Below are 57,671 nucleotides of genomic sequence, written 5' to 3'. Positions count from 1 at the left end.
GGATTCACGCATGTATCGTTCCAACGAAGAAAGTGAAATAAAAAGTGAATATTATCAGGGTTCCCCATATAAAGATGCTTAATGATACGATAAAATAATTCATCAATAGGGAGATCATTGCAAAACAAAACGATAACAGATAAATTATGATATAATTTGAGCTATAAATCTTTTTTGAGGTGTTTATATGGAGCCTTTCCCAATTTCACATCATGATAATGGACTACAGTTATTGTTTTTACAAAAATGGATGTCACAATTTTCATGGTTAACTGTAGGTTTTACAACACGTCACGGAGGTAGTAGTACAGGAAATTATGAAAGTTTGAATTGTGGACTACACGTTGGTGATATGCAGGAAGATGTAGTGATGAATAGGGTCAAGGTTGCAGAACAACTTCGTTTTCCTTTCTCGTATTTCACCTGTGCAGAGCAAGTACATGGCAATCAAGTCGCTGTTGTAAATGAGCACAATAGAGGAAGTGGAAAAGATAGCTTACATGATGTAATAGCTGGGGTAGATGCTATTGTCACCAATGTACCTAATGTGTTGTTGGCTTCATTTTATGCGGACTGTGTTCCTTTATTTATTATTGATCCTGTACATAAAGTTGTCGGACTTGCTCATGCTGGATGGAAAGGAACATGTCTAAACATAGCACAAAACACAGTTAACACCATGAATGAACATTTTGGAACAGATGCTAGTGAATGTGTCGCTGCAATTGGACCTTCCATTGGTGGATGTTGTTATGAAGTAGGAAAAGAAGTCTGTGAGCAAATAAAGCTAACGTGTACTGATGAAAAATTAATCCAAAATGAAATCATAAAAGAACAATTATCAGGAAAATATCATATAAACTTGAAAGAAATGAACCGACAGATTATGATGAAAGTAGGTATTTTACCGAATAACATCGAAACGTCATCTTGGTGTACATTATGTCGATCTGATTTATTTTTCTCTTATCGACAAAACAATGTAACAGGTAGAATGATGAGTTGGATTGGTTTGCAAGGAGAGAGGATGTTTACAGGTTGAGTATAGCAGACAAAAAAAGTGAAGTAGAACAAATGATGATAGAAGCTTGTAAACGCAGTAATCGTCAAATAGATGACGTCAACATGATTGCAGTAACAAAGTATGCATCACTTGAAACAACAAAATCTGTATTAGATCATCATATGTTACATATTGGAGAAAGTCGCTGGCAGGACGCGAAATCCAAATGGGAACAGTTAGCAGATAGAGGAACTTGGCATTTTATTGGTCATCTTCAATCTAATAAAGCAAAAGATGTAGTAGGTAAATTTGATTATATTCACTCATTAGATCGCATCTCTCTTGCTGATGCTATTGAAAAAAGAGCAGCTCAGTTAGACATCACAGTCAATTGTTTTGTTCAAGTAAATGTATCTGGAGAAGCTGCAAAGCAAGGCATAGCGCCTGAGCAATGTGCTGAATTTTGTCAGTCATTACTTGCATATCGTCACTTGAATATATGTGGCCTGATGACGATGGCACCATTAGATGAAAATACAGAGAATAGTAGGGACGTATTTCGAGGATTAAGACAACTTCGTGATGAATTGAATCAAAAAGCTATTTTTAATCAACCAATACACCACTTATCCATGGGGATGTCTAATGATTTCCAAGTTGCTATTGAAGAAGGTGCTACATGGGTAAGAATAGGTACTAGATTGGTAGGTAAGGAGGAGTAGGTAATGGGAGTTATGAATAAGGTGATGAATTTTCTAGGTTTGCAAGAAGAAGAGGAAGTAGTAAAACAAGAAAAAATCGTGGATATGGAAGATGAGCATGCTAGTGAACTTCCTCCACAATTCAATAAAAACGTTAAAAACAATGTGGTTAGTATTCATGCTAAAAATAACGTAAAAGTGCAATTGTGTGAGCCGAGATCTTATGATGAAACGCAGCATATCGCCGATCATTTGCGCAATCGGAACCCAGTAGTTGTAAATTTACAAAGGGTGAGACGTGAACAAGCTATTCGTATTGTTGATTTTTTGAGTGGAACCGTTTATGCTTTAAATGGCACAATTTCAAAAATTGGCAACGATATTTTCATGTGTACACCTGATAATGTTCCAATTGAAGGAGCTATTTCAGAGTTATTAGGAGACAATCAAGAATAAATGGACAAGATGGGGTGAAGAATTGAGCGAAGTTCAATATTATATTAGTACATTAGTGAATATTTATTTTTGGATGATTTTTATTTATGTATTTATGTCATGGGTACCTAATGCAAGACAAAGTTTTATAGGGGAATTGTTGGCAAAGTTTGTTGAGCCATATTTAAGTGTATTTAGAAGATTTATTCCACCATTAGGCGGTATGTTAGACTTATCCCCAATTATTGCGTTGTTCTCGCTAAGATTGATTGCTTTAGGCTTAATGGGTATCGTTGAATTTTTATTTAACTCATTTGCAGGTTAGGTGCAGTAAAATATGAATAACATATACGTACATTATCATCAAGACGAACACCATTTTGTTGATCGTTGCATGGAATGGGCGCAACAAGCTGAGGAAAATCACAAAGTAAAACATACAGATTTTCTTGATCCACGTGAACAGCAAATTTTGCAATCTATAGTCAGCAAATACCAAGATATTCATATGATGGATTGGGGTGGCCATGATGATGCGGAGAGAAAAAAAGCGATCATTGCCCCTCATTACGTTCACATGGATGAATCTTCGTTTTCTGAACTCATACAAGTAGTGCAAATTCATAGTGAAGATTCAAAATATGATCAACTTCATCACGGAGACTTTTTAGGGTCTTTTTTAGGCTTAGGGCTAAAACGTAATAAACTAGGTGATATTCAATTGTTACCACACGCATGTCAAGTTGTTGTGGACAAGGATATCGCACATTATATTTCTTCGCAATTGTTAAAGGTAGGATCAGTTAAAGTAGCGACAGAGGTCCTGCCTATAGACCAGTTACAACCGATGCAAGTTCGTTTTTCTTCCAAGGCATTTACGGTGTCTTCACTACGACTAGATAACGTCGTAAGTAGTGCCATCAATCAAAGTCGTGCTAAAGCAATGCAACTAATTAAGCAAAATAAATGTAAAGTCAATTGGAAATGGACAACCCAACCTTCTCTTTCTTTAGAAAGTGGTGATGTTATTTCTTGCAAAGGATTTGGAAGATTTAAAATACAATCACTTGAAGGACCCACGAAAAAAGGGAAGTTTCGTCTTATGATAGGTTTTTATGACTAAGGCTATGAAAAAATAATGAGATGAAGGTAAACACATATTTTTGTCGAATAGTAAAGAGATATACATTGAATTGTTTATCTCATACTTAGGAGGTGTTTTTATGGCATTAACCCCGTTAGACATTGAAAATAAGGATTTTCCTCGTAGCTTTAGAGGTTACGATATCGATGCCGTAAATGATTTTTTGGACCAAGTCATTAAAGATTATGAATTGTCCATTAGAGAAAACAAGGCATTTAAAAATAAAATTGAAGAATTAGAAGAGCAATTGAATCACTTTAATAATATAGAAGACACATTAGGAAAAACCATCATCGTTGCACAGGAAACAGCAGATGATGTGAAAAATAATGCAAAAAAAGAAGCACAACTTATTATTAAAGAAGCAGAGAAAAATGCAGATAGAATTATTAATGAGTCTTTAAGCAAATCACGAAAAATTGCATTGGAAATAGAGGAATTGAAAAAGCAAGCAACTATTTATAGAACGCGTTTCCGGACACTTCTAGAAGCGCAACTGGAAATGCTCGATAATCAATCTTGGGATACACTAGAAGATGGTGAAAAAGTCGTAACGACACCCGAATAAAGTATTGATACGCTTCTCGTCCATATGCGATGAGAAGCGTTCCATTTGGATGAGCATAATGAACATATAACAAGCAGTAGTAACCACGTTGATGATATGGGTCATACCAGCAACTTTTGGTCATAATAACATTATCTTTACTTGACCAGAGGAGATATCAGAAATGAGCCATTCTACGAAACAAGATAATGTGAACAAAAAACTTGAGCAGCTAAATGAAAAATTAGATGACTTTGCTATCAAGATGGAAGCATCTCAAATTTCTGAGTACATCTATTTGCTTAAACATCCAAAGAAATTAGTGATTAAAAATTTGGTTGCAGGTGTTGCTAAAGGTGTCGGCTACGCTATAGGTTTTACTGTTTTTTTAACATTTTTACTATATGCCTTGCAATACATTGGTGCATTGAATTTACCGATATTGGGAGACTTTATTGCCGATCTCATCAAAATTGTTCAATTACAATTAGAGATGGATGGATATTGATGCAGTGATGACGGATTACAACTTCATTGTACGTTCGTTTTCTTTGTCTAAATTCTCCATCCATTCATAGTACTGTTTATTTCGTACTACCGATACATGATTTCCGTATAAGTCCGTGGCTACAAAGCTTTCTATCGGTTCAACAAAACCAATGGCATCATCTGGTTCATTGTCTATTTGGTACCATTCTGTTGCATCATAAGCACTTGAAGTGGCTGTACCCGTACTTTCTACAATTTCCCATGCATTGTCTCCATTGTTTGAGTCATTGTCTGGACGAAAATCATAGTTGCTGAATGGTGGGGATAAAATTTCTTCCTCAATGGGTCTTCGATGTGACTCATACTTCTCAGTGTGCTGTATACAATGTTCTGCTGCTGGATTAGCATGCAGTCTTTCTAATGGAATGGGCTGTGTACAAATGGAACAATAGCCATAAGTGCCTTCTTTCATTCGATTTAGCGCTTTGTCTATTTCTTCTATTCGGTGCTCCACATGTTCATTTAATGCGATATCTTTACCTTTTTCGAACGTTTCACTGCCCATATCGGCAGGGTGATTATCTACGACAGATAATTCTCCCGTGGCTTCTTTTTCTGATGAACGCAGTCCGAAGTGGTCATTGTTTTGTAACTGTTCTTCAAGCGATTTTTTTTCTTGCAACAACCGTTGTTTGAGTAACGTTATTTCTGAATCTGATAAATTTTTCATAATTTGCCTCCTCATAGGATTGGCCGATCGTATATATATTTTTGGCGTTTTTATCGTTTTTGAGTAAGGTATTTTTTTGTTAAACAGAGAAAGATTATTAAAAGTTATGATGGAGGAGAATGTATGCGACTTCGGAATTTTTATTTCATTGCAGTTGTAGTCATTGTTATAGACCAGATAACAAAGTATTTAGTGAAAAATTACATGGAATTGCGTGAATCCATTTCCATCATAGGTGAGTTTTTTCGTCTAACTTCGCATCGTAATAAAGGAGCTGCATTCGGCATTTTGCAAGATCAGCGTTGGTTTTTTATTGTTACTACTGTAATTATTGTAGGTGTTATTATCATCTACATGAACATGATGGCTAAACAAAATAAAAAGTTACTTCTCACTGCACTTTCATTAGTTTTGGGAGGTGCAATCGGTAATTTTATTGACAGGTTATTAACTGGAGAAGTCGTTGATTTCTTCCATTTTTATTTTAGAAGTTTTGACTATTCCTTTGCCATTTTCAATGTAGCAGATATGGGAATTGTTATCGGTGTAGGCCTAATTATTTTGGATATGATCTTGGAATGGAAAAATGAAAGAAGAGGTGCTAAAGTACAACATGAATCACAATGATGCATTACCACATATGCAATTTAACGTAACAGAAGAAGAAGCAGGAGAACGAATTGATCGTTGGATAGCCAATAAAATACAAGATGACGTATCACGAACTCAAATACAGCAATGGATAAAGAACGGTAATATTGTTGTTAACGGAGATAATGTAAAACCAAATTATAAAGTAGCGGCAGAAGATGCCGTGGATTGTACGATACCAGAAGTACAAGAAATGGAAATTGTACCAGAAGATATTCCTTTGGATGTGTATTATGAAGATGAAGACTTAATTATAGTCAATAAACCCCGAGGTATGGTCGTTCATCCAGCACTAGGACATTATTCCGGCACTTTAGTCAATGCACTGCTCCACCATTGTAAAGACTTATCTGGTATCAACGGCGTCATTAGACCTGGTATTGTTCATCGTATTGATAAAGATACGTCGGGACTCATCGTAGCTGCAAAAAATGATAAAGCGCATCAGTCATTATCTGCACAATGGAAAGATAGAGACGTGGATCGAAAGTATATTGCTATCGTGCACGGTGTGTTATCGCACAATGAGGGTACCATTAATGCACCGCTAGGAAGAGATGATCGAGATCGAAAAATGTTTGCAGTGACAGAGAAAAATAGCAAGCATGCCATTACCCACTTTGCTTTGCTAGAGCAATACGATAAATTTGCTATGGTGGAATGTAAATTAGAGACAGGAAGAACGCATCAAATACGTGTGCATATGAAGTTTATCGGTCATCATCTTGTTGGTGATCCGATGTACGGCAGGACAAAGGATATTTCATTCCCAGGGCAGGCTTTACATGCCGCTAAAATTGGTTTTAGACATCCGAGAACGAACGAATGGCTTGCTTATGAAGCACCACTACCAGAGGATATGAAGGAATTAATTGCTAGAGTTAAAAGTTGATGCAAAATACAAATATTTATACAGTAACTCCATTTCGTCCATCTAGGTCATACCGTTAAAATGATGATGAATCGTAATGGGTAAATATAAGGAGATGAAATTGATATGACAAACGAAAGTTACATACAGCAATTGTTTGCTGAGCGTATCGGTGGTATAAATTACGGGAAAGATACAGCTATATATAAATTTGAAAAAATAAAAAGAGCAAAGTTGGCAGCAAAAAAAGAACATCCAGAAATAGCGTTGATCGATATGGGTGTAGGTGAACCCGATGAAATGGCGGATGCTGGAATTATAAAGACACTTGCGGAAGAAGCGACAAAACCAGAAAACCGTGGCTATGCAGATAACGGTATACCTGAGTTTAAAGCAGCAGCTGCACAATATTTACGTGATGTTTTTCATGTGGAGAATATAAATGCAGAGTCAGAAGTAAACCACTGCATTGGAATCAAACCTGCACTTGCTGTGTTGCCTAGTTGTTTTATTAATCCTGGTGATGTGACGATTATGACTGTACCTGGATACCCAATTTTAGGAACACATACAAAATATTTAGGTGGAGAAGTATACAATACGCCTTTGCTAGCTGAGAATAACTTTTTACCTGACTTAAAATCGATTCCGAAAGATATTGCTAAAAGAGCTAAACTATTTTACGTCAATTATCCAAACAATCCTACTGGTGCAAGTGCAACAAAAGCGTTTTTTGCGGAGCTTGTTCAGTTTGCAAAAGAAAATGATATTATTATCGTTCACGATGCTCCTTATGCAGCATTAACGTACGATGGGGAGCAGCCGTTAAGTTTTCTTTCTATACCTGGAGCAAAAGAAGTAGGGGTAGAATTACATTCATTATCTAAATCATACAATATGACAGGTTGGAGAATCGGTTTTGTTGCTGGTAATCCATTAGTCGTTAAAGCTTACAGTGACATGAAAGACAACAATGACTCCGGACAGTTTATTGCGATTCAAAAAGCTGCGGTCTATGGTTTGCAGCATCCTGAAATTACGCAAAGCATTGCGGATAAATATTCACGAAGACATGATATGCTCGTACAAGCATTAAATGAAGTAGGTTTCAGAGCTGAAAAACCAAAAGGATCTTTCTTCCTGTATGTAGAAGCGCCTAAAGGAATTAAAGGCGGGCAACAATTCGAGACAGGAGAAGACTTCTCCCAGTATTTAATTCGTGAGAAATTAATCTCCACTGTTCCTTGGGACGATGCGGGACGTTTTATTCGCTTCTCCGTTACATTCGAAGCAGATGGAATAGAGCAGGAAACAGAAGTGATTGCAGAAATTAAACGTCGTTTATCAGACGAGCAGTATGAATTTTAATATGATGATGGAACCATATTTAAAATGATGGAAACTAGAGGCTGTCCTTATGTGTAAATGAAAAAGGACAGTCTTTTTACTTTAATAAAATAAAACATACGCTTTATTTACTTTTAAATTTCATATATAATGATGAGTATAGAAATTAAAAAAAATAGAAAGTGGGAATATTCATGGGTATGTCAGGATATTTTTATATCGTAGATGCAGAGGATAAACAAACATTTGTCGAGGATCACTTGGATACAATAGATGATGCTCTAGATATCGATAAAAGCTGGGATGCACTGTATAGAATGGCAGGGGATATTGATTTTATTCCATCAGCTGAACAGTATGTCATAGATGAGCAGGATACAGATTACCCAATATTTTTCGTTGAACCACAAAAAGTAAAAGAGATAAGCGCTCAAATAAACAGTATAGATGAAAAAAAATTGCGTGAACTTTACGATTTTGATACCTTGTTAGAAAACGGTGTTTATCCGATACAAGAAGATGAAGATCCAGAAGAATTTTTTGAGTATATTAAGGAACATTTTGAAGCATTAAAACCGTTCTATGAGAAAGCTTCGTCAGAAAACAAAGCGATAGGCTTTATTTTATTTTAATACATGGTCGACAGCCCCTCCACTAAGCAAAAGTATAGTCATACATTTTTTTGCTTACATACCTTGACTTTATATGTCGAAAATGCGATAATCGCATTAAGTTCATAAAGACCTTTAAATCAGCCCCGTGAGGCTGGCAAGGTAATCGCTTAGTGGAGATAAAGTGGCTGTTCATGCCATCTTCCACCAACACTGTTCTGTTTTCTTCTGCGCGAAGAATAAGAACGGTTAATAAGTATACTCCTTGCCACCGTGGCTAAGGAGTTTTTTTATACCCAAAATAAGGAGGTAGAAGCATGGCGGAAAACAGACAAATCATGGATGAACTAGCTATCAGACGTGCACTAACCAGGGTGGCCCATGAAATCATAGAAAACAATAAAGGCGTGGAAGACTGCGTATTTATTGGAATTCGCACACGAGGCATATTTTTAGCAAACAGGGTTGCTCAAAAAGTAAATGAAATTGAGCAAGTGAACGTACCTGTACAAGAAATCGATGTGACCTCCTACCGGGATGACTTGAAGAAGGGAAATAAACTCCATGCTGCAAGTATGGATGCAAATTATATAGAAAATAAAAAAGTCATTTTGTTCGATGATGTACTTTATACAGGAAGAACGGTCAGAGCAGCGATGGATTTAATTATGGATCAAGGCAGGCCAAACATGATTCAATTAGCCGTCTTAGTAGATCGTGGTCACCGAGAGTTGCCAATTAGACCTGATTATATTGGAAAAAACGTACCAACTGCACGCAAAGAAGAAATTATAGTGTTGTTACATGAAACAGATGCTGAGGATCAAGTCATCATAAATTAACGAGTGTGAGGTGTCATCATGTCTTTAGTGAAAAGTAAGTCTACCAGTTTGTTGGGCTTAAAAGGATTAAGTAGCGAAGAGCTAACATCTATTTTGGACCGTGCTGCTCATTGGGAAAATAAACAAGATGAGATCTTGCCGACATATCAACATAAATTTATCTCCAATATGTTTTTCGAAAATAGTACACGCACTCGATTTTCGTTTGAAGTGGCAGAAAAACGTTTAGGAGCACAAGTATTGAACTTTGATGCGGCAACTTCTAGTGTGCAAAAAGGTGAATCTATTATCGATACAGTGAAAACGCTGGAAGCGATGGGAGTAGACGTTGGCATTATACGCATTAAACCAACAGGGGTGCTGCAAGAAGTTGCGAGTAAAGTGAACATCCCGCTAATTAATGCAGGGGACGGTAACCATGAACACCCAACACAAGCGTTGTTAGATTTGTATACGATGAGAAAAAGGTTCGGCAGTATCAAAGGACTAACCGTATCCATTATTGGAGACATCTTGCACAGCCGTGTGGCTCGCTCTAATCTGTGGGCCTTGAGAGAAATGGGAGCAAAAGTACAATTCTGCGCCCCTATCAACATGCAAGCACCAGCGTTAAGTGAGTATGCAGCGTATGTATCAATGGAACAAGCGTTGCAGGCAGATGTGGTAATGATGTTACGCGTGCAATTAGAAAGGCACAACACAGGGATGTTTACATCTTCAGAACAATATAGAGAACATTACGGGTTGACGGTGGAAAGAGCGGAGCAAATGCAAAAACATGCTATTATTATGCATCCTGCTCCTGTCAACCGAGATGTAGAAATAGATGATCCATTAGTAGAAAGCAAAAATTCTACTATTTTCGAACAAATTTCGAACGGGGTACCAGTACGTATGGCCGTTATCGAACGTGCATTGAAGATATAGGAGGCGAAAGAGTATGGGTATTTGGATTATAGATGGTTTGGTGATGCAACACAGCAACAATGAAATGAGAAAACAGCATCTTTTTATTGAAGATGGAAAAATAACAAAAATATTAGATGGAAATGAAAACATAGATACGGGAGACCATCAAGTCATCCATGCAGAAGGGAAATTAGTGAGTGCAGGCTTCATCGATATGCACGTTCACTTGCGAGACCCAGGATTTTTGCACAAAGAGACCATACAATCAGGGACGCTTTCCGCTGCAAAAGGTGGATTTACAACGGTCGCTTGTATGCCAAACACGAGGCCAGTCATCGGGGATGTGGAAACTGTAAACTACGTACTTAATAAGGCAAAAGAGGAGGGCGCAGTAAGAGTCCTGCCTTATGGAAGTATTACGGTGAATGAACTAGGAAGAGAGCTAACGGATTTCGAAGCACTTGCCGAAGCAGGCGTGATTGGTTTTACGGATGACGGTGTTGGTGTGCAAAATGCTCAAATGATGAAACATGCAATGGCAAGAGCGAAGAAAATCAACAAACCGATTATCGCACACTGTGAGGATGACTCCCTCGTTAAAGGAGCTCCTGTAACAGAAGGACAATTCGCTACTAAACACAATTTAAAAGGAATACCAAATGAATCGGAAGCGATTCATGTAGGAAGAGATATTTTACTAGCGGAAGCAACGGGTGCACATTATCATGTGTGTCACGTGAGCACGAAACAATCCGTCCGATTGATACGACAAGCAAAACAGCTTGGCATTAACGTGACCGCAGAAGTGTGCCCGCATCATTTACTGCTTTCTGAACAAGATATACCTGGACTAGATGCAAATTGGAAAATGAATCCTCCACTTAGATCACAAGAAGATGTGAAGGCGATGATCGAAGCGATTGAAGATGGCACGATTGACATGATTGTTACCGATCACGCTCCTCATAGTAAAGAAGAGAAAGAACAAGGGATGGAGTTAGCACCTTTTGGCATCGTTGGTTTAGAAACCGCGTTTCCTCTACTGTATACTGCATTCGTAAAAAGTGGTAGATGGAGCTTGTCGTTCTTACTAGAAAAAATGACGATAGCACCAGCAAAAGTGTTTGAATTACCTTATGGTCATATACAGGTCGGGTCTGAAGCAGACATTACGATCATTGACTTAGAAGAGCAAAAGCAAATACATCCAGCACAATTTGTATCCAAAGGCAGCAATACACCATTTACAGGTTGGAACTGTAACGGTTGGCCAATAGTAACGATCGTTGCTGGTAATATAGTATGGTCATCATCCACGACAAACAAGGAGTGAGAGAATATGCAAGCAAAATTATTGCTAGAGGACGGCACATTATTTACGGGTCAATCATTTGGAAGCAACATCGAAATGACTGGAGAAGTTGTTTTTAATACAGGAATGACAGGATATCAGGAGATCTTATCGGATCCATCCTATTGTGGGCAAATGGTAACGATGACGTATCCACTGATCGGTAATTACGGGATGAGTTTGGAAGACTTTGAAGCTCTAAAACCTCATATTCATGGATTTATCGTTCGAGAGCATGAACAACTACCGAGTAATTGGAGAGTAGATTATTCACTAGATTATTGTTTAAAACAATTTGATATCCCTGGTATATCTGGGATTGATACGAGAATGTTAACGAGGAAAATACGACAAGTTGGCACGATGAAAGCCATCATCACAACAGAAGATTATACTCAAGCAGAACTGATGAAAAAGCTAAACGGTGCAACGTTCAACACGGATCAAGTGCTTAAAGTTGCTACCAAGCAAACATACATCGTCCCAGGGATGAAAGAGCGCATTGTCGTCATGGACTTCGGTGTGAAGAGCGGCATTGTTAGAGAATTAGTCAAGCGTGGTTGTGAATGTATTGTCGTTCCTCCACAAACTTCTGCAGAAGAAATTGCAACATATAAACCAGATGGCATTTTATTATCGAATGGACCTGGTAACCCCAAAGATGTGATGTATGGTGTAGAAACAATTAAAAGACTATTAGGAAAATATCCGCTTTTCGGAATATGTATGGGACATCAGCTGTTTGCACTAGCTTGTGGAGCCAATACGGAACGACTTAAATTCGGACATCGCGGTGGGAACCATCCTGTAAAAGATATAGACAAAAATAGTTGCTACATTACGTCTCAGAATCACGGTTACACGGTTACACCAGATATTCCAACAGAGGAATTAGAAATAACGCATATTAACAACAATGATAAAACAGTGGAAGGTTTAAGGCACAAAGTACACCCTGCCTTTTCCGTACAGTATCATCCAGAAGCTGCGCCTGGACCGTATGATTCAAGTTATTTATTCGATGAATTTCTTACGATGGTCAAGCAGTTTCAGCAAGCGCACAACCTAACCCCTAGACAAAAAGAAATTTACACAGCAGCATCGAAAGGAGTCTGAAGCAGCATGCCAAAAAATAATAACATTAAGAAAATACTTGTTATCGGATCAGGACCGATTGTCATTGGGCAAGCCGCGGAATTTGACTATGCTGGAACGCAAGCATGTCAGGCGCTAAAAGAAGAGGGAATGGAAGTTATCCTGATTAACAGTAATCCTGCTACGATCATGACAGATACAAACATGGCGGATAAAGTATACATTGAACCGATTACGCTTGAATTTGTAACGAAAATTATTCGTCAAGAGCGCCCAGACGGATTACTCCCTACACTGGGTGGACAAACGGGCTTAAACATGGCGGTAGAACTGGCGAAAGCGGGAGTTTTAGAAGAGGAAAACGTAACGCTACTAGGAACGCAACTATCTTCCATAGAAAAAGCAGAAGACAGAGATTTGTTCCGTGAGTTAATGAGAGAGCTAGAACAGCCTGTACCGGAAAGTGATATCGTATCTTCTGTGGAAGAAGCATTGACTTTCGTTGAAGAAGTTGGCTACCCTGTCATCATTCGACCTGCTTACACGCTAGGTGGAACGGGTGGAGGTATTGCACAATCGGAAGAAGCATTGATAGAAACGGTGTCCTCTGGTCTTCGTTATAGTCCTATCAATCAGTGCTTAATAGAGAAAAGTATTGCAGGGATGAAAGAAGTAGAGTATGAAGTTATGCGTGATGCTAACGATAACTGTATCGTCGTATGTAATATGGAGAACTTTGATCCAGTAGGCGTACACACTGGAGACAGTATCGTCGTTGCTCCTAGCCAAACGCTGTCAGATAAAGAGTATCAAATGTTGCGAAGTGCTAGTTTGAAAATCATTCGTGCCTTGGAGATCGAAGGTGGATGTAACGTACAATATGCGCTTGATCCACAAAGCTTTCAATACTATGTGATTGAGGTAAATCCAAGGGTAAGTCGCTCCTCTGCGCTAGCTTCCAAAGCAACAGGGTATCCAATTGCAAAGATGGCAGCGAAAATAGCGATAGGTTACGGACTAGATGAACTGATTAACCCGGTGACAGGTCAGACGTATGCATGTTTTGAACCTGCTTTAGATTACATCGTTTCAAAAATTCCACGTTGGCCATTTGACAAATTTACAAGCGCTAACCGCAAACTGGGCACGCAAATGAAGGCAACTGGAGAAGTGATGGCGATTGGCCGTACGTTTGAAGAATCCATGCATAAAGCCATTCGCTCTTTAGAAGTAGGAGTACATCGCCTACATTTTAAAGGAATAGAAAAGATAGATAACAGCACGTTGGAGCAAAGATTAGTAGAAGCAGATGATGAAAGAATATTCTTAATTGCCGAAGCATTCCGACGTGAATATGACTTGCAGCACATTCAAGATTTAACACAGATAGATTGGTGGTTCCTTCATAAACTATACAAATTAGTAGAGATGGAGAAAGAAATTCAACAAGAAGAATTAACACCAGCAATACTTTACAAAGCAAAACGTAATGGATTCAGTGATGAATCGATAGCGGAACTGCGCCGAAACGCTAATCCATCTTATGCCTACACTAACGGCAACGATGTGAGAGCTTTGAGAAAAGAGCAGCAACTCATTCCTGTATATAAAATGGTCGACACTTGCGCTGCGGAGTTTGAAGCGACAACACCGTATTATTACTCCACTTATGAACAGGAAAATGAAGTCACTCCTTCTACAAAAGAAAAAATACTGGTGATTGGATCAGGTCCAATTCGAATAGGCCAAGGGATTGAATTCGATTATTCCACAGTCCATGCCGTATGGGCCATACAAGATGCAGGGTATGAAGCGGTGATTATCAACAACAATCCAGAGACGGTTTCTACTGATTTTAGTACTTCCGATGTATTGTACTTTGAACCGCTAGTATTTGAAGATGTCATGAATGTCATTGAACAGGAAAAGCCAGCCGGAGTTATTGTACAGTTTGGTGGGCAAACAGCAATCAACTTAGCAGAGCCGCTCATGAAAGCTGGAGTTCGGATTGTGGGTACAAGCTTAGATTCTATCGATGCAGCAGAAGATCGCAAAAAATTCGAAGCACTGCTGCGTAAGTTGAACATTGCACAACCATTAGGGAAAACTGTCACTTCAGTAGATGAAGCGGTAGGGACAGCCCAGCACTTAGGATATCCCGTTCTGGTGAGACCGTCTTACGTCCTTGGCGGTAGAGCAATGGAAATTGTGTATTCCGATCAAGAGTTGCTGAACTATATGGAACAGGCAGTAGAAATCAATCCAGAACATCCTGTCTTAATCGATCGTTACATGCTTGGAAAAGAAGTGGAAGTAGATGCGATCTGTGATGGGGATACGGTATTCATACCAGGCATTATGGAACACGTCGAACGAGCAGGAGTGCATTCAGGAGATTCTATCGCTGTGTATCCTCCGCAATCATTATCTGAAACAATAAAACAACAAATTGTGAAGATTACAACGGATATTGCTAAAAACTTAAAAATTATGGGATTGCTTAATATACAATTCGTCATTCATCAAGATAAAGTGTATGTCATAGAAGTGAACCCTCGTTCCTCTAGAACGGTTCCGTTTTTAAGTAAAATTACAGATATACCGATGGCCAACATTGCTACAAAAGTCATCTTAGGACAGAAATTGGAGCAGCTAGGATATAAAGAAGGCTTATGGCCAGAGGCAGACTATGTTTCCGTTAAAGTACCTGTGTTCTCCTTCGCAAAATTAAGAAGTGTAGACACGACGCTTGGTCCGGAAATGAAGTCTACTGGTGAAGTCATGGGTCGAGATGATAACTTTGCCAAAGCATTGTACAAAGGGCTTATTGCTTCCAATATGAAAATACCACTTGCTGGAACGATTATCGCTACCGTGTCCGATAAAGATAAAACGGAAGCCATCCAAGTGTTAAAAGGATTTTATGACATGGGATTCAAGCTGGTAGCAACAGGTGGAACAGCATCCTTGCTAGAAGCAGAAGGCATGAAAGTGAACGAAGTCAAGAAGCTGAGCGAAGGTTCTCCGAACATCATTGATCTCATTCGTAAAGGAGAAGTACAGTTCATCATTAACACACTAACAAGAGGGAAAACGCCTGCTCGAGATGGGTTCCGTATACGAAGAGAAGCAGTGGAAAATGGCATCGTATGCTTTACCTCGCTGGATACTGCTAACGCCTTGTTAAAAATGCTAGAGAAATTGCAATTCTCTTCAAAAGCAATGCCAGTAGGTTCCCGTTCATTAGATTCACTTTAATTTGTTTCATGGAAAACACGATAGGAGGTAAACCAATGGGAGAAAGTGCAATGAGCGAAAAAATAATTGTAGCCTTAGACTATCCGCATGTGGATAAGGCAAAGGTGCTGCTTGAACAATTAAAAGGTATCCCTTGTTACATGAAAGTGGGGATGGAGTTGTTCTATGCAGCAGGCCCCTCCTTTGTGGAGCAATTAAAAAAAGACGGATATCGCGTTTTTCTTGACTTGAAACTGCATGACATTCCCAACACTGTGAAAGGTGCTGCCCGCAGTATTGCTTCCTTAGGTGTGGATATATTGAATGTTCATGCTGCTGGCGGTGTAAAGATGATGGAAGCAGCAATGGAGGGAGTACAAGAGGGTGCTAACGCTGCATTTCCCTTGCCAAAGGTCATTGCTGTGACGCAACTAACGAGTACAACTCAACAAATGATGAATGATGAAATCGGCATTCAGGGCGCTGTGGAAGAGAACGTGCTGCACTATGCTAAACTTGCACAAGAAGCGGGACTACATGGCGTAGTCGCTTCTCCTCTTGAGGTGAAAAAAATCAAAGAGCGGTGTGGAGAGCATTTTGTAACCGTAACACCTGGTATTCGTGCACATGACGCTCCGTTGCAAGATCAAAGCCGAACGATGACACCTGCTGAGGCTTTTCAGCAAGGAACAGACTTTATCGTAATGGGAAGATACATCACACAAGCGAAAGATCCAAGAAAAACATTAGAGGACATCATAGAAGGGTTGGGATAAAGTGAGTCATGATCCATTAGCAACATCCATAGCACAACATTTATTAAATATTGGTGCTGTAGCTTTGAGTCCGAAAGCGCCGTTTACATGGGCATCTGGTATGAAATCTCCAATTTATTGCGACAACAGACTCACATTATCTCATCCAACGGTGAGAGATGAAATAGCTTCTGGCTTTGTAAAACTGATCCAAACTACATTTCCTGACGTGGAAGTGATAGCGGGAACAGCGACAGGTGCTATTGCGCATGCTGCTTTCATTGCACAAAAAATGGAACTCCCAATGGTGTATATAAGAGATAAGGCAAAAGGACACGGCAAACAGAATCAAATCGAAGGAAGATTGACGGAAGGTCAAAAAGTCGTCGTTATCGAAGATTTAATTTCAACTGGTGGAAGTTCATTAAAGGCAGCGCTTGCTGTGAAGGAAGCACAAGCAGAAGTGCTAGGAACAGTATCCATATTTACGTATGAATTTGCGCAATCTAAAGCTGATTTTGCGGAACACAATATCCCGCTATATTCTTTATCCAATTTCTCTACTTTAGTTGAAGTGGCGAAGGAAAAAGGAGATATTAGCGAACAAGAATTACAATTGCTCCATGCATGGCGACAAGACCCGCAATCTTATCGCTAAGGGGGAGTAAAGGAAAAAGAGATTACACCTTGTTGCTTCGGTATGAACTCCGAAAAGCTAGAGTAAACATCTAGCTTTTCGGGTGCAATACCTGCTTCAAGGAGGTAATCTCTTTTATTTTCCTGATCCTATTTTCCTCATATTTAACGCTTACTTACCTATTTTCTGGTGTATTCCAACGGAAAAATTTCAATGCAATCACAAACGTAACGACCATCCATGCTAGTAATACTCCTGTGTTTAGCCAAAAGTCTGCATTGAATATTCCCATGCCATACAACATACTGTCTCGTATGCCATTGACAAAATACGTAAGCGGCAGCACATCAGATATCGGTCTCAGATAGCTAGGCATCATGGAATAGGAGAAGAATACGCCACTTAAAAACATCATAACAAAACTTAATATATTCGCAATTCCCATATAAGCATCAATGGAACTGGTGATAGCCGCAACGAGAAAACCGATAGCAACAAACGAAACCGTTCCAACGATAAATATTGGGATAAGACTTAGGAGATGAATATCAAATTGCACCCCGTAAAAAAAGATGCCAATGAGTGCTAATAATACAATTTGAATAGTAGATAAAATAAATCGAACGAGTAAATTACTTAAACTGTACATCGTTAAACTCATAGGGGTCATTTTCAATCTTTTAAGCAACCCTGTGCGTCTCATCTCCACAATGGAAACCATACCAAATAATCCACCTTGTGCGATACTCAAAGCAATAAACCCAGTAATCAATACGTCAGTGTATGAAAGGTCGCTTTCGCCAGAGGATACATATGTTTCTTCAATGGTCGTATCTGTCGGCTGCGTAGGGTTATTGATCTCACCTACAACCTGATTCAATATACCATAAATGATTTGAGCAGTCATAGAATCTTCATCTTCTAAGTTCATTATAATTCTCACATTACTATTCTCTTCTGTAGGAAGAATAATTGCTGCTTCAATTTTTTGATCTACGATCCACTGTTCTGCTTCTTCTTCTGTTAAATCAGATGTTGATTCCACCTTTTTGAAAGCTGAAATGGAATTTATAGCTTCATTTAAAGGCGGCAACACGGTGTTTTCTGCATGGATTACCGCTATGTCTGCTTCAAAACTACTGGAGTCATTTTGCCCACTGAAAATAGAAAGAAAAATAACAGTTAAAATAACAGGAAAAAGAATAGACCAAAATATCACTGACTTTTCACGGAATGTCGTTTTGAAGTTCGTTTCAAACAATTTTATAAACGATTTCATGTTAATCTCTCCACTCCTTTCCTGTATACGTAATAAACACATCTTCTAAATCAAGTTCATCGATAGATACTTGTTCAATGGAAAGATTGTTCGCTCGGGTGTAATGTAAAATATGATAAAGACTTTCATCAGGGTGTGTCGATGTGATTGTAAAGAGGTGTTCTTGATGCTGCACTTCGGTGATGGATTCGTGCTCTTTTAAGTGGTTTATCATCGGAGTAATATAGTCTGTGATCTCTTCATTCATTAGCAACTGTATTTTTCGCTCATGAGTAAGTTGATTAATTAAATTTTTTGGCGTGTCTATAGCGATAATTTTTCCTTGATCCACGATACATACGCGATCACTCAGCTTAGACGCCTCTTCCATGTAGTGGGTTGTGAGAATGATGGTCTTGCCCATCTTTTTAAAAGATAAAATAATATCCCACACGTTCATTCTTGCTTGTGGATCTAAACCTGTAGTCGGCTCATCAAGAAAAATGAGATCAGGATCGTTTACCATCGCAAGCCCGATAGTCAACCTCTGTTTTTGTCCACCAGATAAAGCTTTTACTTTTTGCTTTCGATGATCTTGTAAATTGATCAAATGTAATATTTCTTCAATAGGTCTTTTCTTTTCATAGAAACTGGAAAATACATCTAAATTCTCATACACCGTTAATAAATCAAATAAAGCACTCGATTGTGGTTGGATGCCTATCATTTGTTTTATTTTTTTTTCGTGCTTTTTCCACTCTAAATCTTTTATTTCTACCGTTCCAAAATCAGGCTTTTGTAGCCCTTCGATCATTTCTAATGTCGTCGTTTTTCCTGCTCCATTTGGACCAATGATCGTGAAAATTTCACCAACTTCGACGGAGAAAGAAATATCTTTCACTGCATGAATGGCACCAAAAGATTTTTTTAAATTGTTTACTTCTAAAATACCCATATGGTTCCTCCTCATTTCATAGACATCTTATCGCAAACCAAAAAAAAATAACTATTACCACTATTTCAAAAAAATTTTATGTATGCGGATTGCATTTGTTTATTATACAATACTTTTTGCAAATGAATCATTTAAATATATATGTGAAGATGACGTTTTATATATATAGGATGGTATGCTTTTGTTGATTTGTCATTTATATGAAAGGAATGAGTTTGGATGCTTGTAGCTAATTTGTGAAATTTTTTTATTATTTTCATGTAACTTTTATGAAATAATTACGTCTAATAGTATTGAGGTAAATAGTAGAAAAATTAAGGGGGGTGATTGTGATGCCTTGGTTACTAAAAAAGAAAAAAGAACCTTCTGATGCTGTAGATAAGATAAAAGAAAAGACGGAATCAAAGGGAGAAACAAATTCTTCGATACATACTCAAGTTAAAAAACTACACGACCCAGTGTTATCTGTGCAAGGCGTAGAGCGAGAATTCGTAGTTAGTGGACAAACTATACCGGTACTGAAAGGTATTGATATGGAAATTAAACCGAATCAGCTCGTGATGTTGAGAGGTAGATCTGGCTCAGGTAAAACAACGCTAATGAATATATTAGGCGGATTAGACCAGCCAACAAAAGGGAAAGTATTTTTTCAAGGTCGTCCAATCCACGAATGGGATGATCATGAAAGGACGATCATTAGACGAAAAGAAATTGGTTTTATATTTCAAACTTTCGCCCTCATGCCACTTCTTTCGGCATGGGAAAACGTAGAATTATCGATGAGAATGGCGTCTTTGCCTAGATCCCAATGGAAAGATAGAGTAGCACATTGCTTGGATTTAGTAGGACTTTCGAAGCGAACAAAGCATCGACCTTACGAAATGTCGGGAGGAGAACAGCAGAGGGTAGCAATCGCGAAAGCCATTGCCCATCGTCCAAATTTATTACTGGCGGATGAGCCAACAGCAGAATTAGATTCTCAAATGGGCGCGCAAGTCATGACAGTGTTTCAAGAAATCATTAAATCGGAACAAATGTCCATCTGTATGACGACGCATGACCCTACAATGATGGAGGTAGCAGATCATGTCTATGAAATGGCAGATGGAAAATTTATCAAATCATAAAAAGAAAAAGCACAAAATACATAAAGTAATGTTAACAGGTTTCATGTTGTCTGTTATATTATCTGGTTGCGCATTGTTTCCAGAAGAAGAGGATATTGAGAAACTTCCAGATATCACGGCTTCCAACGTTTCACAAAAACCGACGTATACAGTAGAAGAAAAGACGCTGGAAGTACCACTTAGTGGTGCAGGAGAAATCATGTCCAAAGTGTCTGAAAATGTAGTATTCGAGGAAGGTGGAACGATAAAAGAAGTATACGTGAAGAAAGATGATATCGTAGAGGCAGGACAGCTCATTGCTGAACTTGACGTAGAAACGACAGAAGATGATTTGAGAAGTAAACAAATTGCCTTCAGGGAAACCGAATTAGATATTAAAAAAATGAATCGTGACGGAGATACGATAACCGAAGAAGCGAAAGAAAGAGCTAGAATTAATTTTGAAAAAGAAAAACTTGCTATTTTAAAATTACAAGAAAAAATAGAAGCAGCAAAACTCTACGCTCCTTTCTCTGGCACGGTCATCAATGTAAGAGTGGAAAAAGGGGACAATATAGGAGAGTATGATAAAGTTGCTCAACTATCCGATACCAGTCAATTAATTGTTGCAGTCGATTTCAGTAGTGATGAAATTGATAAAATAGCTATAGGAATGGATGCGGTCGTAGATATAACAGGGTACAACGAAGATTTAACAGGTAAGGTAGTACAAATGCCTGTAGAGGAAGAAGAGGAAGACGATTATTATAACAGGAGAAATAGAGAGGAAACGACCGAAGATTTCACACTCATTCAATTGGATCAACTTCCTGAACAACCGTTAAGTATTAACACCAAATTAAATGCAAAAGTGATTTCCAAGAAAATTGAAAATGCAGTTGTCGTTCCACCTTCCGTGTTAAAAACATACGGGGGAAGAGAGTATGTAGTCGTGGTAGAAGAAGACGGTACAACGCGTGAAGTAGATGTTGAAGTTGGTGTAAGGTTATCTACAGAAGTAGAAATTATTAAAGGACTTGAGGCAGGACAGAAAGTGGAGGGTAGATAATGCAAAAGTCATTATTACGATTTTTGTTCCGCAAAATGTGGAACACGCGTTGGATGACATTCAGTACATTACTCGGTTTAATTATCGCCGTTGCTTTTTCTACCAGTATTCCGCTGTATTCTAATGGCTCGTTAAAAAATGTAGTGGAAAATTCACTGCAAGAAGAAAATGAAGGGTACCCAGCAGGTTCCATGATCATTAGTTATCAGACCGTGGGTATTAACAACGCACCTGATTTAGCAGACGTACAAGCAGTAGATCAGTATATTGCTAATGAAGTGCCAAATAGTATTGATTTCCCTACTTATAACTACGTTCGTACTTACTCACTGAATTCTTCAACTATTAAACCGGTAGACCCTGATGCCGATTCTAGTAGAAAGCGTGAGATGAAAATTGTAAGTTTTACTGATCTAGAAGAAAACGTAGAAATCAATGAAGGCACCATGTTTTCAAAAGAAGTCAACAACGATGTGGTAGAGGCTGTTGTGCTCAGAAATGCCCTTTACCGCAACTATATTGCTGTTGGCGATGAATTTTTGTATACCGTGAAAGGCGCAGGCAACAAACAAGTAAAAATTAAAATCGTAGGTTCTATTGAACAGAAAGAGCCAGCGTCAAGTGACGATCGATATTGGTTTAACAGTGAAGAATCATTAACAAATGCGCTTTTCATAGATGAGGAAGTTTTCCAGCAGCATTTGCTAGAGGAAAAAAACATTTCTCTTGCGGATGCGAAATGGTATTTTAATTTTAATCTAACAGATATACAAACAAGTCAATTGGCTGGTATGGTCAATGCAATAGAGCGAATTGAACTTGAGGTCTACCAACAATTGAAAAACACGAAACTCATTCATTCATTTAAAGACATGTTAATTGAATTCCGAGCAACGAGCTTGCAGCTTCAATCTTTGTTATTTATGCTAGCTGCACCGATGATTGCTATGGTCATTTATTACATATCTATGAATGCGAAACAGGCGTTGGATAGACAGCGGAGCGATATTACCGTATTCCGCAGCCGCGGTGGATCCACTAGACAAATCTTTTTCCTATACTTGCTGGAAGGCATGATATTAGGTGTCATTGCACTTGTCATTGGACCTATCTTTGGTTGGTTTTTAGCAAAAGGTATTGGTTCTGCGAATGGGTTTTTAACTTTTGTTAATCGACAATCAATACCAGTAGATATTAATATGGATGCGATCATCTACGCGCTTGTGACGGTTGTGATTGCCATAGCGGCTTCCGTCTTACCTGCTATATCTTATTCAAAACAGTCCATCGTAGGACTGAGAAAAAGTATGGCAAGAGGAGATAAAAAGCCTTTTTGGATGCGTTGGTACTTGGATGTTGTATTAGTGCTTGTATCTGCATACGGATGGTATTTGTTTGATACGAGTAGTTACTTACAAATGCAGTTATCTTCGGAGCAAATGCAAATTCAGCCGACATTATTCTTTTTCCCAGCACTCACCATTTTTTCTGTTGGCCTTGTATTTTTACGTATTTTCCCGTGGATACTTGCGCTAGTGAGAAAAATGACAGGTCGCGTGTTGCCTGTGCATTTCTATTTAACGTTAGCTCAATTATCTCGTTCTGCAAAATCATATTATCCGTTGATGATTTTGCTTATTTTAACGATCGGACTAGGTGTGTATAATTCATCTGCTGCAAGAACCATTGATGTCAATTCTACTGAACGCTTGATGTATCAATATGGAACAGATTTAGTAGTGGAACATGTCTGGGAAGGGTTTGCAGATCCTGAAGCCTTGCGACAACAACAGCAGCAAAATAATTCAGGTGGTGGTGAAGGCGGAAATCAAAATCAACAAAGAGATATTCCGATGTTGTTAAGAGAACCTCCTTTTGAAATATTTAAGACACTACCAAACGTGCAGGCGGCCTCACGTGTACTCGTTACAGATGGTAACCCATCTATTGCTGGAAAATCAGCTGGTAAAGGTACCGTAATGGGGATAGACAATGTGGATTTTGCCAGTGTTGCTTGGTTTAGAGAGGATACATTATTCCCTCATTCCTATGCTACGGTATTGTCCCAACTTGGTAAACATGAAAATGGGGTTATCGTGCCTCAGTCATTAGCAGACAAGTTTCAGTTAGAAAGAGGCGACACTATCAATTTGACGGTGGAGCAAAAAACGATGGAGCTGGTCGTTGTCTACATTACACCATATTGGCCATCTCTATATCCAGAGGACAGACCGTTCTTCGTTATGAATCTGGACTATTTATATAGTGAAGTAGAGAAGAAAATTCGTTACAAAGTTTGGTTGAAGATGGAGGAAGGTGCGAGCGCAGTACCTGTGATAAATCAGTTGGACGAAGCAGGAATTGAATTAGTAGACGCAACTGATATGCGCTATGAATTGCAACAACAACAGCGACAGCCTTCTCGTGGTGGTGTATTTGGTATCTTGAGTTTAGGTTTTCTCATTTCTGTTGTTATATCGCTTATTGGATATATCATATACTGGTTCTTCAATTTGTCCAATCGTATTTTACAGCTAGGTATTTTAAGGGCAATGGGGCTATCGCGTAAGCAACTAACCGGTATGCTCTTGTTGGAGCAAGTATTCACAGCTGGTATTGCTATTGCGTTAGGATTTATTATAGGTCGTATTGCTAGTATTATTTACTTGCCTTTCCTTGAGACAATGGAATCTACTAAAAACTTAACGCCTGATTATCGAGTGATTACGAGTTCGCAAGATTTAATACAGCTGTTTATCGTTGTAGGCGTGATGATGTTGATAGGAGCAGGATTGTTATTCATGCATATTCGCAGGTTGAAAGTGCATCAAGCGATTAAAATGGGAGAGGAAAGATAAGCCATGATTGAGTGCGAAGGATTAGTTAAAATTTTTAAAACAAATGATCTGGAAGTTGTCGCGCTTCAAGGGTTGAATATTAGCATTAAAACAGGTGAAATGATGGCGATCATAGGGAATAGTGGTAGCGGTAAATCTACGTTACTTAACATTCTTGGCGGACTTGATCGCCCTTCCGCTGGGCAAGTAAAAGTGGGAGATTGGGATCTGTTGAAGATCACGGATAAACAGCTCGTGGAATATAAACGCCACACTGTCGGTTTTATATGGCAAAATAATGCACGGAATTTACTCCCTTATTTAACAGCGCTTGAAAATGTAGAAACGCCGATGATGTTGAGTGGGAAAATGGATAGAGCTTATGCGATGCAATTGCTTGAATGGGTAGGACTAAAGCATCGAATGCACAACAAACTACAGCAACTATCAGGAGGAGAGCAGCAGCGGGTAGCGATTGCGATTTCTTTAGCTAATCGCCCCAAACTGCTTTTAGCCGATGAGCCAACAGGTTCCGTAGACACGAAAACATCGGATATGATCATGCAGATTTTTAGAAAAATGAATGAGGAATTAGGCGTAACGATCGTCATTGTTACGCATGATCTATCGTTAGCTGGCAAAGTAGACCGTGTCGTTGCCATACGCGATGGATTGACAAGTACGGAGTTTGTAAAAAGAAATCCAAATTTAGATTTGCTAGCGAGCAACAGCAAAATAGAAGATGCACACGAAGAGTACGTTGTCGTGGATCGCGTAGGACGATTGCAAGTTCCAAAAGAATACTTGCAACATCTTAACATTGATCAAAAAGCGTCGATGGAATTTGATGGGGATAAAATAATAATTAAATCCCCGAACGAATTGGAAGATAAGGTATAATAAGGTATAAATCTATTTTATGTTAATTATGTTTTGGAGGAGAGATAGTATGAAAAAGAAAATTGTATTGATGTTTTTAGCGATAATGCTGGTGTCATCACTATTTTTATCGGCATGTAATCAAGAAGAAATTCAAGATACAGAAGAAGGCGTTGTGACCGTGGGGTTAATAGATTCCTATCGTGATTTGGATTACTATAATAGTCAATTTGAATTATTTGCACTGCAATACCCTAACGTAGAGTTAGAATTCGTATCTGCTATTCAGGATAATCGTCGATATCGTTATATTGACGATGAGGAAGAAGTAGATAAAACGGAAGCTGTGCGACAAATGCTAAATGGAGATAACCCTCCCGACGTATTGTATATAAACAGGGGCAATGGCGAGGATATTGAGATTTTGCAGGAACTGATCAATGAAGGGTATTTTCTTTCCTTACAATCCTTCATTGAAGAGGATGAAATGGATATGAGTGCCTTCGTACCAAGTGTCATTACAAGTTTGAAGGAACTTGGAAATGGTGAATTATATACGCTGGCTCCTTCTTTTGAGAGCGAAGCATTAATATACAATAGCGATATTTTTGATGAAGCAGGTGTAAGTTATCCTGAAGATGGCATGACATGGGATGAAATCTTTAATTTGGCTTCACAAGTGAGTGCGTATTTTCAGAACGATGAAAGGCTAATATATGGATTTTCATTTGATGAGTACTTTTGGAATAGTGATTTATTTGAAAGTGCGATGACGTATTCAGCTCAACTAGAACTTCCTTTGATGGATGAAAATGAAGAACAGTTATTGATTAATAATGAACAGTGGATTGATACGTTCCGTACGATGATGAAATTGCAAGAAGAAGGTGTATTACCAAATAGGGATGATAGTGAGTTGTTCGAGTCACAAGATTACAATGACTTTTATGATGATGAACTATTTATGTCAGGTAGAACTGCAATGATGCTTGCCCCATCTTACTATTTGAATGAATTGATTTTTAGTCTCGAAAATGCAAATGAGGGAGAATTAGAAAACTTTAATTGGAATGTTGTAACTTACCCTGTTCATGCTGAAGCACCAGAGGTGGGAAGTGATATGGACTTTAATCAATTAATGGCCATCTCTACTACTGCGCAAAATGTTGATGGGGCATGGGATTTAGTTTCTTTCATTAATGGTGATAAATATGCAAAAATCAAATCAAGAAGCAATAGTGACTTAATGTCTAGAATAGCTTACATCAGTCAGCAAGATGGCTACGATGTTAATATGGAGGCATTTACCAACGCTGCTGCCAGCGTTGTGATAGGATCTTCGAGAAATATGGATTGGGAGATCGAAAATATAGGATCAGATTTGATCAGGTTTGTTGAACAAGAAAAATTAACTTTAGAAGAAGCGTTCGCCAAGTGGGAAGAATTAGGGAATGAAATGCTAAAGCTGCAAAAAGAAAATCCAGACGAAGATACATGGGAATTATATGATGAAATTTATCAAAGTCTTTGGGAGCAATATGGTCAATAATATCGTTTAATTAGGGGGAAGTAAGATGAAGAGAAAAATGATGCTACTTAGTTTAGCTACGCTATTAATAACTTCTTTATTTTTAAGTGCATGTAATAATGATGGAGAAGACGCAAGTGATGAGGAGAGAGTGTTACGTGTTGCTTACGTAGAAGGCTATGGCGATATGGACTGGTATCATAATCAAACAGAATTGTTTGAATTTCAGAATGAAAATATTGAAATAGAATTTGTATCTGCAGTAAATTATTCTGGTCGTTATTTTGGCGACAGTATGGAAGAAGTAGATGAAGTAGAAGCAATGAGAGAATTAATGGACTCACCTAATCCACCAGACGTTGTCATTTTCGAAAGTGGAAACGTTAATGTGTTTAAAGAATTAATCACAGAAGGGCATTTTCAATCACTAGAAACGTTTATTAGTGATAGTGACATGAATTTAGATGATTTTGTGCCGAGTGTAATCGAAGGGTTGAGAACATATGGCAATGGGGAATTATATGCGTTATCCCCTCATTACACATCGACAGCAATGATTTATAATAAAACATTATTTGATGATGCCGGAGTTCCATATCCAACAGACGGCATTACATGGGATCAAACGTTAGATTTGGCCAAGCAGATTACCTCTTTTTATGAAGAGGATGAAGTCACGAAATATGGGTTTGCGTTCGAAGGATACGGCTATTCTGATTTAATGGATCGAGCTGAAATCTACTCAGCTCAATTAGAGCTAGAAATGATCGATGAAAATAAAGAGTATGTATTAGTAAATAATGATCAATGGAAGAAAGTCTTTACAGATCTTATTGAACTACAAGAAAATAATGTAGTTGCGGGTGATGATTTTTTTGAAATCATGTATTCCTCTTATGAGAATGATGAACCCGCTGCTTTTTATGAAGAAGATATCTTCTTGTCTGGAAGAACGGCGATGACATTAATGGAAGGCTCTTATCAATTAAATGATTTTGTTTCCATGTTGGAGCAGGCGAAATTGGAAGAAAATTTTAATGAGTTTGATTGGGACTTTGTTACGTATCCTGTGCATGCAGAAAATCCAGAGGTTGGGGGACCAATGTCCATGTACCCTATATTGACGGTAGCAAGTAATGCGCAAAATGCAGACGATGCTTGGAAACTAATTGAATTTATGAACAGTGAAACCTATGCAAAAATCAAATCAAAAAGCAACAATGATTTGTTGACGCGAAAAGAATATAATAATAAGCTTGATCAATATGATGTCAACATGGCGGCATTTACAGACGCTCCCGTTTCAAGTATTACTGGGGATTATTATAGTTACGGGGATCAAAATTGGCTTATTCAAAGACTGGGTAACAGGCTTTTAAGATTTGTAGATGATGATGAGCTGTCATTGGAAGAAGCTTTAACTTATTGGGAAGATTATGGTAATCAGATGTTGCAAAAAATAAAAGAAAATCCTGAAATAGATATTGACGAACTTCAAGAAGAAATATATGAATATACAAGATCTTTACAAGAGGAATTTTGGAATCAGTAAAATGAAGCATAAATGGCTTTGTAATGCTCATGATAGGTCATCACCTCTTTTTACATAGTTGGGTAAGTTGAATCATTTAAACAAATTCAAATTATGTTACACTTTAGCTATGATAGGAAGAGGCAGTAACACAGTAGCATATCACACGGTATAGAGGTAAGCTGCTGTATTACTAATGGGATATTTGGTTGTGATGAAATGAATAAGTAAATAATGAAAAAAATACCCCCATTCTGGTTACAATAGGACAGACGAATCCTAGACCAAAGGTGGGGGTGATTTTTTGTGAATTGGATATATTGGGCAAGATTGTATCGAAATAAAGTTCAAGCTTCATGTTTAGCTAAACGTCTGGAGGAAGATTGGTGGGTGTATGGCTACGATTGCCCACAAGAAGTAGAAGTATTTCGTTCCAAAAAAGGTCGCTTCGGAGTAAAGTATAGCTTTACAGTCAAAAAAATGTAATGGATGAGGTCAATATAAAATGAATTTCACTAATCTGATCTTGTTTTAAAGATACAGAGCTATGGCATCATGGGAACATAAAGATCTTTAGTTTTATTAAAAATTATAGATGTTAAAAACAATAAATTAAAATAAAAACAAATATTTTTTATTGATATGATTAGAAAAAGGTGAGTCTCAAGTAGGCTGGCAACATAAACAAAATGACTATAATTGGTATTATTCATACAGAAAATAAAATGAAATGGATACGATTAGGCGGGGATAAAGCTTTTTTAATGTTTTTTAATTTTTTTTTCGAAATTCCTTGACTCTATGTATCGATATGGTGTATAGTTGTTCTTGTCGCTGCGAAACACAGCATTTCACACAGACCACAAAGCAGTGCAAACAGTAAGTTTTTTAATGACGCGGGGTGGAGCAGTCTGGTAGCTCGTCGGGCTCATAACCCGAAGGTCGTAGGTTCAAATCCTGCCCCCGCAACCAAAGATGACCAAAAGAATGTAAGGGCCTTTAGCTCAGTTGGTTAGAGCAATCGGCTCATAACCGATTGGTCGGGGGTTCGAGTCCCTCAAGGCCCACCATATGAAAGTAAGCCGGGGTGGCGGAATTGGCAGACGCACAGGACTTAAAATCCTGCGGTAGGTGACTACCGTACCGGTTCAAGTCCGGTCCTCGGCACCATGTATATCATAATAAGATTTAGCAATGATAAAAGTACATACATAATTCTTTGGTTAAAACAAAAGCTTGGCTACAGTGCCAAGCTTTTTTTAGTGTTATTTTTTGATGTTATATGTTTGTTTTGTTTATAAGGATTCAACATACTATTGTAATCACGTTTGTTGTTGGCTTTATTATTCCTTCGCTTCTCCTTCATGAGGTAATGTCCTTTTTATTGGCACGCTGATAGTAGGCGTGGTAGTAGGCATCTGTTTAAGGATTGGCTTATAGTCGCTTGCAATATAAGTTGAGATTTTTGGATAAGTAATGACTGTTAAATAGTTCATGCCTTCTTGTGGGTAATGCAATGTATAGTAGATATGTGCTTCTTTGTTTTGTTTAAACTCAATTTTTTCAATAGAAATACGATAGCCTGAATTTGGTTTTTCTCCCCATGAGAGGGTGACTTCGTTAATTTCATCACTCACTGCATTTGTCATCATGGCTACGGCACTGTTATCTGGTAACGTAGTAACATCGTCTGTGTTCGAATTACCAGCTTCTAGAAATTGCATCATACGATGAACGATAACAGCGGCATCTTCTCGTGTAATCACCGTGTCAGGATTTAGATAACCTTGATCATCTAGTTCTATAATATTACCGTTGAGAAGAGCATTAATACTTTGAAGATACTCTGCATTTATTTTTTCTCTATCTTTAATGTCGAAGGCTCTTTCTGTAAAAGCATAATTACCTTTGCTCATAATGCCTTTGTAAATGTAATGAGAAAACATTTCGTAAGTTAACTTTACATCTGGATCAAAATCGTTTACGGATGTAATGTTGTGTAAGGATGCAAGAATTAGTGCATCTTTGTACCATGAAGTTGGAATGTTATCGTATGCATTCACATCATACGTAGTGTATGCAGCAATTCCCAAGGCTTTTACGATTAAACTAATGCCTTCTGCTGCATTAATATTTTCGTAGGGAAGAAACATATCATCACTTATTCCATTCACAATGCCTTGCTTTTTTAAGTCCATGATTTCCTCCTTTCCATTACTATCTTCAATATCTTCAAATGCCAATGCACTTCCTCCCGTTATTGTTAAGCATATTGCTGTTGTGAGCGAAATCATCGCATTACGGGTCTTTTTCATTTATCTCACCTCTTCATATCATTTTAACATGTGTTCATTGTATTACTCTAATTATGTAACGAGATAATGGTGATGAAGGTTGCATGTTTGCTTGATCTTTTCATTCATTATCTGCTACAGTAGGAAAAGAATGCTAGTAAAAGTAGAGTCTACATGATAAAAATAGATGGGAGAGATGTTACATTGGCTCATTCATTTGAAATGAAGATGGATACAAATCGTTTTATCAGAGGTAATTATTCTTGTGAAACAAAGCAAGCTAAAGCAAATCTTATTATCGCTCACGGTTATAAAGGTTTTAAAGATTGGGGTATGTTTCCATATGTAGCTGAAAAATTTGCCTCCTATTACAATGTATTTACTTTTAATTTTTCTCATAACGGAATAGGCGAAAATTTTTTTGAATTTACACAGTTAGAGCATTTTGCAAGTAATACATATGAAAAAGAATTGGAAGATCTAGCTTTCTTAGTGCAAAACATTAAAAAAAATAATGTTGAACAGGTAGACATTGATCCTGCATTACCGTTGTTTTTGCTTGGCCATAGCAAAGGCGCAGGCACGAGCCTGATCTATACGTTTGAACATCCTACAGAAGTAGACGGCGTGATAAGTTGGAATGGAATAACGAATGTGGATTTATTTACAACGGAGCAGAAGCAGCAAATGCGTGAAAACGGTATTTCATTTGTTTTAAATGGGAGAACGGGAGAGCAAATGCCGTTAAATAAAGTTATTTTAGAAGATATGGACAAAAATAAAGCGAAGTATGATATATTAGATCGGGTGCAACATAATCATGTTCCAATTATCGTCATTGAAGGTACAATGGACGGTGAACATTTAATAAAAGGCAATGACAAATTATGTACGCAATCACCATCTGTTCAGAAAGTGATGGTACAAGGTGGTAACCATACCTTTGGTGCTGTTCACCCTTTTCAAGGAACAACGGAGTATTTAGAGAGTGCTTTAGGGCATAGTGTTGCATTTATGGAGCAACAGATAACGGATATCGTTTCTCGATGATTTCTTGAACAGTTCGTTGTCTTATTTGCTGTTCGTTTTCACATGTCATCATGCTAATACAGATGTCATCTGTTATAAATCTAATTCTTTAACTACATCAACTTTAATTTCATCATCATAGAGAGGGAAGAAATATGTTATCAGGAAAGCATCTGTTGTGGATTGTTTTAATGACAATAGGAGGATTGTTTGCTGCTTATGTTACGGGATTACCACTAGCTGTTGGTTTTTCTTTAGGTCTACTATTGCTTAGTTTTTATGCCTTAAGAGGTGGAATGCAGGGAAGAGAGCTTTTTCCTACGATGGTCAAAGGCGCTTTGCAAACAAAAGAAGTAGTATATATTTTATTACTTGTAGGATTGCTTATTCCTGCATGGACAGCAAGTGGCACCATTCCTTATATGATTCATACGCTGTTATCTTTTATCGATCCATCATATTTTTTAGTTTGCAGTTTTATTTTATCAGCAGTCATTGCGATGACACTTGGTACATCAACAGGAGCTTTAAGTAGTTGTATCCCGCTAATTGGCTTGGGTGTGTTGTTAGAAGTTCCGATTGCCTATACAGCAGGTGCACTGGTTTCAGGGGCGTTTGTTGGTGATCGTACGTCTCCTTTGTCAAGCGCTTTTAAACTTGTTGCTGCTTCAACGGGAACTAATGCGCAAAGTCAATATAAAGCGATGTGGCCAACGACCATTGCCGCGCTTGTCATAAGTGTTTTGTTTTATTTTATTTTAGATGTTTCTCATGATTGGGGTAGCGGCATTACACCAAGTGTTACAGATGAGTACGCCTCATACTTTACTTGGTCTCCGCTGTTACTGATACCACCAATCCTTTTAATAGGGTCTATTGTACTTCGCCTAGGTGTACTTTATGCTTTTATTTTTTCTATTCTTTCTAGTGTGATATTAGGAGCATACCTACAAGATATAAGTATAATACAATGGCTCTCTTATTTAGTCAGTGGTTATCAGGAAGGGGTTTTTCCCGAGTTAGAGAGCAAGGGATTAAAAGATATGTTATGGTTAGTGGTTCTTATTTCGTTAGCAGGTGCATTTATTAGTATTCTGGAATATACGAAAGCCATTGAAAAATATATACGTAAATTTATCGGATCTTCTCGCAGCATGCTTTCTTCTACTTGGAGAATTATGTTGTTTGGAACGGGTTTGAATGTGGTGTCTTGTACGCAAACGTTACCGATTATGATGAGTGGAAGAATGGTGCTTCCCATTTGGAAAGAAAAGTTTGAGGCTCCACAATTAGCTCGTGTAGTAGCGGACACCAGTCAGGTTATTGCAGGATTAGTACCCTGGAATATGTTAGCTATATTATGTGGCATGATTTTGGGTGTTCCTGTCGTGCAATTTATTCCTTTTGCTATATTTTTATGGATTTTACCTATCCTTACTTTGATCGTATCTTGGTATTATGATAAGCGCAAACTAGGAGTAAGCAACAGTATAAAAGGGGTAACGATGAAATCGAATTAACAATAATATTGAATAATGGAAGCTAATTGTCTCTTTGGTCTTTCTCCAACCCACTTTCTAATTGGTTCACCTCTGTCATATAAGATGATGGTTGGGAAGTTGATTGCATTCATTTTTCTTGTGTACGGCGTTTTCTTTTTGATTTCCAAATAAGCAAATACGATGTTGGGCTTTAGTTCTTCATTTAATTCTTTTATTGCTTTTTTCATTTGAACGCAATGATCACAAGTCGGTTTTAAAATGGCTAGTAACACATGATCGTATTTGTTGACTAAACTTTCAATGTGCTCTTCTTTTACTTTCATGATTTTCATTGTGCATTCTCCTCTATTAGTGGATTGCAATGTTACACGTGTCATGCTTATTGTGTTCATATTCCCGTAAGGAAGCACCACCTCAATGGATGAGGTGGTGTATTTTTTAATGACTAACAACAGATAGAATGTTCAAAATTAGGGGGATGAAATATGATATTCGGGTCATTGTCATTTGGTGAGGGATTATTGAGTTAAGGAGTGATGACAAGCAAAGCAGCAAAGTAATGTATGCATGATGTTAAATATCTATAATAGCCATCGTACAGCGGGATACACAAACTAACTTCTCTTCTTCATCTACAATTTTTATATCCCAAACCATCGTTTTTCTTCCTCTATGAAGTGTTTTTGCAATCGCTTTCACTTTTGAGCCTACTTTTTTAGCGCGAAGATGGTTGGCGTTGATTTCTAATCCAACACAATTTTGTTTCTCTTGATCGATTAAATGATACGTACCAATACTTGCAACAGATTCTGCTAAAGCTACAGAAGCCCCACCATGGAGAATACCGAATGGTTGTATGGTTCTTTTATCCACCGGCATCGTTGCTACAACCCCTTCTTCATTGAGTTGAATAATTTCAATGCCAAGATGATGAACGAGTGTATCATCAAAATTTAAAATTTCTGACATATTATAAAGTCCTCCTTATGTAAGTGTACATTTGCAATTTAAATTAACGATTAGTTTTATTTTAGCATAATTCGCATGCCTAAGTGGATTGGCAGACTAAAAAAATAATACTATCTTCATTTAAATAGCAACTAATTCCAGTGTATATTTTTTTAGTTATGACATATAATAAGAACATAAGTTCTTAAAACATTTGTTCTTATATACTGAATGAGGTGATAAGGTGTATTTACAAAAATATGTAGGTGATACCGTTGCTCTTATTTATATAAATCGTGATAAGGAAATTTCTCATCGTTATATCCGCATTAAGGCCATTAAAGAGAATGGCACATGGATTCAAGCTTATTGTTATAGAGCCAAGGGACCTAGAACATTTCAAATTCGTAATATATTAGCATGGCAACCTGCGAAATATCAATGCATAAAGTAAAGGAGAATCGTATGAATGAACAATAAACTGACTGTAGGTGAAAATCTTCGCTGGGAAGCTTCGCGAATGATGCTACCAGAGCATAGAGAAGCGCTGTTACAGCAGCAGCGAAAAGGTAAAGTGAAAAAAAGACCAGAAGTTTGTGAAGAAGAGCAGGAACAGATCGGTATTGCACTGTATGAATCGATGTGGACGGGTAAAGAAGTGACGTTGACGCTATTTCAGGAGCTAGGGGATGATACCGTGTTGGAAGGGGTAGTGATGAAGATTAATGCTACCACTCGTCTTATTCACATGAAATGCATCGAAGAAATAGAGTGCATTCATTTTCAAGAAATTATACAGATTCATTGACTTATTACTGAATAGTGATTATAATTTATATTGCTATAAAATTGATCTGATAGCTCAGCAGGGAGAGCGCCATCTTGACAGGGTGGAGGTCGCAGGTTCGAACCCTGCTCAGATCATACTTCTATTATAAGTTGGAAGCCTTGGTGTACAAGGCTTTTTTTGTGTTTTATTTTATTGAATTAGTCGCTAATATTAAATTTATTAAATTGGTGCTATTTTGGTGCCCAATCGAGAATTTGTATTCTGATCACTAGATATACGTACAATCATTTCTATTACATTCAACATATAGTAAGCAAGCTGTTGTTAAACATAGAGAAGGTGAAGAAGTGATTAGAAAAAGAAAATTCAAAAAAGTATGTAGCAAAATAGCAACTATACTAGGGTGGACTAACTTGGGAGTGACAGCAGGTTTTTGTGATGTTGCTACTTCTAATCCTTTTCCATTAACCATATCTGGTCGAAGAGCAACAGGGGCTCCAGTTACCGATACTTCTTTTTTAAACATTGGTAAACCAGATAGAACAGGAAGATCACTCATTATTGGAAGGATAGCTTCATCCGATAGAGATTTAAATAGAATAATTAGTAGGCTTCAAAAACAGAACATTCCTATTTCCACTGTTAGTGCGCCTTTCATATTTGTGAGACCTGGACTCAATTATGTTCGCATAGAAGCACTAGACAGACCATTAGATTTTGCCAAAAGACTCCGTAGGGCGTTAAACAGGAATGGAGAGCAAGTAATTTCTAAACCGTCACGTCGATGCCATCGTCTTGCAAACATAATAGGTGGAGATAGTTTAGGTTTAATTAATGGTTTTTGTAACGTCATTAAAACTCAAAATAAACCACTAACGATTTTAGGACGAGATGCAACAAATGCTTTCAATGCTACTACTATCGTTTTAAATGCAGGAAGGCCAGATAAAAACAATAAGTCATTGAATTTAGGGCGAATTCCTGTGCTTGCAAGGAATACATCCAAACTCGTAAGAGCTTTACGGAAGAGAAATATTACGATTGGATCCATCATAACTCCATATAAAACTGCTAGACCTAACTTGCAACATGTAAATATACAATCTGTTGAAAACGCCTTCGTATTCGCGAGAAAAATTGCAGAAGTGATACGCATACAAAAGTTGCATTAAGACTTTCATTCACCGTAAAAATCTTGCTAATTTAATGAAATGAAATAAAGTAGGATCTAGAAGCTAAGTAGCTTCTTTTTTTATAACTGAATTTTTATGTTAACCATATAAAAAAGGTGAGTTGTATTTATTGTACTTTGGATCAATATATTGCAGAAAGAAGTATACATAAGCTAACCCAAGTGAGCTACAAATGTTAATAATTTAACAAATAAAATTATAACTAGGAATAAAGTGACAATATAGTGATATGACAATAATGACTTGAATTATATAATAAGGGTATTTATACTAAAAATATGGTATAAATTTTAAATTATCATAAATTTTTATAGAAAAAGGAGAAGGATGAAGATGAAAAAAATAGTAGTAGGGTTAGTATGTTTATGTATGATGCTGGGCTTTACATTACCAGCGGAGGCTAAGACTGGTTATTATACAATAAATAAAGCTGAAGTAACATATAATAACCAAAAGGTACAACTTGAAGCTCGATTTATTTATTTTACAGATGGTAGTTCTCAGGTAAGAAGTGGCATGAACCCTGATGATTACGCCGCAGATCCTGGTTATGATTTTAGTGTATCTGTACAAGGCTATAATGCATCAAATAATTTGGTTTACAGTAGGTTTGACGATGAGAATTACAATAGACGTTATTATTGGTTTGATAGTGATAATCATACCAGAAGCATTGAATATTTTAAATTTACTTTTACTATTTTCCCTAATGATGGAAGTGGATACCCAACTACAACAAAAGTATTATATTTATATAATATAGATGAAGTCGTTGAATATGTAGATTCATGGCCTGCCAATTAGAAGAGCTACCCTGATATGAGAACTGTAATCGTTAAATAAAGATACTTATCGGCTCAAACGTGTGACAGGTGACAAAGTCAATATGAATGTATAGACTATATAAAATTTACAATTTGAAAATAACAAGAAAAAGACTAAGGTTTAAAAGCCGGTATCGCCTCCTAGATGCTTTCACTTTTAGGGCAACCACCACCTTGGTCTTTTTTGTATCTACAAGACTTAATTTACGAAATGTAAACATAAAGTCCTGGAAAATTTTCAGTTGATAATCAATCATTAAAATGTTGTCTGACCTTAAGAATCGATGCTCCAAGCCAGTACTAAGCTATCTTTTCCACCGTGTACACCGATGGTAGGACTTAATGGGCCAACAAGAATATGAAGATCTTTGTACATATTTAATATATGCTGCTTTAGTTTATTGGCTTCCTCTAACGCATCTGCATGCAATATTTGAATGTTACTGATTTGGAAACGATCCCTGGCCGAAGAAAACTGTTCTAAGATAGCTGCTACAGCTCTTTTTTTCGTCCTCAACTTCCCGAATATGTGTACTTTTCCTTCTAACACTTGCAATACCGGATATATTTTTAATAAACTTCCTATCATCCGTTGAAAACTATTGATTCGCCCACCTTTTTGTAACTGTTTTAAATTTCCTACAATAATGTAGTTATTCATATTTTGATGCTCAGAACGAAGCACTTCAGCAATTTCTTTAATCGATAATCCTTGTTTGTGTAATTTCATCCCTTTCATAATCATCAGGGTAATCGGATAAGAAAGAATTTTTGAATCCACTACTTCAATCGGGAAATCTGTCATTTTTGCGGCAATACAACTAGACTGATAAGTTCCACTAAATTCACTAGATAAATGAATAGAAATAATAGCGTCATAATCTTGCTGTAACTTCTCATACATTTGTATAAAAGCAGCAAGGGGAGGTTGAGATGTTTTTGGAATTTCACTTGATTTTTCGATCATATCGTAGATTTGCTCATTGGAAATATCTACTCCGTCTTGATATGATGTTTGATCAAAAATAATGGTTAAAGGAATTACGTATATATCTTTATGATCTAATAAGTCCTCAGGAATATAGGCGGAGCTATCCGTAACCCAGGCAATCTTTGTCATTTGTACTTTCTCCTCTCTACTAGATGCAGCGTCATCAAGTAACATAAACTAATTTTACTTTATCATGAACATAAAAATTATACAATACCTGAAAAAAACTGTACAACAGTTATACAAATATGTATAATAAAATCTAACAAATATAATGAAGGAGTGAATGGTATTGCTTTCTTTTCTTTTAATCGCTTTTTTATGTGTTCTTCTATATATGACTGTATTTTGGTTGATTGCACAATGGAAGAATGACCTTTCTGTTGTAGATATCGCATGGGGTGGTGGATTTGTAGTCATTGCAACCGCTTTACTTTTTACAGCAGCAGATTATCATATTAGGCAAATCGTTGTGACTGTTTTGGTAGCGATTTGGGGGTTGCGTCTATTAGGTTACTTGTATTTACGCAACAGAGGTACGGGTGAAGACTATCGTTATACAGCGATGAGGAAGCGTTGGTTAGCTAAAGGTAAGAGTGTAAAGTTAACAAGTTACGTAAGAGTGTATTTAGGACAGGGTATTATTATGACTATTTTAGCATATCCCATCATTGCCGTACACGCTTGGGATGAAGGAACTGCTTTAGGAGTGTTGGATTATGTAGGTATTGCACTTTGGATAACCGGATTTTTGTTTGAAATGATAGGGGATGCACAGCTTGCTGCATTCAAGAAAAATCCAGCGAATAAAGGTAAAATCATGACAACAGGTCTTTGGAAATATACGCGTCATCCTAACTATTTTGGCGAAGCATTATTATGGTGGGGGGTATTCGTCATCGTCATTAGTGTTCCTTCAGGATGGAGTGCCATTTTTGCACCAGCTGCACTGACATTTTTATTAATTAAAGTATCTGGAGTAAGACTGCTTGAGAAAAAAGCAATGCAAAAACCTGAATTCAGAGCTTATGCAAAAAGAACAAGTGTGTTTATTCCTTGGTTCCCTAAGAAAGAGAAAGGTACACCCACACCATTAGATGTATAATGGAACAATGTATGTGAAACGTTACGAGTAAATGAAGTAGTATGATCTCACTAGATTTAACAACATAATGAGAAAGAGAGATGGACCACATGTATAGCATGAAGGTCGTTTCTGAAAAAGTGGGCATACCTGCCATGACATTACGTGCTTGGGAAAGGCGCTACGGACTTGCGCCTTCTAGCCGAACAAGTGGCGGGCACCGCTTATATTCAGATGAAGATATAGAAAAGTTAGTTTGGCTTAAAACACAAATGGATAAAAAGGGAATAACGATATCGCAAGCGATTCATTTACTGCAGCAATCGGGAGGGTTGCATGAATCATTATCTGAGGAATCAAGCACAACCTCTCATCAGTATGAAGAACTTGGCAATCGACTGTACGAGGCTTTAATTCATTTTAATATTGCTGAAGCAAACGATGTAGTAGAGTTTGCATACTCTTTGTATCATTTTGAACGTGTGTTTCATCAATTATTTTTGCCAGTTGCCTATCGGATTGGGGATGAATGGGAAAAAGGTAAAGTCAACATAATGCAGGAACACTTTGCCACCCAGTTTCTGTTGCAACGTGTATACAAGTTGATTGATTTATTTACTCCAAAACCGAATGGTGCGCGTATGATTGCTTTGTGCCCAGAAGGAGAAACACACCAATTAGGACTGTTGTTCTTTGTATTATTTCTAAGGAAAAAAGGAGCTCATGTCTTATATCTTGGGCCAGATACTCCAATGAAAGAACTTCATTCTCTATTAAAGGTGGAGGAAATTCATTGTATATGTGTATCCCTTTCTAAATCAGAATCATTGAACAAGGTTGCTCATGCAATTAAAGATATTTATCAACAGTTTCCTCATTTGCAATTTGCTCTTGGGGGAAAAGGGTTTAGAAATGCTAAAGATTCGCAATTGGAACATTGGATTCTGAGAGACGATTTACCGTATTGGGAGCAGTGGTTTAATGAACGCTTTGAGAACATGGATGCATCGCTTGATATTAAATTTAACGATAAGAGGTAAGGTAGGGTGATGTAAGCCTTATCATGCCTTTCTGAGAAAGATATGATCCAAAATCAATATTAGTTTTTACACTTTCACCATGCTATCATGAAGATGATAGGAGGTGTAAGAAACTAATGGAAAGACAACTTTTACATGTCGATCAAGATTTTGATAAAGCAATGAATGATCAAAACAGGGTGGAAATTTGCAGATATGGAATGACCGTTGATTACGGAGGGAAAATAGAAAAACACGATGAAGAGTTTGTAAAAATTAATAATCAGTACTACCCAAAAACTTCTTACGAATTTATTGTTCGCTAAGAAGTTTTTTGTTTTATATATATTAAATAAAGAAATAATGAGATATAAGTTTGCGCCTCAGTAGCCAGGCGTAAAGGTCTTGATATAGAAATTTCAATGATTTTACATGACAAGCTACTACCTACAGAGAGGAAGCGCCTTTATGTATAAGCCTCATGTTGTGTTGTATCTCACCCTTGTTGTTTTTTTCTTTTTTGTATCTCACAACGTTCATGCTGTGCCCATGTATTTAAATGAATCCAGTACCAATCATACTCATAAAGCCAACAAAGCTTACCCATCGCCTCAGGTTTTTATTGATGTTGGACATGGTGGAGTTGATGGCGGTGCTGTTTATCGTCATTTTCAGGAAAAACATATTAACCTTCAAGTAAGTAAAAAACTATATGATCAACTAAGTAGCAACGGGTATGATGTTATATTGAATAGAGATGGTGATTATGCACTAAGCGAAGACAATCAGTGGCTTCGCATACCTTCCAGACATCGAAAAGATTTAGCGCAGCGTAAGGAGTTAGCTAATCACATCAACCCGCAAATGGTTTTAAGTATTCACGTCAATATTTCACAATCTAAGGCTTCTGGACCGATCGTTTTATATCAAAAAAAAGGGAAAACACTGCAAAGCTACCGTTTAGCAGTGCTTATTCAGCATCAATTAAACGATGTGTATGATAAACAAAGACGCACGGTTGTCGGTAAACCGTATTATATTTTAAATTACGTTCAAGCTCCTGCCGTCATTATAGAACTCGGCTTTATTAGTAGTGAACACGATCGACGATGGTTAACGACTGATAAAGGGCAAAGCCAATTAAGTGATGCGATAGTAATGGCAGTAGAACAGTATTTCATATTATATGAGTAATAATATGAGTAGCGAGAATCGTAATCTGGTTTATCACATAGGGTGCCTCATGATATAATATAGAAAAGAGATAAAAACATGGGAGTGGACTAGTGTAGATGGTAAAACAGCATATATTTTTTGATTTAGATGACACCTTGGTACATTGCAACAAATATTATAGGGAAATTCTTCACACATTTACAGAAGAACTAGATAAGCTCATTCCTGAGTCTTCATTTAAAAAGCAAGATGTTTTAGACAAACAGTTACAAATCGACATGGAAGGTATTCATCAAGTAGGTTTAACAAAGGAAGGTTTCCCTGAATCGCTTGTGAACACCTATGTTTATTTCGCAGAGCAACATGGTGAGGACGTTTGTCATCGTAGAAAAAAGATGTTCCATGAACTAGGATATTCTATTTATGACCGTCAAATAGAGCCTTATCCGCAAATGGCACAGTCATTAGAACAACTGCAAAACGAAGGTCACCATTTGTATTTGTATACGGGTGGAGACGAAGAAGTTCAAAAAAATAAAATCAATCAACTACAATTGGGCTCTTATTTTCAGGACCGGGTTTACGTTACAAAACATAAAACGTATGAAGTTTTTGATGCTATTTTAAATCGGAACCAAGTCAGTAGAAATCACACATGGATGATCGGTAACTCTGAACGTACCGATATTATGCCTGCACTAAAAGCAAACGTACATGCTATTCATATTCCAGCAGAAAAAGAGTGGGAATATAACAAGTTTAACATTGACCACTTAAAACAGAATAGGTTTTATCAATCTCAAAACTTGCGTCAGGCAGTGTCCATTATTACAGAACATACAACAGGAGCTCATCGACCAGCATCAATCTCTTCGTAAACGGGAGGTGTGATTATGTATATCGATGCAAAGTATGTTGTCCATACTCATCCCATCATTTATCATCCTATTACTCCTCAGAGGCGTATATCAAAAGTTACTCCGATATTTCCATATAATCGTAAACAGCGAAATGTAGATGAAGAGCAGCAAAAGCAACAGGATGCTCTATTCAAAAAAACGCTAGGCAATTATGTGGACTACAGCGTATAGTCTTATACAGTTAATGCAAATTCACAAATTTCTTTTCACTAAAATAGTCAATAATCCAAGCCGAACTCCACGTTGCACATATGATATAAAAGAACACGGTAATATACTAGATAGGAGGAGGCTTGGATAAGTGAATCAAATTTACCCGATTTCATACAGTGGTTGTCAACCTCATATAGGAAGACCTGTATGTGCTGTGCTGCAAGATGGGCGCTATGTATACGGTACATTAAATGAAATAAATCAAACTGGACTATACATCTCTCAAGGATTTGGTGGGCCAGGGAGAATATCTACTAATGCAAAAAGGGCAAAAAAACAACTTTCTCAGATGAATAGAAAAGCAAAAGGGAAGGCGACGATATCCACATACGGAGGATATGGCGGATACGGCGGTTATGGTGGTTACGGAGGATATGGTGGATACGGGGGATATGGTTATCCTGGTAGAGCGTTTTTTTCATTCGCAGCTTTAGCACTGCTTTTCGCAGTACCTTTCTTATTCTTCATTTAAAATAGGATGGTATACTCCAAAAAAATGAAGCCTTCTAGTGGATAATGTGAACCATCACTAAAAGGCTTTTTTTATAGTATTTTATATCATTTTACTTTTCCACTAAAGCGGATTGTATGTTAGAAACGGTAATTTGTCGATGAGAATCGTTCCAAGCTGCTTCTTGATTTTCTAATAATATGACTTGTGGAGATTCATGCTTCACATCCAAATCAGCAGCAATTTGATTGGATACTTCTCTGGTTTCGATGACTTTTACTAATGTATACTGTACATGAGTTGGAGGGTTCTCTGATAGAAATTGCTCATACTCCTTTAGTGCTTGGGCACTAATAGGACACGCCGTACTATGTTTAAATACAATGGTAGAGTGTTCTTTGGAATCTTGTAAAACTTGTTCCCATTGTTCTTTACTTGTGATTTCTTTCCACATGGCTAATGGTTCCTCCTTATTGAATGTTGCGTATATAATCACAAATTGTATCATATTTCCTTTTATAATTCTACTTTGAAGTAGCGGACAGTTGCATGAAGCAGAGCAAGCGTAATACAATGAAAAGGTAATAGAGAAATGTTCTCAATCGTTCATGTCTTTTTACATACATATTTTTATACATAAAGGAGGGAACCGATTTGGAAAAGATGGATGTATCTCCAGATTCCATTGTTCAAGTGAATTATAAGAGTGGGGTATATGTTGCGAAGTTAGTGGAAAAAAGAGAAAGTACTGCTATTGTAGAAATATTGGCCGTATTAGAGCATCCTAAGCAAGGAGACTTACATCATCAGTACGAAACAGACGTAGCGATGTTTCACCAGAGAAAAGCACTTGCCTATTTAGAGAAAGCACGAGTGGCTAATGCACAAATAAAAAAATACATGGGACAAATACCTTCATATGATGTTTCTCTTCAGGCAGCTTTGCAAAAAGAGATCGCCAGTATGGAACACCTAGTGAAATGGGCACAAATGTCATTACATCATTTAAGTGATTTGCAAAAACAATATTGAGGTGAAACCAGTGAATATACTTTCTATCGAGCCTACACCGAGTCCGAATACGATGAAATTAAATATGGATGAATCGGTTTCAAAAGCTAGAACGTATACAACAGAACATATAGATAAAGCTCCTTCATACATTACGAAGTTACTTCATATTGAGGGAGTGAAGAGTGTTTTTCAAACAGCAGATTTTATTGCAGTGGATCGTGTGGCCAATGCAGATTGGTTGTCCATCCTTAATCAAATAAAACAAATTTTTGGAGAGCAAGATGGTGGAGAGCAAAGCGACGCACAAATGACAGATGATTTCGGTGAAGTCCATGTATATGTGCAAACGTTCCGCAAAATACCGATGCAAATTCGTGTCAAAACGGAAATGGAAGAAGTAAGAGAGTCTCTTGCACCAAGATTTGTAGATGCAGCGATGAATGCAGGTATGGCTTCCCCTAATTTAATCAAGGAAAGAACACTGGAAGACTATGGCGTTCGCTATGGTGAATTGAAAGAAATTGCATCAGAAGTGTTGGAAGAACTAGAAGCTGCTTATGATGATGAGCGTTTAACTGCATTGCAAACACAAGCTCAAAAAATAAAGCCAGGGGAAGAAATCAACATCATAACAAAACATATGAGTGTCGATGAGGTATTGCACATTTTCCAAGACACAGATTGGAGAAAACGATACGCAGCACTGGAGCAAATGGAACCTACATTAGAAAACAGAACCGTGATAGAGAAAGCACTTGCGGATGAAAAAATGACCGTCAGAAGATTAGCGGTTGTTTATCTTGGAGAAATTGGTGGTAAAGTGGTACTGCCTTTATTATATAAAGCGCTACAAGATCGCTCTGCTGTAGTAAGGAGAACAGCTGGAGACACACTTTCTGATATTGCAGATCCAGACGCTATAAAACCGATGGCAGCTTGTTTGTCGGATGATAATAAATTAGTGCGTTGGCGTGCTGCTAGGTATTTATATGAAGTAGGAGATGAGACCGCATTAGATGCGCTGAAAAAAGCACAGCATGATTCGGAATTCGAAGTGAAATTACAAATACAGATGGCCATCCAAAGAATTGAAAGTGGAGAAAAAGCTGCAGGTACAGTGTGGCAGCAAATGACGAGAGTAAGACAAGGTCATGATGAAAACGAATAGATAAAAAGTGGTGGGATAATGACAGAAATCATACAAGTAAAAACAGAAGAAGCATTGAATGAGTGCTTACATATTCGAAAAGAAGTGTTCGTAAAAGAACAACATGTAGCATTAGATTTAGAAATCGACGAATATGATCAGCTTGGACAAGCTCATCATATTTTACTTCAACAGGGTGGTGAATCTGTTGGTACCGGTCGTTTGATCTCCTATAAAGATGCTTCTACCGCAAAGCTACAACGCATTGCGATATTACAATCGTGGAGAGGAAGCGGGAAAGGCAAAGTTCTATTAGTTGGCTTAGAGGAACTTGCAAAAGATTTAGGTTACACTGCAGCAATATTAGATGCACAGTGTCAGGCAAGGACATTTTATGAAAAACTAGGGTACGTAGCAGTTAGTGAAGAAGTGTTTCTCGATGCGAATATCGAACATATACGTATGCAAAAATCTTTAGTCTAATAACATTAGTGTGATACCGAATCTTTTTCATGTTTTTGGGTAACATTAATACTCTTAATCATGTAAAAGGAGATGGATTTATCTTGCAAAATAGAGAAACATTTTCCGCAGTTAGAAAAAATGCAGATGGGGACATTGTTGCATTCCAAACGTCTGGCGGAAGACACTTAGATTATGAGCAGGCACTGCAGGAAGTAAACAACGGCAATGTGCTTGGGGCGAATGTATTTAAAGGGAAAAACGGTCTGATGTATATTCGAGGTAATGCGGACGGAGACCCGACAAATAATTTGGATAACCTCCCATTGTTTTAAACGAAAGTTTGCATTTGTATTGCAATGTATATAAAGATGAGTAATATTCCTATATGTTAGAAATATAGGTGTGTTATTCATCTTTTTTTGTTTCTTTACTGTATTTACAATATAAATTTTATTTGGAGACGCAACAAATGCGTCATACTGGAGTATAAACTTATAAATAATGCGCGATAGTGGAGGAAGATATAATGAAAAAAGTATTTGGTGTGATGTTGATACTTGGATTGGTTGGTGCAGCTTCTGTTTATGCGGTGGATACCTTGCAATCTATCAATGTAAAACCAATTGAAGTAAATTTAAATGGCGATGATTATGACGGATGGATTTATGAGAATAATACGTACGTAAAATTACGCGACATTCAAAATAGCACGAACGGTGTAACAGATTGGAATCAGCAAGAAGAGAAGTCTTATCTATACAACCCGAATGTGCATATCACATTACAAAATGCATCAGATAAGCTTCCATTTGGTGATGTTTACAAAGGAAATTACGAATTTATTATCAATACGCATATAGATAGTGTACAATTATCTCTAGATAGTGTAAAAGCCACCATTGAAAATCCAAGTGGCACTGTCGTCTTTGAGAAGGAAGAGCAGGTATCTAATCTCGGTGCAGGAGTGAAAGGGAGCATGTGGTTCAACATCTCCAACATTTCTTTGTCTTTTGAAGAAACAGGGAAATATGCTGTTAATATCTATATGAAAAAGGCAGGTGATGATGAATATTACTTAGTTTCTCAACGTATTGTTCATTCTGTAGAAAAGTAACAAACTGTTTGGGGGGATTTAATGTATAATGTACAAACGAATGAAAATGAATGTATAATGGTCTCTATTCCAGATCAAAAAGGGAATGTAGTGCAATTTTTTATTGCAGAAGTATTCAAATTTAACGGAAACTATTATGCTGTCTTACTAGAAGAAGAAAATATTGAAGCTGGAGCTATGTTACTTCGTATTGAGAAAAAGCCTGAGGGAGAATTATTAGTGGAAGTGACTGATGAGACGGAGTGGAGTGGAGTATCAGAAAAATATTTTCAACTCGCATCTGAATCTTCTCGTCATTAACACATGAATATAACTTACTCGCATCTTCATATTTACAAAGAAAGCAAATGCAAAAATCGCCTCTGCATACGTCAGAGGCGATTTTATTTTAAACCATTCTATTTTCTAGGATTATAGTATAAAATTCTTCCATTGAATAAATGTAGTTCTGCTTTTAGTTTTTTGCCGAGATGTTTGCAAATTTCATTTGCTTTTGCTTTATCCCCGTGCGTACTTCCTTTTGGCAATACGACATGAATGTAATGTTGTAAAGAAGTCTCTTCTTCATTATGACTTTCGCTTTCGGTTTCAGTATCTTTCTTTAATTGTTCTGAACCAATACCTAATAATATGCTGTAGTATTGATCGTTTTTACCGCGCAAATAAAACCAATCTTCCCCGCCTTCAGGGCTAGTTTCAAATGTATAAGGAAATGAAGCGTTTTCATAACTCCAACCCAATTGTTTTCCAGTGGTCACTAATTGATTTTGATAATGTTCTAGTAAGTCTCGCAATTCATTTATACTTACAGATGAAACAGAAGATCCTTTAACCAATTTAATATAAGCGCTTTGACTCATGATCCCACCTACCTTTTTACTTCTTCCTACCATATAATAGCATGATCATACATCGGTGACAATTCAAATCTTATTTTTGCACCTTTTGTCTTCTTTATGACAATCACAACGTAACAGTAGTAGGACATATTCATTCATGATATAATATCTTTATACAAAGACACGCATTGCATTATTCTCTTTATAACTTTGTAAGCTAAAGGAGGAGTGTTATGTTTGATCGGTTATATACTTTAAATGAAAATTGTCAGGTGCACTTTGTAGGATTTGCTTCAGAAGTTGCTAGATACGATATTGCTATCGTCTTTACAGAACAATTTTTTGGAAAGCCGCTAGTGGTATGTATGCAAACAGGCAAGTCTGCGCTCCTTAGTGCCGAGGATTTATCCAATGTAGATTATTTACAAAAAACGTTTAATACGCAAACGAAACAAGAAGCAAAGGAATTATCTATTTTGTTGCAAAAACGTCTACCAATGATAGAATTTCAAGATCAATATTAATGGTACAGTCATATGATAAAGCAGCAATACATGTTATCTACAGAAACATGTATTGCTGCTTTATTTTTTATTTTAGTTAGATTTGGTTAAATTATATTTAAGATTTGAACCGAATTATCGTTTAGATTGGGTTTAATTTAAGGCTCATATGATGGATCAAGTTATGACTTAAGTTAAGTTATAGCAGACTTTTCAACGATTACTTTTACGTTCTCAATCGTCTTATCTTCAGGTCCTTGTACAGGATATCCTGCCTCGATATGTTCTATGACGTAATCAATATTCGTCTGTGATATGACTTCCCCCGGAATAACAATAGGGATACCGGGTGGATAAATCATTATAAACTCAGCCATGATTCTTCCAGCAGCTTCTTTTAGTGGAATAAGTTCCGTCTCTGCATAAAATGCATCGCGTGGCGTGAGAGAAAGCTGTGGAGTATCTGGTGTTTTTAATGAGATTTGAGTCATTGCATCATCGTTACCGACCTTACTTACACAAGTTTGTATTGCTTGTACTAATGCATCAATAGTTTCGAACGTGTCCCCAGCGGTTATAATACATAATATATTGTACATATCGCTTAATTCAACTTCGATGTTGTGCTCATCTCGTAAGAAAACCTCAACTTCGTGTCCCGTTATTCCAAGCTTACTGACATGAATGGTGATCTTAGTTGGATCATAAGCATACGCTGCATTGTCATCTAAAATCTCACTGCCAAAGCAATATAAACCATCAATATTATTTATTTTTTGTCTAGCGTATTCGGCTAATTCAATCGATTTTTCAGCCATGTCATAACCGTGTATCGCTAATTGTTTTCTAGCGCAGTCGAGTGAACTTAATAAAATATAGGAAGTGGAAGTTGTCGTCAGCATACTAAGTATCGACTGGACTTTGCCTGCATCTACTCTGTTCCCTTTTACGTTTAAAATGGAACTTTGCGTTAGTGATCCACCGAGCTTATGAACACTAGTCGCAGATAAATCTGCTCCGGCTTGCATAGCAGACATAGGGAGATCATCGTGAAAATGAATGTGAGCTCCGTGTGCTTCATCTACTAACACAGGTATATCGTAGCTATGAGCAATATCCACGACTTCTTTTAAGTTCGTACTAACACCATAGTAAGTTGGATTAATGACTAATAACGCTTTTGCATCTGGATGTAGCGTCAGCGCTTTAGTAACAGAGTCCGTACTAATCCCGTGGGATATACCTAAAGTTTCATCCATTACAGGTGAAATGAAGACGGGCTTGGCACCTGCAAAAATAATAGCGGTCATTATAGATTTATGTACATTTCTTGGTACAATAATTTTATCTCCTGGTTTGCATGTAGACAAAACCATGGTCATAATAGCTCCACTTGTTCCTTGTACAGAAAAAAAGGTGTGGTCTGACCCGAAAGCATCGGCAGCTAATAATTGTGCTTCTTTGATCACATTTGTTGGCTGGTGTAAATCATCAAGAGGTGCTATATTTATAAGATCTATGCTAAGTGTGTTATCGCCAATAAAGTGCTTGAATTCATTCGACATAGCTGTCCCTGATTTATGTCCAGGAATATGGAATTGCAAAGGTTTCTTCTCAGCGTGATCGATAAGTGCAGTGAATAAAGGTGTCCGTTGATGATTCATTTTCTTTAGTGCTCCTTTTGGTATCAGATAGGTTATAGTATTATGTTTTAATCATGGTTTAACATATTGTTTAATATTTATTAAAAATGTCTAATCATGTTGCATAATCATGCTTGAGTATACCAAAAAAATGTTTTATTTTCATTACTAAAATGAAATCATAAGTTAAAAAAAAGTAAAGTTTACACCATATTTATTTTTCAGGAGGAAATGTTAATCAATGAACATGAAACAAATGGGTACGATCATGGTTTTACTTATCACTATGTTTTTAGGATTTGGGATCATCATTCCTCTCGTACCAGAAATTTTAGAAGGTAATAATTCTATACATTTGGGATTGATGTTAGCCCTATACTCTGCTGCATCGTTTATAATGTCCCCTATCTGGGGTGGTTTATCAGATAAATACGGACGAAAACCTATTTTACTGATTGGTACTATAGGATTTAGTATTAGTTTTTATGTTTTTGCAATCGGACTTGATAGTTTGACATTGATGTACCTTTCACGCATTTTAGGTGGTTTATTTTCGGGAGCGGTCATTGCTTGTGCTGTCGCCTATGTGGCAGATATCACAACAGATGAGACGCGAACAAGAGGAATGGGACTTGTAGGGATGTCCATCGGTTTAGGTTTTGTATTTGGACCTCCTATTGGTGGATTACTTAGTACTATTAGTTATGCTTTTCCTTTCTATGCTTCATCTATTTTAACCGTTCTTTTATTTTTCTTTGTACTGGCCTATATTAAGGAACCAGTGAAACAAAAGAAAGAGAAAGAAGAAAAAGGGAAGCAGTCGAAAAGACAGCGTTACGGTGCTGCAGTAGCTGGACCGATGAAGTATTTGTACATTTTAGGGTTTGTCGTTTCTTTCACTTTAGCTGGCGTTGAGGCCACTTTTCAGTTTTATCAAATCGTTAAAATCGGAGCGACTCCTGCACAAGTTGGTATCATGTTAGGAGCTAGTGGATTACTAGGTGCATTGATTCAAGGGGGTATTGTAAGAAGAATTAAACCTGGCAAGGAAAGTCAGTTTATTATGCTCGGTTTAATATTGACTGCATCAGGCTTTTTCTTGATTCTATTGTCCAATAATGTGTTTACTGCTGGGTTGTATTTATGTGTGTTTGGTGCAGGGAATGCGTTGTTGAGACCATGTATTACTTCGCTTATTACGAAGAAAACAAAAGTAGAATATGGTGTGGCAACGGGATTGAGTTCCTCTATGGATAGTTTGGGCAGAATCGTAGGCCCTGTTCTAGGAACGCTACTATTTGATTGGAAGGCTAATCTTCCATTTATTGTATTTGGTGTTATTACCATAACAGCAGTATTGATTGTATTGCAATATCGTAAATATGAGAAATTAGATACGCTTCAAGCTGCAGCTTGAAGGTACTATCCTATTTACCGGTCATGCAGCAATGATATCGTGATACTAGCTGCAAAACAAAATAAAGGACAATCAAGGTATCTTACCTTTGGTTGTCCTTTTTGTTTGTATTTTTATGGTTGAAAGTGGATTAATTCTTTCCTATCTCTTCATTATTTTATACTTGAATCCGATAAAATATAAATAAGATGATATTTTTTTATGAATCATCCATTATACAATATTTATTCTCATACTCATCGTATATAATGGAAGTAAAGTGGAAAATGTATCCTCTATCGTATTCAAGAACTTTGTTCCATCATTTAAAAGAGGGTCGTCTTTAAAAATTTGCTTTCCGATAAGCAACTCTGCTTTTTTTACATTAGAAAACCTCTCCAGTGATTGTTGGAGAGACATGTTTGCTATCGACTGAGCTCCTTTTTTCGTATGATCCATCGATATCACATACTGTTCTGGTAAAAGCGCCTGGATTTCATCGATGGAATGTAGGAAGTGCTGTGCAATCTCTTTTTTATTTGGAAGTTCATAAATATATGCTAACCAAATAAACACATGATCGTCGAATAGCCCAACTTGAAAATGGGGGTGCATTTTATAACCGCGTTTGTTGTGAGAAAGAGCTAACCATGTATCATTTGGTGGATTTTTTGTTCTCCTTGCATGTTGTGCAATATGAACATACATCTCATTGCCAGTGAGCACTGATAATGAAGTGCTTAATGAATCACCTATGATTTTAAATTTTGGTTGAATTCTACCGCGAATGGCTTCCATTCGCTGCTCTAATCCGTCAATTGAAAAAGTGGCAAAATCATCTGCTGTAAAACCTTCGAAATTCATTGTAAGTCTCCCTTCCGCTTAACTTAGCACTTTTATAGTATACCACTGGGGAGATATTTTGTATAAAAACATGGGAGGAAGAAAAGTGAAAAAGAAAACGTTTATTTTGTTTAGTTGTTTTGCGCTGTTGCTCAGTTTTACCACTGGAGTATGGGCAGAAGATGCAAGAGAATCGATTAAAGCGTATTTAAGTTCCAATATTAAATTAACAATCAATAACGAAGAAGTGCAATTAAATTCAGCACCAATTGAATACAATGGAGAAACTTACTTACCAGTATCAGAATTGAATCGAGTATTCGGTATCCGTGCTGAAGTGGTTAATAGCGCAACAACGATTAAGATTACTTCAAATCAATGGACCAACACTTCCACATCAAACAATAACAACAACAATACGGGCTCTAATAGTAACAATTCCAGTGAACAAGGCTACGCTAATAATTATAAGCCAAATGAGAATGGAACTACGATTGCAAGAGAAGAAATCCGTTTGGAAGACGTAATGATTTACGAATATGAATTCAAAAATGAAGAATATAGTGTTGTAGGAAATGAATATAAAGGAACGATGTATTTCCGTTATATGGATGTCGAAAAAATGAACTTGAAAAACTTTACGCCAGAGACATTCTATAAGGAAGAATACACAGGACAAAAATATATTGAAGCAAGTGAATTTGGAGATTATTTTAACAACAGTAATTATGTATATCCATCTGCTAACACAGTTAGCGATCCAGTAATGACAGGAGTTACAAAAAGTAAAATTAGAACAGCATTGAAGAAAAAGAAATCGTCTAACACGTATTTCTATTACCCTCATAGTTATGCTGATGATATTTATTACATGGTATACGAGACTCAGGGAGAATTTAAAGTTAAAAAACTAAAAATAAAGCAGTATAGCAGCGGTACTTATTATGCTAGCGTAGTATCTACAAAAGATATGTACGACGATGATGACGATGACGATGATGATTAAAGATCAGTGAACAATAATGTAATGCAAAAATAAATGGAAAAGAAGAGCTGCTTTTGCAGTTTTTCTTTTCCATTTTTCAAATAAAATAAAGTTGCTATTTGATAACATTAAGTATAAGATAGGTTTAACTGAGATAATATTGATAATGGTGGACAGCTTTTATACAAGTGAATAGGTCAGGCTAGAGTAATGATTAAATTTTCAAACTATTCAGTTATATATTGTTATCAAGGAGGAGTTGCGGTGTTTCCATATGAAGTGGAATATAGCAATGTCGAGATTTACTTCGATCGCCGGCGAATCCATCAATTTATTGCAGCATTAATGGATGACAAATATACAGTATATTGGAACGAAACAGATGATGAATTTTCCTTAATTATTGTAAAGACAAAAGTCATCACAAAGCTTAAATTTAAACGCAAAGAACATCAGTATAAAATGGATGGTAACTATAGCTTTAAAGATAACACATTGGCGAAGATGGTGGAAAAATTAATTGAGGATTCAAAAGGGCACGCGATTGTCAAACGTTTTCACGAGCATCAAGTGAAAATAGACAACATATTGTTCGGTGAAGTCATTCGTACGGTCAAAATTAGTGATGTTTCCCTTAACAAGGAAAAGAAAGCTGTTGTCACGATGAATGATGTATTACAAGCTTGGCAGTGTAACCGCATACAAGAGAGGATAAAGTTTATTTATTTAGAAATAGACGAACAATTGTTATTACTTCATAAGTACCTAGAGCGCAATGAACTTACGCTAATAGAACAATGCAAACAAAAATTAAAAGCACTTCAGCATGAGATGTTTACAATGGAATTATTTTAAATGACGGATGATGAGATTTCAAGGTATACTTGAAAGTAGACTATTCATCGTTTTTTGAAGTAGGGTGGGTTGATCCCCGCCTTACTTCATGTTACCATTTTACGATATAAAAAATTTGAATAAACATGAAAAACTCTGTAAAATATGATGTATTAGATATAAAACAAATAGATAAGGTGGAGAACAATTTAATGGACAAACAACAAATAGGTGTTATTGGTCTAGCTGTTATGGGTAAAAACCTAGCTTTAAACATAGAAAGTCGGGGATATTCTGTTTCGGTATATAACAGAAGTTCACAAAAAACGGAAGAAATGATGGCAGAGCATGCGGATAAGCAGGTAAAACCAACGTATAGTGTAGAAGAATTTGTGCAATCATTGGAAGTTCCACGCAAAATCTTTATTATGGTCAAAGCTGGGAATCCAACAGATGCAACGATTGAGCAACTTATTCCTCATTTAGATCAAGGGGATATTATTATAGATGGTGGTAACGCATTATTTACAGATACGCAACGAAGAAGTGAATATTTAGAACAAAAAGGATTCCGCTTTATCGGTACTGGTGTTTCAGGAGGAGAAGAAGGAGCACTCAAGGGCCCATCTATTATGCCAGGAGGACAAAAAAGTGCTTACGATTTAGTTGAACCTATACTAACCGCGATATCAGCTAAAGTAAACGGAGATGCTTGCAGTACATATATTGGTCCAGATGGAGCAGGTCATTATGTCAAAATGGTACATAACGGAATTGAATACGGGGATATGCAGTTAATATCCGAAGCATACCACTTACTGAGTCATGCTTTAGGATTAGATGCTCAACAATTACACGAGATATTTGATGAGTGGAATAAAGGTGAACTGGATAGTTATTTAATTGAAATTACAGCAGATATTTTTACGAAGGTAGATTCAGAAACGAATAAACCGATGGTGGATGTTATTCTGGACACTGCTGGGCAGAAAGGTACTGGAAAATGGACAAGTCAAAGTGCCTTAGATCTTGGAGTACCTTTATCTATCATCACGGAATCCGTCTTCTCTCGTTGTTTGTCAGCATTGAAAGAAGAACGTGTTCTTGCAAGTAAACAATTGGTGGGCCCAAACACTTCTTCATTTGAAGGGGATAAGGAAGTCTTTATTGAGCAAATTCGCAAAGCATTGTACGCAAGTAAAATTTGTTCTTATGCACAAGGTTTTGCACAGATGAAAGCTGCATCCGAACACTATGGTTGGGATTTGCAGTACGGCAAAATTGCGATGATTTTTAGAGGTGGTTGTATCATACGTGCAAGATTTTTGCAAAACATAAAAGACGCGTATGATAAAGATCCAGCGTTAACGAATTTATTACTAGACGATTATTTCAAAAAGGTTGTACATGACTATCAAGAAGCATGGAGAAACGTCATACAAACAGCTGTGGCTTATGGTATACCAGTACCTGCTTTCTCTAGCGCATTAGCGTATTACGATAGCTATCGTACAGAAAGGCTTCCAGCTAACTTATTACAAGCGCAACGTGATTACTTTGGTGCACATACATTTCAACGCCTTGACAAAGAAGGTTCATTCCACTATCAGTGGTTTGAAACAGAGTAAGTGAAGATTTGGAGATAGAAGATGCAACATAAAAATATTATTTTAATAGGTTTTATGGGGACAGGAAAATCAGCTGTAGGAAAGCGACTTGCAAGTGAATGCGGCATGGTATATACAGATATCGATCATCAAATTACTGAGTACGAAAACAAATCCATTCCCGATATTTTCTCTCTTTTTGGTGAAGATTATTTTAGAAAAGTGGAAACGAAAGTGCTTACTGACGCATTGCAAAATAAAAATCAAGTCATAGCAACAGGTGGGGGAGCGGTTCTTTCCCCACATAATGTACAGTTGATGATGCGAAATGGACTGGTTATTCATTTAAAAGCGGATGAAACTACGATTTTTGAAAGAGTGAAATCAGATTCCGCTCGTCCCTTGTTGCAAGGTGACGCGAAAGAAATGATATCCAAACTGTTGGCAAAACGAGAAGGGATGTATGATTTTGCATCCCAATCCATTGAAACGGATCACCGCACTGTAGATGAAATTGTGGAATATATTACTACATTCATATCAGAAAAAAAATAAGGCTGAAAAGGAGGAAAGCTATGTTTACACAACATCGTTTTTCTCTTTTCGCTATTGGTATAGCTGGCAGCTTAGGATCATTACTTCGTTATAGTGTTTCTTACTTTTTGACTATCGAAACTTCCCATTTTCCATGGGCAACTTTATTATGTAATTGGACAGGCACTTTCGTATTAATGTGGATGGTCACAGCATGGTCTAATCATACGTGGGCACCTTGGTTAAGGACAGCAATCACTACGGGTTTAGTTGGATCTTATACTACGTTTTCTACGTTTAGTTTAGAGACAGTGCTTCTCATACATAATCATGCTTATGGCATCGCTCTTTTGTACGTTATAAGTAGTATTAGTGGGGGAATTTTGTTTGCTTGGCTTGGATTTTTAATGGGACATAGGAAACAAAAGAAATGATGTGTAAGGAGCAGAAAGGTGAGTACTCATGTATACTTCATGGTTAGCGATCATGGCTGGTGGTTTTTGCGGAGCGATTTCAAGATACGTTCTTAGTGTGAAAATCTCCTCGGCTTACAAAGGCGTATTTCCTTATGGAACATTAACTGTAAATAGTGTAGGCTGCTTTTTGTTGGCTTTTTTATGGGCCATGCATATTCATGCTGGAAATGTATGGTTGTTTTTAGGAACAGGCTTTATGGGTGCTTTTACTACATTTTCAACGGTTCATATGGAATGGTTTACTATGGCCGTGAAGAAAAAGTCTAACAAAGGTTATGTGTACATTACGCTAACGTATGGTTTAGGAATTGGTTCAGCTTTTTTAGGTTATATCATAGGCGATAAGATAATTGCAATATTTTAAATGGAATAGATGAGAATACTGTGTCCCGATATGTTTCATATTTTAATGAAAATATCGGAGAAAAGGAGAAGAAAATGAAAGCAATAGTAAAACCGACAACACATTTACAAGGAGATATGCAGGCTCTTTCTTCAAAAAATTATACAACTAGATATTTATTGGCGGCTGCATTAAGTGAAGGGGTAAGCGAAATATATTATCCTGCACACAGTGAAGATAGCGATGCCATGCGACGTTGTATTCAGGAATTAGGTGCGAAACTAGAAGAAGATGAGCATAAAATAAAAATTAAAGGTTTTGGAAAGAAGCCAAACAAGAAAGTTACACTAGATGTGGGGAATGCAGGTGCAGTCCTTCGTTTTCTAATGTCTACCGTTACGTTTTGTGAGCAAGCTGAGTTCATTAATCGTTACCCAGACTCGTTAGGAAAAAGACCACATGATGATCTTATTGATGTTTTGCAACAAATGAACGTAAAAGTAGAACATGTACAGGGTAAATTGCCGATAACTATATATGGAGGATCTCCTACGGGAGGAAAATTGAAAGTATCTGGAACCATTAGTTCGCAATATCTAAGTTCTTTATTATTTTTAGCTCCATTGTTAGAACAAGATACAGAAATTACGGTAACTCATGATTTAAAATCAAAAATTGTCGTTAGTCAAACATTAGACGTATTACAACAAGCTGGTATTACATTTGAAGCTGCAGAAGATCTCATGCACTATAAGATACCAGGCAATCAATCTTACCAAAGCAGAACTTACGAGGTAGAAGGTGATTATCCTGGTTCAGCAGCTATTTTAGCTGCAGCAGCAGTGACAAACTCAGATGTAAAAGTGAGAAGACTACTTGAACATAGTAAACAAGGTGAGCGTGAAGTTGTATCCGTATTAAATAAAATGCAGGTACCATTAACGCATCAAGACGGTGTAGTGCATGTAAAGGGAAA

General features: G+C 37.1%; 65 protein-coding genes and 4 tRNA genes (2 of these 69 running past the window's edge). 58 read left to right on the top strand and 11 right to left on the bottom strand.

What is annotated here, in order from left to right:
* From D1Z92_RS07825 to D1Z92_RS07790, 8 genes are all read left to right on the top strand, one after another.
* Positions 1-82 carry the 3' portion of a YlmC/YmxH family sporulation protein gene (locus D1Z92_RS07825; RefSeq protein WP_128895101.1) on the top strand. It extends 227 nt beyond the left edge of the window, so the window shows 82 of its 309 coding nt (coding positions 228-309); its start codon lies off the left edge, out of view; the stop codon is at positions 80-82.
* 105 nt (positions 83-187) lie between these two features.
* Entirely contained in the window at positions 188-1,042 is an 855-nt protein-coding gene (gene pgeF / locus D1Z92_RS07820) for a peptidoglycan editing factor PgeF (protein WP_128895100.1), read from the top strand.
* Entirely contained in the window at positions 1,039-1,725 is a 687-nt protein-coding gene (locus D1Z92_RS07815) for a YggS family pyridoxal phosphate-dependent enzyme (protein ID WP_128895099.1), read from the top strand. Before pgeF ends, D1Z92_RS07815 begins: the two co-directional genes overlap by 4 nt.
* A 3-nt stretch (positions 1,726-1,728) precedes the next feature.
* The gene (locus D1Z92_RS07810; RefSeq protein WP_128895098.1) at positions 1,729-2,160 is read left to right on the top strand and encodes a cell division protein SepF; all 432 of its coding nucleotides are present in this window, start codon (positions 1,729-1,731) and stop codon (positions 2,158-2,160) included.
* 22 nt (positions 2,161-2,182) lie between these two features.
* Positions 2,183-2,464 carry a YggT family protein gene (locus D1Z92_RS07805; RefSeq protein ID WP_128895097.1) on the top strand — a complete coding sequence of 94 codons (282 nt, stop codon included), beginning with the start codon at positions 2,183-2,185 and terminating at the stop codon, positions 2,462-2,464.
* Positions 2,465-2,476: 12 nt separating this feature from the next.
* Positions 2,477-3,262 carry a YlmH family RNA-binding protein gene (locus D1Z92_RS07800; protein WP_128895096.1) on the top strand — a complete coding sequence of 262 codons (786 nt, stop codon included), beginning with the start codon at positions 2,477-2,479 and terminating at the stop codon, positions 3,260-3,262.
* Positions 3,263-3,362: 100 nt separating this feature from the next.
* Positions 3,363-3,851 carry a DivIVA domain-containing protein gene (locus tag D1Z92_RS07795; RefSeq protein WP_128895095.1) on the top strand — a complete coding sequence of 163 codons (489 nt, stop codon included), beginning with the start codon at positions 3,363-3,365 and terminating at the stop codon, positions 3,849-3,851.
* 163 nt (positions 3,852-4,014) lie between these two features.
* Entirely contained in the window at positions 4,015-4,338 is a 324-nt protein-coding gene (locus D1Z92_RS07790; RefSeq protein WP_240666612.1) for a DUF5665 domain-containing protein, read from the top strand.
* A gap of 15 nt (positions 4,339-4,353) precedes the next feature.
* Here D1Z92_RS07790 and D1Z92_RS07785 read toward each other — a convergent pair whose 3' ends face one another.
* Complete coding sequence (locus D1Z92_RS07785; RefSeq protein ID WP_164931506.1) at positions 4,354-5,049, bottom strand: TraR/DksA C4-type zinc finger protein; 696 nt, start codon at positions 5,047-5,049, stop codon at positions 4,354-4,356.
* A 123-nt stretch (positions 5,050-5,172) separates the two neighbouring features.
* Here D1Z92_RS07785 and lspA point away from each other — a divergent pair, with 123 nt between their 5' ends.
* The 11 genes from lspA to pyrE all read left to right on the top strand — a co-directional run bounded on the left by lspA (position 5,173) and on the right by pyrE (position 17,376).
* Entirely contained in the window at positions 5,173-5,676 is a 504-nt protein-coding gene (gene lspA / locus D1Z92_RS07780) for a signal peptidase II (protein ID WP_128895093.1), read from the top strand.
* Positions 5,663-6,592, top strand: coding sequence for an RluA family pseudouridine synthase (locus tag D1Z92_RS07775; protein ID WP_240666611.1), 930 nt, complete (start codon positions 5,663-5,665; stop codon positions 6,590-6,592). The genes lspA and D1Z92_RS07775 overlap by 14 nt, the downstream gene beginning before the upstream one ends.
* A 105-nt stretch (positions 6,593-6,697) precedes the next feature.
* Positions 6,698-7,939, top strand: a complete 1,242-nt coding sequence (locus tag D1Z92_RS07770; RefSeq protein ID WP_128895091.1) for an LL-diaminopimelate aminotransferase — start codon at positions 6,698-6,700, stop codon at positions 7,937-7,939.
* Positions 7,940-8,112: 173 nt separating this feature from the next.
* On the top strand, positions 8,113-8,550 hold the full coding sequence (locus tag D1Z92_RS07765; protein ID WP_128895090.1) for a DUF1877 family protein: 438 nt from the start codon (positions 8,113-8,115) through the stop codon (positions 8,548-8,550).
* Positions 8,551-8,846: 296 nt separating this feature from the next.
* On the top strand, positions 8,847-9,371 hold the full coding sequence (pyrR, locus tag D1Z92_RS07760; RefSeq protein WP_128895089.1) for a bifunctional pyr operon transcriptional regulator/uracil phosphoribosyltransferase PyrR: 525 nt from the start codon (positions 8,847-8,849) through the stop codon (positions 9,369-9,371).
* Between the two features lie 18 nt (positions 9,372-9,389).
* The gene (locus D1Z92_RS07755; RefSeq protein WP_128895088.1) at positions 9,390-10,298 is read left to right on the top strand and encodes an aspartate carbamoyltransferase catalytic subunit; all 909 of its coding nucleotides are present in this window, start codon (positions 9,390-9,392) and stop codon (positions 10,296-10,298) included.
* A 13-nt stretch (positions 10,299-10,311) separates the two neighbouring features.
* On the top strand, positions 10,312-11,613 hold the full coding sequence (gene pyrC / locus D1Z92_RS07750; protein ID WP_128895087.1) for a dihydroorotase: 1,302 nt from the start codon (positions 10,312-10,314) through the stop codon (positions 11,611-11,613).
* Between the two features lie 6 nt (positions 11,614-11,619).
* A complete protein-coding gene (carA, locus tag D1Z92_RS07745; protein WP_128895086.1) occupies positions 11,620-12,747 on the top strand; it encodes a glutamine-hydrolyzing carbamoyl-phosphate synthase small subunit in 1,128 nt (375 codons plus the stop codon).
* Between the two features lie 6 nt (positions 12,748-12,753).
* Positions 12,754-15,984: a carbamoyl-phosphate synthase large subunit gene (carB, locus tag D1Z92_RS07740; RefSeq protein WP_128895085.1), complete on the top strand. Its 3,231-nt coding sequence runs from the start codon at positions 12,754-12,756 to the stop codon at positions 15,982-15,984.
* A 35-nt stretch (positions 15,985-16,019) separates the two neighbouring features.
* Positions 16,020-16,739, top strand: coding sequence for an orotidine-5'-phosphate decarboxylase (gene pyrF / locus D1Z92_RS07735; protein WP_276318868.1), 720 nt, complete (start codon positions 16,020-16,022; stop codon positions 16,737-16,739).
* Position 16,740: 1 nt separating this feature from the next.
* Entirely contained in the window at positions 16,741-17,376 is a 636-nt protein-coding gene (gene pyrE, locus D1Z92_RS07730; RefSeq protein ID WP_128895084.1) for an orotate phosphoribosyltransferase, read from the top strand.
* Between the two features lie 154 nt (positions 17,377-17,530).
* Here the strand turns inward: pyrE and D1Z92_RS07725 are convergent, their stop codons facing one another.
* The gene (locus D1Z92_RS07725) at positions 17,531-18,634 is read right to left on the bottom strand and encodes an ABC transporter permease (RefSeq protein ID WP_164931505.1); all 1,104 of its coding nucleotides are present in this window, start codon (positions 18,632-18,634) and stop codon (positions 17,531-17,533) included.
* Position 18,635: 1 nt separating this feature from the next.
* A complete protein-coding gene (locus D1Z92_RS07720) occupies positions 18,636-19,568 on the bottom strand; it encodes an ABC transporter ATP-binding protein (RefSeq protein ID WP_128895082.1) in 933 nt (310 codons plus the stop codon).
* A gap of 332 nt (positions 19,569-19,900) precedes the next feature.
* Between D1Z92_RS07720 and D1Z92_RS07715 the strand changes: the two genes are divergently transcribed.
* From D1Z92_RS07715 to D1Z92_RS07670, 10 genes are all read left to right on the top strand, one after another.
* A complete protein-coding gene (locus tag D1Z92_RS07715) occupies positions 19,901-20,695 on the top strand; it encodes an ABC transporter ATP-binding protein (protein WP_128895081.1) in 795 nt (264 codons plus the stop codon).
* Positions 20,655-21,743 (top strand): efflux RND transporter periplasmic adaptor subunit, encoded by a 1,089-nt coding sequence (locus D1Z92_RS07710; RefSeq protein WP_128895080.1) that lies wholly within the window; start codon positions 20,655-20,657, stop codon positions 21,741-21,743. Before D1Z92_RS07715 ends, D1Z92_RS07710 begins: the two co-directional genes overlap by 41 nt.
* Positions 21,743-24,601 (top strand): ABC transporter permease, encoded by a 2,859-nt coding sequence (locus D1Z92_RS07705; RefSeq protein WP_128895079.1) that lies wholly within the window; start codon positions 21,743-21,745, stop codon positions 24,599-24,601. Before D1Z92_RS07710 ends, D1Z92_RS07705 begins: the two co-directional genes overlap by 1 nt.
* Before the next feature lie 3 nt (positions 24,602-24,604).
* On the top strand, positions 24,605-25,480 hold the full coding sequence (locus D1Z92_RS07700; protein WP_128895078.1) for an ABC transporter ATP-binding protein: 876 nt from the start codon (positions 24,605-24,607) through the stop codon (positions 25,478-25,480).
* Positions 25,481-25,529: 49 nt separating this feature from the next.
* Complete coding sequence (locus D1Z92_RS07695) at positions 25,530-27,008, top strand: ABC transporter substrate-binding protein (RefSeq protein WP_164931504.1); 1,479 nt, start codon at positions 25,530-25,532, stop codon at positions 27,006-27,008.
* A gap of 25 nt (positions 27,009-27,033) precedes the next feature.
* The gene (locus tag D1Z92_RS07690) at positions 27,034-28,539 is read left to right on the top strand and encodes an ABC transporter substrate-binding protein (protein ID WP_128895076.1); all 1,506 of its coding nucleotides are present in this window, start codon (positions 27,034-27,036) and stop codon (positions 28,537-28,539) included.
* A gap of 285 nt (positions 28,540-28,824) precedes the next feature.
* Positions 28,825-29,004, top strand: a complete 180-nt coding sequence (locus D1Z92_RS07685; protein WP_128895075.1) for a hypothetical protein — start codon at positions 28,825-28,827, stop codon at positions 29,002-29,004.
* Between the two features lie 409 nt (positions 29,005-29,413).
* Positions 29,414-29,490 (top strand) — tRNA-Met (locus D1Z92_RS07680).
* A gap of 21 nt (positions 29,491-29,511) precedes the next feature.
* Positions 29,512-29,588: transfer RNA gene (locus D1Z92_RS07675), tRNA-Ile, on the top strand.
* Positions 29,589-29,599: 11 nt separating this feature from the next.
* Positions 29,600-29,688: transfer RNA gene (locus D1Z92_RS07670), tRNA-Leu, on the top strand.
* A gap of 173 nt (positions 29,689-29,861) precedes the next feature.
* Here D1Z92_RS07670 and D1Z92_RS07665 read toward each other — a convergent pair.
* Positions 29,862-30,833 (bottom strand): S-layer homology domain-containing protein, encoded by a 972-nt coding sequence (locus D1Z92_RS07665; protein ID WP_128895074.1) that lies wholly within the window; start codon positions 30,831-30,833, stop codon positions 29,862-29,864.
* A gap of 183 nt (positions 30,834-31,016) precedes the next feature.
* On the opposite strand from D1Z92_RS07665, the gene D1Z92_RS07660 reads away from it, so the two are divergent.
* Together D1Z92_RS07660 and D1Z92_RS07655 are read left to right on the top strand one after the other, a co-directional pair.
* On the top strand, positions 31,017-31,862 hold the full coding sequence (locus D1Z92_RS07660; RefSeq protein ID WP_128895073.1) for an alpha/beta hydrolase family protein: 846 nt from the start codon (positions 31,017-31,019) through the stop codon (positions 31,860-31,862).
* Positions 31,863-31,996: 134 nt separating this feature from the next.
* Positions 31,997-33,361: a Na+/H+ antiporter NhaC family protein gene (locus D1Z92_RS07655; RefSeq protein ID WP_128895072.1), complete on the top strand. Its 1,365-nt coding sequence runs from the start codon at positions 31,997-31,999 to the stop codon at positions 33,359-33,361.
* Here the strand turns inward: D1Z92_RS07655 and D1Z92_RS07650 are convergent.
* A complete protein-coding gene (locus tag D1Z92_RS07650; protein ID WP_164931503.1) occupies positions 33,358-33,675 on the bottom strand; it encodes a thioredoxin family protein in 318 nt (105 codons plus the stop codon). The genes D1Z92_RS07655 and D1Z92_RS07650 overlap by 4 nt on opposite strands.
* Before the next feature lie 241 nt (positions 33,676-33,916).
* The gene (locus D1Z92_RS07645; RefSeq protein WP_128895070.1) at positions 33,917-34,312 is read right to left on the bottom strand and encodes a hotdog fold thioesterase; all 396 of its coding nucleotides are present in this window, start codon (positions 34,310-34,312) and stop codon (positions 33,917-33,919) included.
* A 223-nt stretch (positions 34,313-34,535) separates the two neighbouring features.
* Here D1Z92_RS07645 and D1Z92_RS07640 point away from each other — a divergent pair, with 223 nt between their 5' ends.
* The 5 genes from D1Z92_RS07640 (at position 34,536) to D1Z92_RS07620 (ending at position 37,078) form a co-directional block, all read left to right on the top strand.
* Complete coding sequence (locus tag D1Z92_RS07640; protein WP_128895069.1) at positions 34,536-34,745, top strand: hypothetical protein; 210 nt, start codon at positions 34,536-34,538, stop codon at positions 34,743-34,745.
* Positions 34,746-34,760: 15 nt separating this feature from the next.
* Positions 34,761-35,099 carry a YolD-like family protein gene (locus tag D1Z92_RS07635; RefSeq protein ID WP_128895068.1) on the top strand — a complete coding sequence of 113 codons (339 nt, stop codon included), beginning with the start codon at positions 34,761-34,763 and terminating at the stop codon, positions 35,097-35,099.
* Between the two features lie 43 nt (positions 35,100-35,142).
* Positions 35,143-35,215, top strand: a tRNA-Val gene (locus D1Z92_RS07630).
* A 213-nt stretch (positions 35,216-35,428) separates the two neighbouring features.
* Positions 35,429-36,253 carry a DUF1259 domain-containing protein gene (locus D1Z92_RS07625; protein WP_128895067.1) on the top strand — a complete coding sequence of 275 codons (825 nt, stop codon included), beginning with the start codon at positions 35,429-35,431 and terminating at the stop codon, positions 36,251-36,253.
* Positions 36,254-36,607: 354 nt separating this feature from the next.
* The gene (locus tag D1Z92_RS07620; RefSeq protein ID WP_128895066.1) at positions 36,608-37,078 is read left to right on the top strand and encodes a hypothetical protein; all 471 of its coding nucleotides are present in this window, start codon (positions 36,608-36,610) and stop codon (positions 37,076-37,078) included.
* Between the two features lie 294 nt (positions 37,079-37,372).
* Here D1Z92_RS07620 and D1Z92_RS07615 read toward each other — a convergent pair whose 3' ends face one another.
* Positions 37,373-38,218 carry a DegV family protein gene (locus tag D1Z92_RS07615; RefSeq protein ID WP_164931502.1) on the bottom strand — a complete coding sequence of 282 codons (846 nt, stop codon included), beginning with the start codon at positions 38,216-38,218 and terminating at the stop codon, positions 37,373-37,375.
* A 163-nt stretch (positions 38,219-38,381) separates the two neighbouring features.
* Here D1Z92_RS07615 and D1Z92_RS07610 point away from each other — a divergent pair, with 163 nt between their 5' ends.
* From D1Z92_RS07610 to D1Z92_RS07580, 7 genes are all read left to right on the top strand, one after another.
* Entirely contained in the window at positions 38,382-39,194 is an 813-nt protein-coding gene (locus D1Z92_RS07610; RefSeq protein ID WP_164931501.1) for a DUF1295 domain-containing protein, read from the top strand.
* A gap of 89 nt (positions 39,195-39,283) precedes the next feature.
* Positions 39,284-40,213 (top strand): MerR family transcriptional regulator, encoded by a 930-nt coding sequence (locus D1Z92_RS07605; protein ID WP_164931500.1) that lies wholly within the window; start codon positions 39,284-39,286, stop codon positions 40,211-40,213.
* 116 nt (positions 40,214-40,329) lie between these two features.
* On the top strand, positions 40,330-40,518 hold the full coding sequence (locus tag D1Z92_RS07600) for a hypothetical protein (protein WP_128895062.1): 189 nt from the start codon (positions 40,330-40,332) through the stop codon (positions 40,516-40,518).
* Between the two features lie 142 nt (positions 40,519-40,660).
* Complete coding sequence (locus D1Z92_RS07595; RefSeq protein WP_164931499.1) at positions 40,661-41,386, top strand: N-acetylmuramoyl-L-alanine amidase family protein; 726 nt, start codon at positions 40,661-40,663, stop codon at positions 41,384-41,386.
* A gap of 98 nt (positions 41,387-41,484) precedes the next feature.
* Positions 41,485-42,246 carry an HAD family hydrolase gene (locus D1Z92_RS07590; RefSeq protein ID WP_128895060.1) on the top strand — a complete coding sequence of 254 codons (762 nt, stop codon included), beginning with the start codon at positions 41,485-41,487 and terminating at the stop codon, positions 42,244-42,246.
* Positions 42,247-42,261: 15 nt separating this feature from the next.
* Complete coding sequence (locus D1Z92_RS07585; RefSeq protein WP_128895059.1) at positions 42,262-42,459, top strand: hypothetical protein; 198 nt, start codon at positions 42,262-42,264, stop codon at positions 42,457-42,459.
* A 130-nt stretch (positions 42,460-42,589) separates the two neighbouring features.
* Complete coding sequence (locus D1Z92_RS07580) at positions 42,590-42,973, top strand: hypothetical protein (protein WP_128895058.1); 384 nt, start codon at positions 42,590-42,592, stop codon at positions 42,971-42,973.
* 91 nt (positions 42,974-43,064) lie between these two features.
* Here the strand turns inward: D1Z92_RS07580 and ytxJ are convergent, their stop codons facing one another.
* Positions 43,065-43,406: a bacillithiol system redox-active protein YtxJ gene (ytxJ, locus tag D1Z92_RS07575; RefSeq protein ID WP_240666610.1), complete on the bottom strand. Its 342-nt coding sequence runs from the start codon at positions 43,404-43,406 to the stop codon at positions 43,065-43,067.
* A 209-nt stretch (positions 43,407-43,615) separates the two neighbouring features.
* Between ytxJ and kapB the strand changes: the two genes are divergently transcribed.
* The 6 genes from kapB (at position 43,616) to D1Z92_RS07545 (ending at position 46,992) form a co-directional block, all read left to right on the top strand.
* Positions 43,616-43,984, top strand: coding sequence for a sporulation phosphorelay system protein KapB (gene kapB / locus D1Z92_RS07570; protein WP_240666617.1), 369 nt, complete (start codon positions 43,616-43,618; stop codon positions 43,982-43,984).
* 10 nt (positions 43,985-43,994) lie between these two features.
* Positions 43,995-45,134 carry a virulence factor gene (locus D1Z92_RS07565; RefSeq protein ID WP_128895055.1) on the top strand — a complete coding sequence of 380 codons (1,140 nt, stop codon included), beginning with the start codon at positions 43,995-43,997 and terminating at the stop codon, positions 45,132-45,134.
* Positions 45,135-45,152: 18 nt separating this feature from the next.
* Complete coding sequence (locus tag D1Z92_RS07560) at positions 45,153-45,596, top strand: GNAT family N-acetyltransferase (protein ID WP_128895054.1); 444 nt, start codon at positions 45,153-45,155, stop codon at positions 45,594-45,596.
* An 83-nt stretch (positions 45,597-45,679) separates the two neighbouring features.
* Complete coding sequence (locus D1Z92_RS07555; protein WP_240666609.1) at positions 45,680-45,910, top strand: DUF3892 domain-containing protein; 231 nt, start codon at positions 45,680-45,682, stop codon at positions 45,908-45,910.
* Positions 45,911-46,104: 194 nt separating this feature from the next.
* Positions 46,105-46,692 (top strand): hypothetical protein, encoded by a 588-nt coding sequence (locus D1Z92_RS07550; RefSeq protein ID WP_128895052.1) that lies wholly within the window; start codon positions 46,105-46,107, stop codon positions 46,690-46,692.
* Positions 46,693-46,713: 21 nt separating this feature from the next.
* Complete coding sequence (locus D1Z92_RS07545) at positions 46,714-46,992, top strand: DUF1292 domain-containing protein (protein ID WP_128895051.1); 279 nt, start codon at positions 46,714-46,716, stop codon at positions 46,990-46,992.
* Positions 46,993-47,090: 98 nt separating this feature from the next.
* On the opposite strand, the gene D1Z92_RS07540 is transcribed toward D1Z92_RS07545, so the two are convergent.
* Positions 47,091-47,552, bottom strand: coding sequence for a DUF1885 family protein (locus tag D1Z92_RS07540; RefSeq protein WP_128895050.1), 462 nt, complete (start codon positions 47,550-47,552; stop codon positions 47,091-47,093).
* Between the two features lie 212 nt (positions 47,553-47,764).
* On the opposite strand from D1Z92_RS07540, the gene D1Z92_RS07535 reads away from it, so the two are divergent.
* Complete coding sequence (locus D1Z92_RS07535) at positions 47,765-48,055, top strand: DUF3055 domain-containing protein (RefSeq protein WP_128895049.1); 291 nt, start codon at positions 47,765-47,767, stop codon at positions 48,053-48,055.
* 173 nt (positions 48,056-48,228) lie between these two features.
* Here the strand turns inward: D1Z92_RS07535 and D1Z92_RS07530 are convergent, their stop codons facing one another.
* Positions 48,229-49,698, bottom strand: a complete 1,470-nt coding sequence (locus D1Z92_RS07530; RefSeq protein WP_128895048.1) for an aminotransferase class I/II-fold pyridoxal phosphate-dependent enzyme — start codon at positions 49,696-49,698, stop codon at positions 48,229-48,231.
* Between the two features lie 220 nt (positions 49,699-49,918).
* On the opposite strand from D1Z92_RS07530, the gene D1Z92_RS07525 reads away from it, so the two are divergent.
* The gene (locus tag D1Z92_RS07525) at positions 49,919-51,094 is read left to right on the top strand and encodes an MFS transporter (RefSeq protein WP_128895047.1); all 1,176 of its coding nucleotides are present in this window, start codon (positions 49,919-49,921) and stop codon (positions 51,092-51,094) included.
* A 213-nt stretch (positions 51,095-51,307) separates the two neighbouring features.
* Here the strand turns inward: D1Z92_RS07525 and D1Z92_RS07520 are convergent, their stop codons facing one another.
* The gene (locus tag D1Z92_RS07520; RefSeq protein WP_128895046.1) at positions 51,308-51,937 is read right to left on the bottom strand and encodes a DUF1054 domain-containing protein; all 630 of its coding nucleotides are present in this window, start codon (positions 51,935-51,937) and stop codon (positions 51,308-51,310) included.
* Positions 51,938-52,022: 85 nt separating this feature from the next.
* Here D1Z92_RS07520 and D1Z92_RS07515 point away from each other — a divergent pair, with 85 nt between their 5' ends.
* The 7 genes from D1Z92_RS07515 to aroA form a co-directional block, all read left to right on the top strand.
* A complete protein-coding gene (locus tag D1Z92_RS07515; RefSeq protein ID WP_164931498.1) occupies positions 52,023-52,922 on the top strand; it encodes a stalk domain-containing protein in 900 nt (299 codons plus the stop codon).
* Between the two features lie 243 nt (positions 52,923-53,165).
* Positions 53,166-53,756: a YkzI domain-containing protein gene (locus tag D1Z92_RS07510; RefSeq protein WP_128895044.1), complete on the top strand. Its 591-nt coding sequence runs from the start codon at positions 53,166-53,168 to the stop codon at positions 53,754-53,756.
* Between the two features lie 191 nt (positions 53,757-53,947).
* The gene (gene gnd / locus D1Z92_RS07505; RefSeq protein WP_128895043.1) at positions 53,948-55,363 is read left to right on the top strand and encodes an NADP-dependent phosphogluconate dehydrogenase; all 1,416 of its coding nucleotides are present in this window, start codon (positions 53,948-53,950) and stop codon (positions 55,361-55,363) included.
* 21 nt (positions 55,364-55,384) lie between these two features.
* On the top strand, positions 55,385-55,897 hold the full coding sequence (locus D1Z92_RS07500) for a shikimate kinase (protein ID WP_128895042.1): 513 nt from the start codon (positions 55,385-55,387) through the stop codon (positions 55,895-55,897).
* Between the two features lie 20 nt (positions 55,898-55,917).
* The gene (locus D1Z92_RS07495; protein ID WP_128895041.1) at positions 55,918-56,310 is read left to right on the top strand and encodes a fluoride efflux transporter FluC; all 393 of its coding nucleotides are present in this window, start codon (positions 55,918-55,920) and stop codon (positions 56,308-56,310) included.
* 28 nt (positions 56,311-56,338) lie between these two features.
* Positions 56,339-56,716, top strand: coding sequence for a fluoride efflux transporter FluC (locus tag D1Z92_RS07490; protein WP_128895040.1), 378 nt, complete (start codon positions 56,339-56,341; stop codon positions 56,714-56,716).
* A gap of 74 nt (positions 56,717-56,790) precedes the next feature.
* A protein-coding gene (gene aroA / locus D1Z92_RS07485; protein ID WP_128895039.1) for a 3-phosphoshikimate 1-carboxyvinyltransferase crosses the window boundary here: on the top strand, positions 56,791-57,671 show its 5' portion. The gene runs 415 nt beyond the window's last position; the window shows 881 of its 1,296 coding nt (coding positions 1-881); its start codon is at positions 56,791-56,793; the stop codon falls past the right edge of the window.

Origin of the sequence: Longirhabdus pacifica (genome assembly GCF_004115085.1) — a bacterium.
Taxonomy (GTDB): Bacteria; Bacillota; Bacilli; order Paenibacillales; family DSM-105158; genus Longirhabdus; species Longirhabdus pacifica.
Note: the sequence above shows the minus strand (reverse complement) of the source record. Positions and strands in the feature narration are given on the sequence as shown.

Excerpts from the sequence above, each read along its gene's own strand:
- D1Z92_RS07595 (WP_164931499.1), top strand. The coding sequence starts at position 40,661 with ATGTATAAGCCTCATGTTGTGTTGTATCTCACCCTTGTTGTTTTTTTC.
- D1Z92_RS07490 (WP_128895040.1), top strand. The coding sequence starts at position 56,339 with ATGTATACTTCATGGTTAGCGATCATGGCTGGTGGTTTTTGCGGAGCG.
- carB (WP_128895085.1), top strand. The coding sequence starts at position 12,754 with ATGCCAAAAAATAATAACATTAAGAAAATACTTGTTATCGGATCAGGA.
- D1Z92_RS07770 (WP_128895091.1), top strand. The coding sequence starts at position 6,698 with ATGACAAACGAAAGTTACATACAGCAATTGTTTGCTGAGCGTATCGGT.
- D1Z92_RS07790 (WP_240666612.1), top strand. The coding sequence starts at position 4,015 with ATGAGCCATTCTACGAAACAAGATAATGTGAACAAAAAACTTGAGCAG.
- D1Z92_RS07495 (WP_128895041.1), top strand. The coding sequence starts at position 55,918 with ATGTTTACACAACATCGTTTTTCTCTTTTCGCTATTGGTATAGCTGGC.
- gnd (WP_128895043.1), top strand. The coding sequence starts at position 53,948 with ATGGACAAACAACAAATAGGTGTTATTGGTCTAGCTGTTATGGGTAAA.
- D1Z92_RS07605 (WP_164931500.1), top strand. The coding sequence starts at position 39,284 with ATGTATAGCATGAAGGTCGTTTCTGAAAAAGTGGGCATACCTGCCATG.
- pgeF (WP_128895100.1), top strand. The coding sequence starts at position 188 with ATGGAGCCTTTCCCAATTTCACATCATGATAATGGACTACAGTTATTG.
- D1Z92_RS07645 (WP_128895070.1), bottom strand. The coding sequence starts at position 34,312 with ATGTCAGAAATTTTAAATTTTGATGATACACTCGTTCATCATCTTGGC.
- D1Z92_RS07500 (WP_128895042.1), top strand. The coding sequence starts at position 55,385 with ATGCAACATAAAAATATTATTTTAATAGGTTTTATGGGGACAGGAAAA.
- D1Z92_RS07590 (WP_128895060.1), top strand. The coding sequence starts at position 41,485 with ATGGTAAAACAGCATATATTTTTTGATTTAGATGACACCTTGGTACAT.
- D1Z92_RS07785 (WP_164931506.1), bottom strand. The coding sequence starts at position 5,049 with ATGAAAAATTTATCAGATTCAGAAATAACGTTACTCAAACAACGGTTG.
- D1Z92_RS07765 (WP_128895090.1), top strand. The coding sequence starts at position 8,113 with ATGGGTATGTCAGGATATTTTTATATCGTAGATGCAGAGGATAAACAA.
- ytxJ (WP_240666610.1), bottom strand. The coding sequence starts at position 43,406 with ATGTGGAAAGAAATCACAAGTAAAGAACAATGGGAACAAGTTTTACAA.
- D1Z92_RS07535 (WP_128895049.1), top strand. The coding sequence starts at position 47,765 with ATGTTTGATCGGTTATATACTTTAAATGAAAATTGTCAGGTGCACTTT.
- D1Z92_RS07690 (WP_128895076.1), top strand. The coding sequence starts at position 27,034 with ATGAAGAGAAAAATGATGCTACTTAGTTTAGCTACGCTATTAATAACT.
- pyrC (WP_128895087.1), top strand. The coding sequence starts at position 10,312 with ATGGGTATTTGGATTATAGATGGTTTGGTGATGCAACACAGCAACAAT.
- D1Z92_RS07530 (WP_128895048.1), bottom strand. The coding sequence starts at position 49,698 with ATGAATCATCAACGGACACCTTTATTCACTGCACTTATCGATCACGCT.
- D1Z92_RS07695 (WP_164931504.1), top strand. The coding sequence starts at position 25,530 with ATGAAAAAGAAAATTGTATTGATGTTTTTAGCGATAATGCTGGTGTCA.
- D1Z92_RS07710 (WP_128895080.1), top strand. The coding sequence starts at position 20,655 with ATGTCTATGAAATGGCAGATGGAAAATTTATCAAATCATAAAAAGAAA.
- D1Z92_RS07795 (WP_128895095.1), top strand. The coding sequence starts at position 3,363 with ATGGCATTAACCCCGTTAGACATTGAAAATAAGGATTTTCCTCGTAGC.
- lspA (WP_128895093.1), top strand. The coding sequence starts at position 5,173 with ATGCGACTTCGGAATTTTTATTTCATTGCAGTTGTAGTCATTGTTATA.
- D1Z92_RS07650 (WP_164931503.1), bottom strand. The coding sequence starts at position 33,675 with ATGAAAATCATGAAAGTAAAAGAAGAGCACATTGAAAGTTTAGTCAAC.
- D1Z92_RS07810 (WP_128895098.1), top strand. The coding sequence starts at position 1,729 with ATGGGAGTTATGAATAAGGTGATGAATTTTCTAGGTTTGCAAGAAGAA.
- pyrR (WP_128895089.1), top strand. The coding sequence starts at position 8,847 with ATGGCGGAAAACAGACAAATCATGGATGAACTAGCTATCAGACGTGCA.
- D1Z92_RS07545 (WP_128895051.1), top strand. The coding sequence starts at position 46,714 with ATGTATAATGTACAAACGAATGAAAATGAATGTATAATGGTCTCTATT.
- D1Z92_RS07700 (WP_128895078.1), top strand. The coding sequence starts at position 24,605 with ATGATTGAGTGCGAAGGATTAGTTAAAATTTTTAAAACAAATGATCTG.
- D1Z92_RS07715 (WP_128895081.1), top strand. The coding sequence starts at position 19,901 with ATGCCTTGGTTACTAAAAAAGAAAAAAGAACCTTCTGATGCTGTAGAT.
- D1Z92_RS07525 (WP_128895047.1), top strand. The coding sequence starts at position 49,919 with ATGAACATGAAACAAATGGGTACGATCATGGTTTTACTTATCACTATG.
- D1Z92_RS07775 (WP_240666611.1), top strand. The coding sequence starts at position 5,663 with ATGAATCACAATGATGCATTACCACATATGCAATTTAACGTAACAGAA.
- D1Z92_RS07725 (WP_164931505.1), bottom strand. The coding sequence starts at position 18,634 with ATGAAATCGTTTATAAAATTGTTTGAAACGAACTTCAAAACGACATTC.
- D1Z92_RS07655 (WP_128895072.1), top strand. The coding sequence starts at position 31,997 with ATGTTATCAGGAAAGCATCTGTTGTGGATTGTTTTAATGACAATAGGA.
- pyrF (WP_276318868.1), top strand. The coding sequence starts at position 16,020 with ATGGGAGAAAGTGCAATGAGCGAAAAAATAATTGTAGCCTTAGACTAT.
- D1Z92_RS07560 (WP_128895054.1), top strand. The coding sequence starts at position 45,153 with ATGACAGAAATCATACAAGTAAAAACAGAAGAAGCATTGAATGAGTGC.
- D1Z92_RS07720 (WP_128895082.1), bottom strand. The coding sequence starts at position 19,568 with ATGGGTATTTTAGAAGTAAACAATTTAAAAAAATCTTTTGGTGCCATT.
- D1Z92_RS07615 (WP_164931502.1), bottom strand. The coding sequence starts at position 38,218 with ATGACAAAGATTGCCTGGGTTACGGATAGCTCCGCCTATATTCCTGAG.
- D1Z92_RS07755 (WP_128895088.1), top strand. The coding sequence starts at position 9,390 with ATGTCTTTAGTGAAAAGTAAGTCTACCAGTTTGTTGGGCTTAAAAGGA.
- D1Z92_RS07585 (WP_128895059.1), top strand. The coding sequence starts at position 42,262 with ATGTATATCGATGCAAAGTATGTTGTCCATACTCATCCCATCATTTAT.
- D1Z92_RS07540 (WP_128895050.1), bottom strand. The coding sequence starts at position 47,552 with ATGAGTCAAAGCGCTTATATTAAATTGGTTAAAGGATCTTCTGTTTCA.
- kapB (WP_240666617.1), top strand. The coding sequence starts at position 43,616 with ATGGATGTATCTCCAGATTCCATTGTTCAAGTGAATTATAAGAGTGGG.
- D1Z92_RS07635 (WP_128895068.1), top strand. The coding sequence starts at position 34,761 with ATGAACAATAAACTGACTGTAGGTGAAAATCTTCGCTGGGAAGCTTCG.
- D1Z92_RS07520 (WP_128895046.1), bottom strand. The coding sequence starts at position 51,937 with ATGAATTTCGAAGGTTTTACAGCAGATGATTTTGCCACTTTTTCAATT.
- carA (WP_128895086.1), top strand. The coding sequence starts at position 11,620 with ATGCAAGCAAAATTATTGCTAGAGGACGGCACATTATTTACGGGTCAA.
- D1Z92_RS07600 (WP_128895062.1), top strand. The coding sequence starts at position 40,330 with ATGGAAAGACAACTTTTACATGTCGATCAAGATTTTGATAAAGCAATG.
- D1Z92_RS07800 (WP_128895096.1), top strand. The coding sequence starts at position 2,477 with ATGAATAACATATACGTACATTATCATCAAGACGAACACCATTTTGTT.
- D1Z92_RS07665 (WP_128895074.1), bottom strand. The coding sequence starts at position 30,833 with ATGAAAAAGACCCGTAATGCGATGATTTCGCTCACAACAGCAATATGC.
- D1Z92_RS07550 (WP_128895052.1), top strand. The coding sequence starts at position 46,105 with ATGAAAAAAGTATTTGGTGTGATGTTGATACTTGGATTGGTTGGTGCA.
- D1Z92_RS07705 (WP_128895079.1), top strand. The coding sequence starts at position 21,743 with ATGCAAAAGTCATTATTACGATTTTTGTTCCGCAAAATGTGGAACACG.
- D1Z92_RS07620 (WP_128895066.1), top strand. The coding sequence starts at position 36,608 with ATGAAAAAAATAGTAGTAGGGTTAGTATGTTTATGTATGATGCTGGGC.